This window comes from Micromonospora sp. WMMD1274 (assembly GCF_049179035.1).
GTDB lineage: Bacteria > Actinomycetota > Actinomycetes > Mycobacteriales > Micromonosporaceae > Micromonospora > Micromonospora tulbaghiae.
Map to the genome: position 1 here is coordinate 862,546 of NZ_JBMHMG010000001.1, position 57,671 is coordinate 920,216.

47 protein-coding genes, 1 tRNA gene and 1 pseudogene (2 of these 49 only partly in view) are annotated in these 57,671 nt (G+C 73.0%); 17 read left to right on the forward strand and 32 right to left on the reverse strand.

The window, feature by feature from the left end; genetic code table 11:
- Window positions 1-1,464, reverse strand: partial view of an excinuclease ABC subunit UvrB gene (gene uvrB, locus ACN27D_RS03490; protein WP_120568893.1) — the 5' portion only. It extends 642 nt beyond the left edge of the window; the window shows 1,464 of its 2,106 coding nt (coding positions 1-1,464); the start codon lies at window positions 1,462-1,464; its stop codon lies off the left edge, out of view.
- A gap of 296 nt (window positions 1,465-1,760) precedes the next feature.
- Between uvrB and ACN27D_RS03495 the strand changes: the two genes are divergently transcribed.
- Entirely contained in the window at window positions 1,761-3,374 is a 1,614-nt protein-coding gene (locus ACN27D_RS03495; protein WP_421498523.1) for a hypothetical protein, read from the forward strand.
- A 37-nt stretch (window positions 3,375-3,411) separates the two neighbouring features.
- On the opposite strand, the gene coaE is transcribed toward ACN27D_RS03495, so the two are convergent.
- Window positions 3,412-4,590 carry a dephospho-CoA kinase gene (coaE, locus tag ACN27D_RS03500; RefSeq protein ID WP_421498524.1) on the reverse strand — a complete coding sequence of 393 codons (1,179 nt, stop codon included), beginning with the start codon at window positions 4,588-4,590 and terminating at the stop codon, window positions 3,412-3,414.
- 161 nt (window positions 4,591-4,751) lie between these two features.
- On the reverse strand, window positions 4,752-6,281 hold the full coding sequence (rpsA, locus tag ACN27D_RS03505) for a 30S ribosomal protein S1 (RefSeq protein WP_121682996.1): 1,530 nt from the start codon (window positions 6,279-6,281) through the stop codon (window positions 4,752-4,754).
- A 313-nt stretch (window positions 6,282-6,594) separates the two neighbouring features.
- Between rpsA and ACN27D_RS03510 the strand changes: the two genes are divergently transcribed.
- The 7 genes and pseudogenes from ACN27D_RS03510 to ACN27D_RS03540 all read left to right on the forward strand — a co-directional run bounded on the left by ACN27D_RS03510 (window position 6,595) and on the right by ACN27D_RS03540 (window position 10,773).
- Window positions 6,595-7,398, forward strand: coding sequence for a class I SAM-dependent methyltransferase (locus ACN27D_RS03510; RefSeq protein ID WP_421498525.1), 804 nt, complete (start codon window positions 6,595-6,597; stop codon window positions 7,396-7,398).
- 108 nt (window positions 7,399-7,506) lie between these two features.
- Window positions 7,507-8,058 carry a Uma2 family endonuclease gene (locus ACN27D_RS03515; RefSeq protein WP_421501104.1) on the forward strand — a complete coding sequence of 184 codons (552 nt, stop codon included), beginning with the start codon at window positions 7,507-7,509 and terminating at the stop codon, window positions 8,056-8,058.
- A 41-nt stretch (window positions 8,059-8,099) separates the two neighbouring features.
- Window positions 8,100-8,318, forward strand: a complete 219-nt coding sequence (locus ACN27D_RS03520) for a DUF2945 domain-containing protein (protein ID WP_043329581.1) — start codon at window positions 8,100-8,102, stop codon at window positions 8,316-8,318.
- Window positions 8,305-8,649 (forward strand): annotated as a pseudogene (locus ACN27D_RS03525) (DUF3140 domain-containing protein); the annotation flags it as partial. The gene ACN27D_RS03520 and the pseudogene ACN27D_RS03525, both read left to right, overlap by 14 nt.
- 44 nt (window positions 8,650-8,693) lie before the next feature.
- The gene (locus ACN27D_RS03530) at window positions 8,694-9,560 is read left to right on the forward strand and encodes a CPBP family intramembrane glutamic endopeptidase (protein WP_421498526.1); all 867 of its coding nucleotides are present in this window, start codon (window positions 8,694-8,696) and stop codon (window positions 9,558-9,560) included.
- A 48-nt stretch (window positions 9,561-9,608) separates the two neighbouring features.
- Complete coding sequence (locus tag ACN27D_RS03535) at window positions 9,609-10,358, forward strand: SDR family NAD(P)-dependent oxidoreductase (RefSeq protein WP_421498527.1); 750 nt, start codon at window positions 9,609-9,611, stop codon at window positions 10,356-10,358.
- 16 nt (window positions 10,359-10,374) lie between these two features.
- Complete coding sequence (locus ACN27D_RS03540; RefSeq protein ID WP_421498528.1) at window positions 10,375-10,773, forward strand: MerR family transcriptional regulator; 399 nt, start codon at window positions 10,375-10,377, stop codon at window positions 10,771-10,773.
- Between the two features lie 107 nt (window positions 10,774-10,880).
- Here ACN27D_RS03540 and polA read toward each other — a convergent pair whose 3' ends face one another.
- From polA to ACN27D_RS03595, 11 genes are all read right to left on the reverse strand, one after another.
- Window positions 10,881-13,580 carry a DNA polymerase I gene (gene polA, locus ACN27D_RS03545; RefSeq protein ID WP_393157763.1) on the reverse strand — a complete coding sequence of 900 codons (2,700 nt, stop codon included), beginning with the start codon at window positions 13,578-13,580 and terminating at the stop codon, window positions 10,881-10,883.
- 72 nt (window positions 13,581-13,652) lie between these two features.
- Window positions 13,653-14,405 carry an amino acid ABC transporter ATP-binding protein gene (locus tag ACN27D_RS03550; RefSeq protein WP_174535931.1) on the reverse strand — a complete coding sequence of 251 codons (753 nt, stop codon included), beginning with the start codon at window positions 14,403-14,405 and terminating at the stop codon, window positions 13,653-13,655.
- 53 nt (window positions 14,406-14,458) lie between these two features.
- On the reverse strand, window positions 14,459-15,436 hold the full coding sequence (locus tag ACN27D_RS03555; RefSeq protein ID WP_013287514.1) for an amino acid ABC transporter permease: 978 nt from the start codon (window positions 15,434-15,436) through the stop codon (window positions 14,459-14,461).
- 4 nt (window positions 15,437-15,440) lie between these two features.
- A complete protein-coding gene (locus ACN27D_RS03560) occupies window positions 15,441-16,346 on the reverse strand; it encodes an ABC transporter substrate-binding protein (RefSeq protein ID WP_356956800.1) in 906 nt (301 codons plus the stop codon).
- A 32-nt stretch (window positions 16,347-16,378) separates the two neighbouring features.
- Window positions 16,379-17,089 (reverse strand): ABC transporter ATP-binding protein, encoded by a 711-nt coding sequence (locus ACN27D_RS03565; protein ID WP_356956798.1) that lies wholly within the window; start codon window positions 17,087-17,089, stop codon window positions 16,379-16,381.
- Window positions 17,079-17,924 carry an ABC transporter ATP-binding protein gene (locus tag ACN27D_RS03570; RefSeq protein ID WP_091420549.1) on the reverse strand — a complete coding sequence of 282 codons (846 nt, stop codon included), beginning with the start codon at window positions 17,922-17,924 and terminating at the stop codon, window positions 17,079-17,081. The genes ACN27D_RS03565 and ACN27D_RS03570 overlap by 11 nt, the downstream gene beginning before the upstream one ends.
- Window positions 17,917-19,056, reverse strand: a complete 1,140-nt coding sequence (locus ACN27D_RS03575) for a branched-chain amino acid ABC transporter permease (protein ID WP_013475843.1) — start codon at window positions 19,054-19,056, stop codon at window positions 17,917-17,919. Before ACN27D_RS03575 ends, ACN27D_RS03570 begins: the two co-directional genes overlap by 8 nt.
- On the reverse strand, window positions 19,053-20,003 hold the full coding sequence (locus ACN27D_RS03580) for a branched-chain amino acid ABC transporter permease (RefSeq protein ID WP_091420555.1): 951 nt from the start codon (window positions 20,001-20,003) through the stop codon (window positions 19,053-19,055). The genes ACN27D_RS03575 and ACN27D_RS03580 overlap by 4 nt, the downstream gene beginning before the upstream one ends.
- A 105-nt stretch (window positions 20,004-20,108) precedes the next feature.
- On the reverse strand, window positions 20,109-21,269 hold the full coding sequence (locus ACN27D_RS03585; protein WP_356956796.1) for a branched-chain amino acid ABC transporter substrate-binding protein: 1,161 nt from the start codon (window positions 21,267-21,269) through the stop codon (window positions 20,109-20,111).
- A 257-nt stretch (window positions 21,270-21,526) separates the two neighbouring features.
- Window positions 21,527-22,738 (reverse strand): hypothetical protein, encoded by a 1,212-nt coding sequence (locus tag ACN27D_RS03590; RefSeq protein ID WP_421498529.1) that lies wholly within the window; start codon window positions 22,736-22,738, stop codon window positions 21,527-21,529.
- A gap of 37 nt (window positions 22,739-22,775) precedes the next feature.
- The gene (locus ACN27D_RS03595) at window positions 22,776-23,396 is read right to left on the reverse strand and encodes an ANTAR domain-containing response regulator (RefSeq protein ID WP_013287522.1); all 621 of its coding nucleotides are present in this window, start codon (window positions 23,394-23,396) and stop codon (window positions 22,776-22,778) included.
- Between the two features lie 93 nt (window positions 23,397-23,489).
- Here ACN27D_RS03595 and ACN27D_RS03600 point away from each other — a divergent pair.
- Window positions 23,490-23,563: transfer RNA gene (locus ACN27D_RS03600), tRNA-Leu, on the forward strand.
- A gap of 33 nt (window positions 23,564-23,596) precedes the next feature.
- Window positions 23,597-24,343 (forward strand): LAGLIDADG family homing endonuclease, encoded by a 747-nt coding sequence (locus ACN27D_RS03605; RefSeq protein WP_421498530.1) that lies wholly within the window; start codon window positions 23,597-23,599, stop codon window positions 24,341-24,343.
- 36 nt (window positions 24,344-24,379) lie between these two features.
- On the opposite strand, the gene ACN27D_RS03610 is transcribed toward ACN27D_RS03605, so the two are convergent.
- Window positions 24,380-25,555, reverse strand: coding sequence for a trans-sulfuration enzyme family protein (locus tag ACN27D_RS03610; protein ID WP_252449303.1), 1,176 nt, complete (start codon window positions 25,553-25,555; stop codon window positions 24,380-24,382).
- An 83-nt stretch (window positions 25,556-25,638) separates the two neighbouring features.
- On the opposite strand from ACN27D_RS03610, the gene ACN27D_RS03615 reads away from it, so the two are divergent.
- Window positions 25,639-26,118 carry an Lrp/AsnC family transcriptional regulator gene (locus ACN27D_RS03615; RefSeq protein WP_047894721.1) on the forward strand — a complete coding sequence of 160 codons (480 nt, stop codon included), beginning with the start codon at window positions 25,639-25,641 and terminating at the stop codon, window positions 26,116-26,118.
- A 61-nt stretch (window positions 26,119-26,179) separates the two neighbouring features.
- On the forward strand, window positions 26,180-27,175 hold the full coding sequence (locus ACN27D_RS03620) for an LLM class flavin-dependent oxidoreductase (RefSeq protein ID WP_421498531.1): 996 nt from the start codon (window positions 26,180-26,182) through the stop codon (window positions 27,173-27,175).
- Window positions 27,176-27,342: 167 nt separating this feature from the next.
- On the opposite strand, the gene ACN27D_RS03625 is transcribed toward ACN27D_RS03620, so the two are convergent.
- The 6 genes from ACN27D_RS03625 to ACN27D_RS03650 all read right to left on the reverse strand — a co-directional run bounded on the left by ACN27D_RS03625 (window position 27,343) and on the right by ACN27D_RS03650 (window position 34,656).
- The gene (locus ACN27D_RS03625; RefSeq protein WP_421498532.1) at window positions 27,343-29,625 is read right to left on the reverse strand and encodes a cellulose binding domain-containing protein; all 2,283 of its coding nucleotides are present in this window, start codon (window positions 29,623-29,625) and stop codon (window positions 27,343-27,345) included.
- Between the two features lie 272 nt (window positions 29,626-29,897).
- On the reverse strand, window positions 29,898-31,013 hold the full coding sequence (locus ACN27D_RS03630) for a sulfite exporter TauE/SafE family protein (RefSeq protein WP_421498533.1): 1,116 nt from the start codon (window positions 31,011-31,013) through the stop codon (window positions 29,898-29,900).
- 132 nt (window positions 31,014-31,145) lie between these two features.
- Window positions 31,146-31,616: an RrF2 family transcriptional regulator gene (locus ACN27D_RS03635; RefSeq protein ID WP_128137741.1), complete on the reverse strand. Its 471-nt coding sequence runs from the start codon at window positions 31,614-31,616 to the stop codon at window positions 31,146-31,148.
- 71 nt (window positions 31,617-31,687) lie between these two features.
- Window positions 31,688-32,566 carry an acyl-CoA thioesterase gene (locus ACN27D_RS03640; protein WP_151501499.1) on the reverse strand — a complete coding sequence of 293 codons (879 nt, stop codon included), beginning with the start codon at window positions 32,564-32,566 and terminating at the stop codon, window positions 31,688-31,690.
- Window positions 32,563-34,011 carry a pyruvate kinase gene (pyk, locus tag ACN27D_RS03645; protein WP_120568873.1) on the reverse strand — a complete coding sequence of 483 codons (1,449 nt, stop codon included), beginning with the start codon at window positions 34,009-34,011 and terminating at the stop codon, window positions 32,563-32,565. The genes ACN27D_RS03640 and pyk overlap by 4 nt, the downstream gene beginning before the upstream one ends.
- Window positions 34,012-34,290: 279 nt before the next feature.
- A complete protein-coding gene (locus ACN27D_RS03650) occupies window positions 34,291-34,656 on the reverse strand; it encodes a YciI family protein (protein ID WP_013287532.1) in 366 nt (121 codons plus the stop codon).
- 163 nt (window positions 34,657-34,819) lie between these two features.
- Between ACN27D_RS03650 and ACN27D_RS03655 the strand changes: the two genes are divergently transcribed.
- Together ACN27D_RS03655 and ACN27D_RS03660 are read left to right on the forward strand one after the other, a co-directional pair.
- Window positions 34,820-35,686, forward strand: a complete 867-nt coding sequence (locus ACN27D_RS03655) for an aldo/keto reductase (protein WP_120568872.1) — start codon at window positions 34,820-34,822, stop codon at window positions 35,684-35,686.
- 79 nt (window positions 35,687-35,765) lie between these two features.
- The gene (locus ACN27D_RS03660; protein ID WP_421498534.1) at window positions 35,766-37,358 is read left to right on the forward strand and encodes a GMC family oxidoreductase; all 1,593 of its coding nucleotides are present in this window, start codon (window positions 35,766-35,768) and stop codon (window positions 37,356-37,358) included.
- Window positions 37,359-37,415: 57 nt separating this feature from the next.
- Here ACN27D_RS03660 and ACN27D_RS03665 read toward each other — a convergent pair whose 3' ends face one another.
- From ACN27D_RS03665 to ACN27D_RS03680, 4 genes are all read right to left on the reverse strand, one after another.
- The gene (locus ACN27D_RS03665) at window positions 37,416-38,219 is read right to left on the reverse strand and encodes a lipase family alpha/beta hydrolase (RefSeq protein WP_421498535.1); all 804 of its coding nucleotides are present in this window, start codon (window positions 38,217-38,219) and stop codon (window positions 37,416-37,418) included.
- A 167-nt stretch (window positions 38,220-38,386) separates the two neighbouring features.
- Window positions 38,387-38,650, reverse strand: a complete 264-nt coding sequence (locus tag ACN27D_RS03670; protein WP_013287536.1) for a DUF6244 family protein — start codon at window positions 38,648-38,650, stop codon at window positions 38,387-38,389.
- Between the two features lie 160 nt (window positions 38,651-38,810).
- Window positions 38,811-39,590 (reverse strand): hypothetical protein, encoded by a 780-nt coding sequence (locus ACN27D_RS03675; RefSeq protein WP_421498536.1) that lies wholly within the window; start codon window positions 39,588-39,590, stop codon window positions 38,811-38,813.
- Window positions 39,587-42,103 carry an FtsK/SpoIIIE domain-containing protein gene (locus ACN27D_RS03680; RefSeq protein WP_421498537.1) on the reverse strand — a complete coding sequence of 839 codons (2,517 nt, stop codon included), beginning with the start codon at window positions 42,101-42,103 and terminating at the stop codon, window positions 39,587-39,589. The genes ACN27D_RS03675 and ACN27D_RS03680 overlap by 4 nt, the downstream gene beginning before the upstream one ends.
- Window positions 42,104-42,286: 183 nt before the next feature.
- On the opposite strand from ACN27D_RS03680, the gene ACN27D_RS03685 reads away from it, so the two are divergent.
- The gene (locus ACN27D_RS03685; protein ID WP_421498538.1) at window positions 42,287-43,696 is read left to right on the forward strand and encodes an alkaline phosphatase PhoX; all 1,410 of its coding nucleotides are present in this window, start codon (window positions 42,287-42,289) and stop codon (window positions 43,694-43,696) included.
- Between the two features lie 56 nt (window positions 43,697-43,752).
- Here ACN27D_RS03685 and ACN27D_RS03690 read toward each other — a convergent pair whose 3' ends face one another.
- The 3 genes from ACN27D_RS03690 to ACN27D_RS03700 form a co-directional block, all read right to left on the reverse strand.
- The gene (locus ACN27D_RS03690; protein WP_121686179.1) at window positions 43,753-44,154 is read right to left on the reverse strand and encodes a hypothetical protein; all 402 of its coding nucleotides are present in this window, start codon (window positions 44,152-44,154) and stop codon (window positions 43,753-43,755) included.
- Complete coding sequence (locus ACN27D_RS03695) at window positions 44,151-44,462, reverse strand: hypothetical protein (protein WP_121686184.1); 312 nt, start codon at window positions 44,460-44,462, stop codon at window positions 44,151-44,153. The genes ACN27D_RS03690 and ACN27D_RS03695 overlap by 4 nt, the downstream gene beginning before the upstream one ends.
- Window positions 44,463-44,545: 83 nt before the next feature.
- Window positions 44,546-45,151, reverse strand: coding sequence for a TetR/AcrR family transcriptional regulator (locus ACN27D_RS03700; protein ID WP_421498539.1), 606 nt, complete (start codon window positions 45,149-45,151; stop codon window positions 44,546-44,548).
- A 172-nt stretch (window positions 45,152-45,323) separates the two neighbouring features.
- Here ACN27D_RS03700 and ACN27D_RS03705 point away from each other — a divergent pair, with 172 nt between their 5' ends.
- A complete protein-coding gene (locus ACN27D_RS03705) occupies window positions 45,324-46,784 on the forward strand; it encodes an MFS transporter (protein WP_421498540.1) in 1,461 nt (486 codons plus the stop codon).
- A 174-nt stretch (window positions 46,785-46,958) separates the two neighbouring features.
- Here ACN27D_RS03705 and ACN27D_RS03710 read toward each other — a convergent pair whose 3' ends face one another.
- Window positions 46,959-49,637 (reverse strand): hypothetical protein, encoded by a 2,679-nt coding sequence (locus ACN27D_RS03710; protein ID WP_421498541.1) that lies wholly within the window; start codon window positions 49,635-49,637, stop codon window positions 46,959-46,961.
- A 115-nt stretch (window positions 49,638-49,752) separates the two neighbouring features.
- Window positions 49,753-50,538, reverse strand: coding sequence for an SGNH/GDSL hydrolase family protein (locus ACN27D_RS03715; protein ID WP_121686176.1), 786 nt, complete (start codon window positions 50,536-50,538; stop codon window positions 49,753-49,755).
- A 194-nt stretch (window positions 50,539-50,732) separates the two neighbouring features.
- On the opposite strand from ACN27D_RS03715, the gene ACN27D_RS03720 reads away from it, so the two are divergent.
- Entirely contained in the window at window positions 50,733-52,268 is a 1,536-nt protein-coding gene (locus ACN27D_RS03720; protein WP_421498542.1) for a M1 family metallopeptidase, read from the forward strand.
- Window positions 52,269-52,321: 53 nt separating this feature from the next.
- Here the strand turns inward: ACN27D_RS03720 and ACN27D_RS03725 are convergent, their stop codons facing one another.
- Complete coding sequence (locus tag ACN27D_RS03725; RefSeq protein WP_421498543.1) at window positions 52,322-53,827, reverse strand: glutamate synthase subunit beta; 1,506 nt, start codon at window positions 53,825-53,827, stop codon at window positions 52,322-52,324.
- Window positions 53,820-57,671: the 3' portion of a glutamate synthase large subunit gene (gltB, locus tag ACN27D_RS03730; RefSeq protein ID WP_421498544.1), read on the reverse strand. The gene runs 816 nt beyond the window's last position; only the last 3,852 of its 4,668 coding nucleotides appear in the window; its start codon lies beyond the right edge, outside the window; it ends in the stop codon at window positions 53,820-53,822. The genes ACN27D_RS03725 and gltB overlap by 8 nt, the downstream gene beginning before the upstream one ends.

Sequence of the window (57,671 nt, forward strand, 5' to 3'; positions counted from 1 at the left end):
CGTGTCGACCTCGGAGTGCAGGTAGCGCACCCGGATGCCGTTCTCCAGCAGGTAGTCGGAGAGATCCTCGGCCATCTTCTTGGTGAGCGTGGTGACGAGCACCCGCTCGTCGCGCTCGGTACGCAGCTTGATCTCGTGCATGAGGTCGTCGATCTGCCCCTTGGTCGGCTTGACAACCACCTCGGGGTCGATCAGGCCGGTGGGCCGGATCACCTGCTCGACGAACTCGCCCTGTGCCTGCTCCAGCTCCCACGGGCCGGGGGTCGCGGAGAGGAAGACCATCTGGCCCACCCGCTCCAGGAACTCGTCGAAGCGCAGCGGCCGGTTGTCAGCCGCGCTGGGGAGCCGGAAACCGTGGTCGATGAGCATCCGCTTACGGGAGGCGTCGCCCTCGTACATGCCGCCGATCTGCGGGATCGTCACGTGCGACTCGTCGACCACGGTGAGGAAGTCGTCGGGGAAGTAGTCGAGCAGACAGTGCGGCGGGCTGCCCGGCAGCCGGCCGTCGATGTGCATGGAGTAGTTCTCGATGCCGGAGCAGAAGCCCACCTGGCGCATCATCTCGATGTCGTAGGTGGTGCGCATGCGCAGCCGCTGGGCCTCCAGCAGCTTGCCCTGCCGTTCCAGCTCGGCCAGCCGCTCACCCAGCTCGGCCTCGATGTCGCGGATCGCCCGCTCCATCCGCTCCGGACCGGCGGCGTAGTGCGTGGCCGGGAAGATCATCAGACTGTCGACCTCGCGGACCACGTCACCGGTCAGCGGGTTGAGGTAGTAGAGCTTCTCGATCTCGTCACCGAACAGCTCGATCCGGACCGCCAGCTCCTCGTACGCCGGGATGATCTCCAGCGTGTCGCCGCGGACCCGGAACGTGCCGCGCTGGAAGGCCATGTCGTTGCGCGTGTACTGGATGTCGACCAGCCGGCGCAGCAACTGGTCGCGGTCCAGCTCCTGCCCGACCTTGACCCGCACGGCCCGGTCGAGGTATTCCTCCGGCGTGCCCAGGCCGTAGATCGCCGACACGGTGGCGACCACGATGACGTCCCGCCGGGTGAGCAGCGACATCGTGGCCGAGTGCCGCAGCCGCTCGACCTCCTCGTTGATCGAGGAGTCCTTCTCGATGTAGGTGTCGGTCTGCGGGATGTATGCCTCGGGCTGGTAGTAGTCGTAGTAGGAGACGAAGTATTCGACCGCGTTCTGCGGCAGCAGCTCGCCGAACTCCTTCGCGAGCTGGGCGGCGAGGGTCTTGTTGGGGGCGAGCACCAGGGTCGGCCGCTGGAGCCGCTCGACCAGCCACGCCGTGGTGGCGCTCTTGCCCGTGCCGGTCGCGCCGAGCAGCACCGTGTTGCGGTCGCCGCGCCGCACGCGACGCTCAAGCTCGTCGATGGCAGCCGGCTGGTCACCGGCCGGCTGGAACTCACTGACGACCTGGAAGCGGCCGTCGAGCCGGGGAATGTCGAGCGCCATGACACCAACGGTACGCCCGCGGTCCGACACTTCCGCCCACGACCACGGACCGTCCCTGATCGGCTTCGATATTCCCATTGTGTGGCTCATCTCACCGGTCTACCCTCGTACCGTAGGCCGCTCGCGGCGGCCGACCGGGCAGGTGATCGCCCCTCGCGGGCCGGTCGCCCCCGGCGCCAGGGCCGCAGCACCCGGGACGACCGGCGTGCGCGCCGACGGTGGTCGCGCGCAGCGCTGACCGGCCGCCGCGAGCGCCCCTGCTCGTCACCGAAACCCCGCTCTCGCGTTCTCCACTCGTGGGGACCTCTCCCGAGCGCCGGCCGCGACGCGAGCCCGACACCGGCACGCCCCCGCCCGCCGACGAGCCGGGCCGCCAGCGCGGCGCGAGCCGCCCGCACCGGCTCTCCGCCCGTGGCGACGGCGACCAGGCCGTCCCCCGGGAACCGGGCCGGGGTCACCGTCGCGGCCGCACCAGCACACCGACCCGGCCCGCCACGGTGGCCGGCCGGCGCCGCCGCGCCGACCCGCTCGCCGGCCGTCGTCCCACGCTCACCACCCGGCCGGGCGGCGACCCGGAACTGGACGGCGCCGACGACCCGCCGGACGGGCCGGACCGGCGCCGGATCGCGCTCGCCGCGCTCGTGGCAGCCGCCGCGATCTCCGCCGCGACGCTCGTCGCCGGCCTGCTGACCTGGGCACCCCACCGGGCCGACGAGACCGGGACGGCGCGCCCGCTCACCGCCGCCGAAGCCGACCGGGTGGCCGCGCTGCGGGTCACCAACCTGCGCGACGTACGCGCCGGCGTCCGGGTCACAGTCGGGGCCGACGCCGCCCGTACCGAACTGGTCGGCTGGGTCGACTGGGCCCGCCCCCTGGTCTACCTGGACGTCGGCGGCCCGGGCGCGGGCGCCGACCGGGGCCTGGTCCAGGCCACCGCGTCCGCGCTGCTGGTGCGGCCCGACCCCGGCGCGCTCCCCACCCCGGCCCGGCCCCCGCTGGTGCCGCCGGCGGACCGGTGGCGGATGCGGGAGGCGGCCGGCGGGCACGGCCTGGGCGCGGTACGCGACCTGCTGATCGGGCTCGGCGCCGACCGGGTCGACCGGCCCGCCACCGACGGCCGGTGGCTGCGCGACGACCGGGTCGGCGGCGTCCCGGTGGACGTGCTCCAGGCGCCCCTCGCACCGGCTGGTGACCCGCCGCCGACGCTGTGGGTGGACGCGGACGCCCGCCTGCACCGGCTCACCGGCCGGCTGGCCGACGGCACACCCGTCACCGTCGACCTGACCCGCGCCGACCGGCCCACCCTGCATCCGGTGGACGCCCTCGGCGGCCGGCCCGGGCAGCCCCGGGCGCTCACCGACGACGAGGCCGCCCGGCTGGCCGCGCTGCCCGCCCGGCTACGGGCACTGGGCGGCGCGGCGGTGACGGTGGCCGCTCCGCTCGCCCCGTCGGCCGACCTGCTGGCCGCCGGCACGGTGGACTGGACGAGCCCGTCGGCGTACCTCGCGGTGATCGAGGAGGGCAGCGGCCGGCGTACCCTCCGCTGGGCCCGGCCGGGACGGGTGGCGCAGGTGCAGCGGTCCCCGGACGGTCCCGCCACACCCCCGACGCCGGTGCCGCCCGCGCTGCTCGCGGCCCCCGCGCGCCCGCCCGGCGACGACCTGGACCGGCTGCTCGACGCGGCGCTGCGGGCGGCCCGGCGCCCGCCGGCCGGCGACATCGTCCGGGTCCGGGAGGACCGCTTGGGCGACCGGACGGTCGACGTGTTCGAGCTGCCGGGCGGCCGCCGCCTGTGGCTGGACCGCGGTGGTCTGCCGCGCCGGATGGAACTACGGACCGGGCCGGGCGTGTGGATCCGGCTCGACCTCACGCCGGGGCGCGCGGCGGGCAGCGGCGGGTCGTCGGCCTAGCGTCGCGCTGAACGGCCCGCGTTCGCGGGACGGCCCGTCAGGGCCGCCAGCCGGTCTGCGCGGCCCACTCCTCGGCGCGCAGGTGCTCCTCGTCGAACCAGGGATCGGTCACAGTGCCCCACGCGGCATGCTCCGGCGCGGCCGCCGCCAGATCCCGCTTCACCTGCAGGTAGTCGGCCCGCCGCGCCGGGTCGGCGCGCAGGTGGTCGCGCACCAGCAGCGCGTGGCGCCAGCCGGGCGAGCCGGCCTCCCGCAGGTGCAGGCGCACCGGGCGTCCCGGGTCCGCGCCGCCGTGCAGCCGCTTGGGCCAGCGCACCGGCTCCGGCTGCCGCGGGGCGTCCCACCAGTCGCCCGGCAGGCGCGGGAAACCCGCCTCGGCCAGCCGCTGCGCGAGCGGCCCGTCCGCCTCGTCGAGCGAGGACACCGTCACCTGGATGTCGATCACGTCCGGGGCGGCCAGCCCCGGCACCGCCGTGGAGCCGACGTGGTCGACCCGGATGTCACCGCCGGCCGCGTGGCGGATCCGGGCGGCCAGCCGGGCGTACTGCTCGGGCCAGGTCGGATCCGGTCCGGCGAGCGCCGCCGGGTCCGGTGGGACGGCGCGGCGCTCGCGGACGTTGCGCTCGTAGGGCAGCAGGCGGTCGCGCCAGAGGGCGTCCACCGCGGCGTGCAGCTGGGTGAGCGTGCCGTCGTTCGGGAGCAGCACGTCCGCGACCGCGCGGCGGGTCTCGTCGTCGGCCTGCGCGGCGATGCGCCGCTGCGCCTCCGCCGGGGCCATGCCCCGGTCGCGGGTCAGCCGGGCCATCCGGGTCGGCACGGCCGTCTGCACCACGACCACCAGGTGGTACGTCGGCGCGAGTCCCACCTCGACCAGCAGCGGTACGTCGTTCACCACGATCGCGTCGGCGGGAGCGGCGGCGACCAGTTCGGCGCTGCGTGCGCGTACCCGCGGATGGGTGATCCCTTCGAGCGTGCGGCGGGCGGCCTCGTCGCCGAAGACCAGCGCGCCGAGGGCGGCCCGATCCAGCGCCCCGTCGGCGTCCAGGACCTTGTCGGAGAAGGCGGCGACCACCTCGGCCAGCCCGTCGGTGCCGGGCGCGACGATCTCCCGGGCGATGCGGTCCGAGTCGACGATCACCGCGCCCAGCGCGGCGAGGCGGCTCGCCACCGCGCTCTTGCCCGATCCGATTCCGCCGGTCAGCCCCACCTTCAGCACCCGGACAGTCAACCGGATCGCTCGTCGGCATGCCAAACCGCCCCGGCGTACGACGCGGGCCCCGCCCCCGGCGCTCCGCTGGTGCGGAACGCGGGGACGGGGCCCGTCGTCAGAGGCAGTCGCCGATTCGTCCGGTGGGACGAACCCGCGTCAGCATCCGGTCACTTGCCGCCGGCGAGCTTCTCCCGCAGCGCGGCGAGCGCCTCGTCGGTCGCGAGCGTGCCGGCCGGCTCCTCGGCCTGACGGCTCGGGGCCGAGGTCGAGGTGGTGGTGCCGCTGGTGACGGGCGGAGCCGGGTTGGCAGCGGCCTCGGCGTCGGCGGCACGGGAGGTCTGCACCTGCTTGGTGTGGGCCTCCCAGCGCTGACGCGCCTCGGCGTACTGCTGCTCCCAGGTCTCGCGCTGCTTGTCGTAGCCCTCGAGCCACTCGCCCGTCTCCGGGTCGAAGCCCTCCGGGTAGATGTAGTTGCCCTGCTCGTCGTACGTCGCGGCCATGCCGTAGAGGGTCGGGTCGAAGTGCTCCTCGCCCTCGACGAAGCCCTCGTTGGCCTGCTTGAGCGACAGCGAGATCCGGCGGCGCTCCAGGTCGATGTCGATGACCTTGACCATGACCTCGGAGCCGACCTGCACGACCTGCTCCGGGATCTCCACGTGGCGCTCGGCCAGCTCGGAGATGTGGACCAGGCCCTCGATGCCGTCGTCCACCCGGACGAACGCGCCGAACGGCACCAGCTTGGTGACCTTACCCGGCACGATCTGCTGGATCGCGTGGGTGCGGGCGAACTGACGCCACGGGTCCTCCTGCGTCGCCTTCAGCGACAGCGAGACCCGCTCGCGGTCCAGGTCGACGTCCAGGACCTCGACCTCGACCTCCTGGCCCACCTCGACGACCTCGGACGGGTGGTCGATGTGCTTCCAGGACAGCTCGGAGACGTGCACGAGGCCGTCCACGCCGCCCAGGTCGACGAACGCGCCGAAGTTGACGATCGAGGAGACGACGCCCTTGCGGACCTGCCCCTTCTGGAGCTTGTTGAGGAACTCGGTGCGCACCTCGGACTGCGTCTGCTCCAGCCAGGCACGGCGGGACAGGACCACGTTGTTGCGGTTCTTGTCCAGCTCGATGATCTTGGCTTCGAGCTCGCGGCCGACGTACGGCTGCAGGTCACGCACACGCCGCATCTCGACGAGCGACGCGGGCAGGAAGCCACGCAGGCCGATGTCGAGGATGAGACCACCCTTGACGACCTCGATGACCGAGCCGCGGACGACGCCGTCCTCGTCCTTGATCTTCTCGATCGTGCCCCAGGCCCGCTCGTACTGCGCCCGCTTCTTGGAGAGGATCAGCCGACCCTCCTTGTCCTCCTTCTGGAGGACGAGGGCCTCGATGTGGTCGCCCACCGAAACGACCTCGGCCGGGTCCACGTCGTGCTTGATCGACAGCTCCCGAGAGGGGATGACACCCTCGGTCTTGTAGCCGATGTCGAGCAGGACCTCGTCCCGATCGACCTTGACGACGGTGCCTTCGACAATGTCGCCGTCGTTGAAGTACTTGATGGTCTCGTCGATCGCGGCGAGGAAAGCTTCCTCAGAGCCGAGGTCGTCGTGGGTGACCTTGTTGGCGCTCGAGGTGGCCTCGATGCTGCTCGTCATGTGGGCGGTTGCTCCGGTCGGATGGGTTGTCACAGCGGGCATGGGTGTCGCAGTGACTCTTCCGCGCCAGCGGATCCGTCGCCGGGCACACCGAACGATCGACGCGAGAAGATCATTAGTGGCTCCGGTGACCGCGCACCTGCTCCCTGCCGAGGCACACGATCCGCGAGCGCATCGTCTAGCCTACCCGCTGCATTACCACAGCGTGCAAGCCCTCCCGGGTCCGTGCGAACTCATCCGCTGCGAAAGCGGAGATTTTGCTCGGTAAGGTGCCACAGCTGTCTCGTCCGTCACACCCGCCCCAGCCGCCACCCCCACCGCACCGGGTCCGGGCCGCCGGACCTAGCGTGAACCCGTGGACGACGACAGGGTGACCCGCCGACGGGTCGACGCCGGCGAGATCCGCCGCGCCAACCGCGGATGGTGGGACACCGACGCCGACGCGTACCAGGCCGAGCACGGCGCGTTCCTCGGCGACGCCGACTTCGTCTGGTGCCCGGAAGGGCTGCGCGAGGCCGACGCCCGGCTGCTCGGCGACGTGACCGGCCGGCGCATCCTCGAACTCGGCGCCGGAGCGGCCGCCGCCGCCCGCTGGCTCGCCACCCAGGGCGCCCGGCCGGTCGCGCTGGACCTGTCCGCCGGCATGCTGCGGCACGCCGCCGAGGCCGCCGACCGCACCGGGGTACGCGTGCCGCTGGTGCAGGCCGACGCGCTCGCCCTGCCGTTCGCCGACGCCGCGTTCGACGCCGTCTGCACCGCGTTCGGCGCGATCCCGTTCGTGGACGACTCGGCGGCGTCGATGCGCGAGGTGGCGAGGGTGCTGCGCCCCGGCGGCCGGTGGGTCTTCTCGGTCACCCACCCGATGCGCTGGATCTTCCTGGACGACCCGGGCGAGGGCGGGCTGACCGCCGTGCACTCGTACTTCGACCGCTCCCCCTACGTCGAGCAGGACGAGCACGGCGTGGCCACGTACGTCGAGCAGCACCGCACCCTGGGCGACCGGATCCGGGAGCTGGTCGGCGCCGGTTTCCGCCTGCTGGACCTGGTGGAACCGGAGTGGCCGGCCGGGCACGAGGGGATCTGGGGCCAGTGGAGCCCGCTGCGCGGCCGGCTGTTCCCCGGCACCGCCATCTTCGTCGCCGAGAAGCCGGCACGCTGAGCGCCGTCGCACCTCAGGTGCGACACGGGCTCCGGCACCCGGCGGTACGCTCGCCGCATGAGCGCCGAGCCCGTCCCGACATCACCTGGCCCCTGGTGTCCGGACCCGATGCGGCAGCAGCGTGCGGACTACACGCTGGAGGATCTGCTCACCCTGCCGGACGACGCCCCCCGCGTCGAACTCGTCGACGGAGTCTTCCAGGTGACGCCCTCCCCCACCCTGAGCCACCAGACAATCTCCAGCCTGCTGTGGCTCTGGCTTCGATCGCACGCACCGGCTCACCTACGGGCGTCCCAAGCCATCGGGGTCGGACTCAGCCCGAACACCAGCCGGCAACCGGACGTCCTGCTCCACCACGCCGGGCTGCCGAGCGACCGGTCCCTCCTGCGACCGGCGGACGTCGTCCTGGCCGTCGAGATCGTCTCCCCCGGCACCCGGCGGGTCGACCGGTTCGCCAAGCCGGGCGAGTACGCCGCCGCAGGGATTCCCTTCTACTGGCGGATCGAGCAGGATCCGGTGCACCTCTACGCGTACCGCCTCGGTGACCGGATCGGCCCGGGCGGCGAGCGGCAGTACGAACTGGTGGACGACGGCAGCGAGGTGATCGAGCTGCCCGAGCCCTTCGCGATCAAGCTGCCGATCGCGGAGATCCGGCCCTGACGACGCCGTTACTCGGTATCCACTCGGGGTAACCGGGCGGCATGGCCGAGAAGGAGTTCCACGCCGGGGACCACGTCTCCTGGGCCAGCCACAGCGGCCGGGCGTACGGCGTCGTCAAGGAGAAGCTGACCGAGCGCACCCACGTCCGCGGGCACACCGTGAACGCCTCGCCGGAGCAGCCGCAGTACCGGATCACCAACGACGACTCGGGCCGCGACGTCGCCCACCGTCCGGAGGTGCTTCGCCATGAGTCGCGCTGAGGACCCGCAGCAGACGTACCGGGAGTTCACCGACGCGGTGAACATGAAGCCGGGCGAGCTGTCCCGCTGGCTGGAGAGCGAGGAGTCCAAACACGTCGGCTGGCACAAGAAGGGCACCCAGGGCGGCGAGTCGGTCGGCCACGACTCCGGCCGGCGCATCGTCGACCTGCTGCGCCGCAAGCGCGCCGACCTCACCGCCGCCGACTACAAGCACATGCGCAAGGTGATCGGATACGTGCACCGGCACCTGGCGCAACGTCCCGCGGGTGACGTCCGGGACACCAGGTGGCGCTGGTCGCTGATGAACTGGGGCCACGACCCGCTCAAGGGCTGAGCCGGCCGGTCCGTTCGCCGGGCGTTGGTACCGTGCCGGCGATGACGACAGACGTCTCGATCGCCGGCCGTCATCCCCGCGCCGGGCGGGTGGTCCTCGTGGCCGGCCTCGGCCTGATCGCCGTCGCGGCAGTCTTCCTGGTGGCGACCGGCAACACCGGCGTCAGGTACAGCGCCGACCACGACGGCACCGTGCCGATGTGGAGCCGCTGGATACCGGCGCTGGCCGCGATCGCGCTGATCCGCCTGATCCCGCCCGCGCCCGACCCGAGGTGGCCGGAGCCGGTAGCGCCGTACCGTGAGGCGGTGCCGCTGCTGCTGGCCGGGATCGCGTTCGCCGCCGTCATGCCGCTGCTGGGCGGCGAACCCGCGTACACCGTGTGGAAGCTCGCGCTGCTGCTCGGCGTACCCCTTGTGGTGTTCCTGGCCGCGCGCCGCCGGCCGCCACGGTGGCGGGCGGGGCCGGCCCTGGCGGACGCCGCCCACCGGTGGGGTCCGGCGCTGCCGGTGGCGGTGTGGCTGGTGCTCAGCTACGCGACGCCGCTGTCCGTGCCGGCGAGCGACTGGGGGCGGACCGTCACGCCGGTCGAGCTGGTCGTCACGCTGCTTGTGGCCTTCGCGGTGAACGCGCTGCTGGAGGAGGCCTTCTACCGGCGGTGGCTGCAGACCCGGTGGGAGTCGCTGCTGGGCCGCTGGCCGGCGATCGTGCTCGCGTCGCTGGTGTGGGCGGCCTGGCACGTGGCCATCCAGGGCAGCGGCCGGCCCGCCGTCGACCTGGCGTCGGTGCTAGTCAACCACGGCGCGCTCGGGCTGTTCCTCGGCTACCTGTGGTCGCGGTACCGCCGGATGTGGCCGCTGCTCGTGGTGCACGGCGCGGTCAACGCGATGCCGGTCCTGCTCGGTCTCTGACCGGCCCGCTTGACCCTGCCGCAGGCGGCAGGGTCGGACGATGCCGGCATGGAACGCCGCACGCCACGCGTCGCCGTGGTCACCGGTGCGGGGACCGGCATCGGCCGGGCCACCGCACGCTCCCTCGCCACCTCCGGGTACGCAGTGGTCGCAGTCGGCCGGCGCGCCGCGCCGCTGGCGGAGACCGCCGCCGGCCGGCCGGGTATCGCCCCGCTGACGGCCGACGTCACCGCTCCCGACGGGCCGGACCGGGTCGTCCGCGCCGCGCTCGACCGGTACGGCCGCCTCGACGTCCTGGTCAACAACGCGGGCGTGGCCGGCGGCGGGCCGCTGGCGGAGCTGGACGAGGACGCCGCCCGGCGGCAACTGGAGACGAACCTCCTCGCGCCGATCCGGCTGGCGCACGCCGCCGTCGAGGCGCTCGCCGCGACCCGTGGCGTGATCGTCAACGTCACCACGTCGGTCGGCCTGCGCGCCTGGCCGGGCAGTTCGGTGTACGCGGCGGGCAAGGCCGCGCTGGACTCGCTGACCCGCAGCTGGGCGGTGGAACTCGCGCCGCGCGGCGTCCGGGTGGTGGCGGTGGCGCCCGGCGCGGTCGACACTCCCATCGGCGAGCACAGTGGCCTCTCCCCCGAGCGGCGCGCGGCGGTACGGGACTGGCAGCTCGCACACACCCCGGCGGGCCGGATCGGCCGCCCGGAGGACGTAGCCTGGGCGATCCGGCGGCTGTGCGAGCCGGAGGCGGACTTCGTCACCGGTGTGGTGCTGCCGGTGGACGGGGGCGCGGTGGTCGCGTGAGAGGACGGTGGCGGCGGTGCGGATCGGCGCGGTGGCGAAGGCGACGGGCTGCACGCCGCGTGCCCTGCGGCACTACGAGGAACACGGGCTCATCGCCTCGGCCCGGGCCGCGAACGGTTATCGCGAGTACGACGCCGCGGTCGTCACCCGGGTCCGCAACATCCGTCACCTGCTCGACGCCGGGCTGACGCTGGACGACGTGCGGGTCTTCCTGCCCTGCCTGGACGGGGACGTGGCGTCGGCGCCGCCGTCCCCGACCGGGCTGCGGGTCGGCCGGGAGCGGCTGGCCGTGCTGGACGCCCGGATCGCGGCCCAGGTGGCCGTCCGGGACCGCCTGGCCGCCGCCCTCCAGGCCGCCGCCCCTGCGCCCTCGCCCCTGCTCCCGCCTCCTCCGCCGCCTCCTCTTGTGCGGTGATCAAGGAGTTTGTGTCCCCGAACGGGCTCGGGCGTGACACAAACTCCTTGATCACCGCCGGGGCGGGTGGGTGGGCGGTGGCCGACGCGGGTGGGGCGGCGGTGGGGTCAGTGGTCGGCGCTGTTCCAGTCGCGGCCCTCGCCCACCGACACCTCCAGCGGCACCGACAGCGGGTACGCCTCGCCCATCTGCTTGCGCACCAACGCCTCCAGCGCCTCCCGCTCGCCCGGCGCGACCTCGAAGACCAGCTCGTCGTGCACCTGCAACAGCATCCGGGAGCGCAGCCCGGCGTCGCGCAGCGCGTTGTCGACGTGCAGCATGGCGACCTTGATGATGTCGGCCGCCGAACCCTGGATCGGGGCGTTGAGCGCCATCCGCTCGGCCATCTCGCGGCGCTGCCGGTTGTCGCTGACCAGGTCGGGCAGGTAGCGGCGGCGACCCAGGATGGTGGAGGTGTAGCCGTCCTGGCGAGCCCGGGCCACCACCTCCTGGAGGTAGTCGCGGACCCCGCCGAACCCGGCGAAGTAGTTCTCCATCAGCCCGCGCGCCTCCTCGGCGCTGATGCCGAGCTGCTGGGACAGGCCGAACGCGCTGAGCCCGTACGCCAGGCCGTAGTTCATCGCCTTGATCTTGCGGCGCTGGTCGGCGGTCACGTCGCCGACCTCGACCGTGAAGACCGAGGACGCGGTGGCGGCGTGGAAGTCGTGCCCGGAGTTGAACGCCTCGATCAGCGCGTCGTCCGAGGACAGGTGCGCCATGATCCGCATCTCGATCTGGCTGTAGTCGGCGGTGAGCAGGCACTCGTAGCCCTCGCCGACGACGAACGCGCGCCGGATCCGCCGCCCCTCCTCGGTGCGGATCGGGATGTTCTGCAGGTTCGGCTCGGTGGAGGACAGCCGCCCGGTCGCCGCCACCGTCTGGTTGAACGTGGTGTGGATCCGGCCGTCGTCGGAGACCGACTTGAGCAGACCGTCGACAGTCGACTTGAGCTTCGCCACGTCGCGGTGGCGCAGCAGGTGGTGCAGCAGCGGGTGCTCGGTCTGCGCGTAGAGCCACTGGAGCGCGTCGGCGTCGGTGGTGTAACCGGTCTTGATCCGCTTGGTCTTGGGCAGGCCCAGCTCGGTGAAGAGGATCTCCTGGAGCTGCTTCGGCGAACCGAGGTTGAACTCGCGGCCGACCACCTCGTACGCGCCCTGGGCGGCGGCCTTCACCTCGGCGGCGAAGTGCGCCTCCAGCTCCGAGAGGTAGTCGGTGTCGGCGGCGATGCCGGTGCGCTCCATGGTCGCGAGCACCCGCATCAGCGGCAGCTCCACGCCGGCCATCAGCCGGGCCGACTGCTCGCCGTCGCGGGACAGCTCGGCGTCGATCGCGTCGGCCAGGTCGAGCGTGGCGCGGGCCTGGAGCATGAGGTTCTGCTCGGCCACGCCCTCGTCGCCGAGCCCGTCGAGGGTGAGCTGACCGGTCTCCGGCGCGTCGACGCGCAGCTCCCGGTGCAGGTAGCGCAGCGCCAGGTCGGTCAGGTCGTACGAGCGCTGGTCGGGGCGGGCCAGGTAGGCGGCGATCTGCGTGTCGCGGGCGATGCCCTGAAGCTCCCAGCCGTGCGCGGCGAACGCCAGCACCGCCGGCTTGCTGTCGTGCAGCACCTTCGGGCGCTCCGCGTCGGCGAGCCACCCGGCCAGCGCGGTCTCGTCGTCGGCGCCCAGGGCGCTCGGGTCGAACCAGGCGCCCGCGCCGGCGGCGGTGGCCAGCGCCATCGCGGTCACGGTGGCGGTGTGCCGGCGGTTGGGGCCGGTGTCGAGCGTGACCGCCAGGCCCACCGGGGCACCCGCCGGGGCGTGCGTGTCGAGCCAGCCCGCCAGCGCGCCCGGCTCGGTGAGCACCTCGCCGGCCAGGTCGAAGCCCGCCTCGGCCTCCGGCTCGACGGCTTCCAGGTATTGGTAGAGCCGGTCGCGCAGGATGCGGAACTGGAGCGTGTCGAAGACCTGGTGCACGGCTTCGCGGTCCCAGCCCTGCCAGCGGGCGTCCTCGGGGCGGACCGGCAGTTCCAGGTCGGAGACCAGGCAGTTGATCTCGTAGTTGCGGATCACGTCGGCCAGCCGCTCGCGCAGGCTGTCGCCGGCCTTGCCCTTGATCTCGTCGGCGCGGGCCACCACGCCCTCGACGCCGCCGTACAGGTTGATCCACTTGGCCGCGGTCTTCGGGCCGACACCCGGTACGCCCGGCAGGTTGTCGCTGGTCTCGCCGACCAGCGCGGCCAGGTCGCGGTAGCGGTCCGGGGTGACGCCGTACTTCGCCTCGACCGCGGCCGGGTCCATCCGGGCCAGGTCGGAGACGCCCTTGCGCGGGTAGAGCACTGTCACCTGCTCGCCGACGAGCTGGAACGCGTCCCGGTCGCCGGTGGTGATCAGCACGTCCATGCCCTGATCGCGGGCCTGGCAGGCGAGCGTGGCGATGACGTCGTCGGCCTCGTAGCCCTCCTTCTCGACCACCGGCACGCGCAGCGCGGCGAGGACCTCCTTGACCAGGCTGACCTGGCCCTTGAAGTCGGTGGGGGTCTCGCTGCGGCCGGCCTTGTACTCGGAGTACTTCTCCGTGCGGAAGGAGCGGCGGGAGACGTCGAACGCCACGACGATGTGCGTCGGCTGCTCGTCGCGCAGCACGTTGATCAGCATCGAGGTGAAGCCGTAGACGGCGTTGGTCGGCTGCCCCGTGGTGGTGGAGAAGTTCTCCACAGGCAGGGCGAAGAAAGCCCGGTATGCCAGGGAATGTCCGTCGACGAGGAGCAGGCGCGGCGTCGTAGCTGTCACGGCTGCGACTCTAGTCCGTATGCCCGACAACTCCGGCCTCCGGTGCGGCGCGCGCCGCACCGGAGGCCGAGGTCAGAGAACCTTGGCCAGGAACGCCTTGGTCCGCTCGTGCTTCGGCGCCGAGATCACCTCGCGCGGGTCACCCTGCTCGACCACCACGCCGCCGTCCATGAACACGAGGTGGTCGCCCACCTCGCGGGCGAAGCCGATCTCGTGGGTCACCACGATCATCGTCATGCCGTCGCGGGCCAGGTCCTTCATCGTGTCCAGCACCTCGCCCACCAGTTCCGGGTCGAGCGCGCTGGTCGGCTCGTCGAACAGCATCAGCTTCGGCCGCATGGCCAGCGCCCGGGCGATCGCCACCCGCTGCTGCTGGCCGCCGGAGAGCTGACCGGGGTACGCGCCGAGCTTGTCGCCCAGCCCCACCCGGTCCAGCAGCTGCGCGGCGTGCTCCCGGGCCTGCGCCTTCTTCGCCTGGCGCAGCAGCACCGGCGCCTCCATGACGTTCTGCAGCACCGTCATGTGCGGGAACAGGTTGAACCGCTGGAACACCATGCCGATGGCACGGCGCTGGGCGGCCACGTCCCTGTCCCGCATCTCGTACAGCTTGCCGCCGCGCTCCCGGTAGCCGATCAGGTCGCCGTCCACCCAGATCCGGCCGGCGTCGATCTTCTCCAGGTGGTTGATGCAGCGCAGGAACGTCGACTTGCCGGAGCCGGAGGGCCCGAGCAGGCAGCACACCTCGCCGGAGCGGACCTCCAGGTCGATGCCCTTGAGCACCTCCAGCGGCCCGAACGACTTGTGCACCTGCTCGGCCCGCACCATCAGGCCGGACCCGGCCGTGGGCGCGGTGGCCTGCGCGGGCACGATCAGCTCGGTCACTTCACCACCCCCGCGCCGCCACCGGCCTCGGCCGTCATCCCTCGCAGCTTCAGCCGGGCCCGCCCGGTGACGCCGTATCCCTTGCCGAAGTGGCGCTCCAGGTAGTACTGGCCGACGAGCAGGATGCTGGTCAGGAACAGGTACCACAGGCACGCCGCGACGTACATCGGGAAGATCTGGAACGTCCGTTTGCCGACGGCGTCGAGCTGGAAGAACAGCTCCACGCTCACCGGCACGTAGAGCAACAGGGACGTGTCCTTGAGCATGGCGATGGTCTCGTTGCCGGTCGGCGGGATGATCACCCGCATCGCCTGCGGCAGCACCACCCGGCGCAGTAGCTGGGCACGGCTCAGGCCGAGTGCCTGAGCGGCCTCGGTCTGGCCGGGATCGACCGACTGGATGCCGGCGCGGACGATCTCTGCCATGTACGCGGCCTCGGATAGCGCGAGGCCGAGCAGACCGGCCATGAAGCCGGTGAGGATGTCACGGGAGGAGAACCCGAACAGCCGCAGTTGCAGGTTGTCGATGCCGAACAGCTGGCCGATCTGGGTGTCGAACGGCACCCCGAACTCGACCCGGCTCCACAGGATGCCGATGTTGCCGAAGACGGCCAGCAGGACCAGCCGGGGCACGGCCCGGAAGAACCAGGTGTAGAGCCAGGCCACGCCGCGCAGGATCGGGTTGTCCGACAGCCGCATCACCGCGATCACCACGCCGAGCGTGACGCCGATCAGCATCGCGCTGACAGTCATCAGCACGGTGCCGCGCAGCAGGCCCTCGATGATCGGCGGCCGGAACATCTTGTCGACCATGAAGGACCAGTTGAAGGCCTCGTTGGTCACCAGCAGGTGGACGAACATCGCGGCCAGGACGGAGAGCACCGCCACGGCGACCCATCGTCCGGGGTGCCGCACGGGCACGGCCTTGATCGGTTCCGGCCGTGCCCGCGCGGTTGTCGCTTCCTCGGTGGTCATGTCGTCACGGGTTGATCGCGGGGTCCGTGATCGCGCCGTCTCCCACCTTCCACTTGTCGAGCACCTGCTTGTACGAGCCGTCGGCGATCACGGCCTTGGTGGCGTCCCGCACCGCCTCGGCCAGCTGCGTCTGCTCCTTGGCCAGCACGTAGCCGTACGGCGCCGCCTCGTACTGCTTGTCCAGCAGCTCCAGGGCGTCGTTGGACTGCGTCACCGCGTATACGCCGACCGGGTAGTCGGCCAGCATCGCGTCGTCCTTGCCGGAGACGACGGCGGCGGTGGCGGCGTCCTGGCCCGGGAACTGGTCGACGGTGATGGCCGGCTTGCCGGCGTCGGTGCACGCCTTGGAGCGCTTCTGGATGTCCTCGACCTGGACCGTGTCCTTCTGCACCGCGATCTTCTTGCCGCAGGCGTTGTCCAGCGCGACCCCGGCCGGGTTGCCCTTCTTGGTCACCCACTGCGTGCCGACCTGGAAGTAGCTGACCATGTTGGCCTGGCCCTTGCGCTCGTCGTTGATGGTGAACGACGAGACGCCCGCCTCGTACTTGCCCGAGTTGACGCCGTTGATGATGTCGCCGAACGGCGCCGAGACGAACTCCGCCTTGAGGCCCAGCTTGGCCGCCACCGCGGTGAACAGCTCGACGTCGAAGCCGACCACGGTCTTGCCGTCGGTGTCCAGGAACTCCGCCGGGGCGTAGGTGGAGTCGGTGCCCACCACGATCTTGCCATCCGACTTGATCGCGTCCGGGACCTTCGCGGCCAGCGCGGCGTCGACCGACGACGCGACGCTGGGACCGCCGCCGGGCTGGTCGGTGCTCTCCTCCTCGCCGCACGCGGCGAGGGAGAGCAGCAGGACGGCCGCACCGGCGACGCCGAGCGCCGCCCGCCGTCCGGGGTTGGGGTGGAACATGGCTGTACTCCTTATTGCGAGGGGTCGGCCGGTCAGGCCACGCCGAGGTAGGCCTCTTTGACCGAGGGGTCGTGCAGCAGGTCCGCGCCGGTGCCGCTCTTGACGATCCGGCCGGTCTCCAGCACGTACGCCCGGTGGGCGCGCGCCAGCGCCTGCTGGGCGTTCTGCTCCACCAGCAGGATGGTGGTGCCCTGCTGGTTGATCTCCGTGATGATCGTGAAGATCTGCTGGATCAGCATCGGCGCGAGGCCCATCGACGGCTCGTCGAGCAGCAGCAGCTTCGGCCGGCTCATCAGCGCCCGGCCGACCGCGAGCATCTGCTGCTCGCCACCGGAGAGCGTGCCGCCGGCCTGCTTACGCCGCTCGGCCAGCCGCGGGAACAGCTCCAGCACCCGGGCCAGGTCCTGCGCGATGCCGGCCTTGTCGCGCCGGGTGTACGCGCCCATGTCGAGGTTCTCCAGCACCGACATGCCGGGGAAGATGCCCCGGCCCTCGGGCGCCTGGCACAGCCCGCGCCGGACCCGCAGGTCGGCGCGGAGCTTGGTGATGTCCTCGCCGGCGAACTTGATCCGGCCGGAGGCGACCGGCCGGATGCCGGAGATCGCCCGCATGGTGGTGGACTTGCCGGCGCCGTTCGCGCCGATCAGCGCGACGATCTCCCCCTCGTCCACGGTCAGGCTGATGCCGTGCAGCGCCTGGATCCGCCCGTAGAGCAGGCTCACGTCCTCGATCTCAAGCAGCATCGTCCGGCACCCCCAGGTACGCCGCGACCACCTTCGGGTTGTCCCGCACCTCGGCGGGCAGCCCTTCGGCGATCTTCTTTCCGAACTCCAGGACCACGATCCGGTCGGTCACGCCCATCACCAGGCGCATGTCGTGCTCGATCAGCAGCACCGTCACGCCCTGGTCCCGGATCTGCCGGATGAGCTGGAGCAGCTCCTCCTTCTCCGCCGGGTTGAAGCCGGCGGCCGGCTCGTCCAGGCAGAGCAGTTTCGGATCGGTGGCCAGCGCGCGGGCGATCTCCAACCGCCGCTGCTCGCCGTAGGACAGGTTGCGGGCGAACTCGTGCATCCGGTTGCGGATGCCGACGAACTCCAGCAGGCGCTCGGCCTTCTCCCGGCCCTCGCGCTCCTCCTTCCAGTGCCGCGGCAGGCGCAGCAGGGCGGAGATCACGCTGGTCTTGTGGTGCGCGTCCGCGCCGACCTGGACGTTCTCCAGCGCGGTCATCTCCGGGAAGAGACGGATGTTCTGGAACGTACGGGCCATGCCCATCCGGGTGATCTGGTGGCGCTTCTTGCCACTGATCTTCTGGCCCAGGAACCGGATCTGCCCCTCGGTGGGCTGGTAGATGCCGGTCATCGCGTTGAAGCAGGTGGTCTTGCCGGCGCCGTTCGGGCCGATCAGACCGAGGATCTCACCCTTGTAGAGGGTGAAGTCCACGTCGTTGAGGGCCACCACGCCGCCGAAGCGCAGCGTGACGTGGTCGACCTCCAGCAACGGCTCCCGCTTGCCGACCGCCTCGACGGCGGGGGCCGCCGCCTGGACCGGAACCTTCGGGTTCTGCTCGGTGTCACTCACCGACGATCACCTCCTTGCGGCGGTCCTTGAACTCCGCCGCTCGTCGCCGGTTCGGGATCAGGCCCTGCGGCCGGAAGATCATCATCACCACGAGCACCAGACCGAAGAAGAGGAACCGGTACTCGTACAGCTCCACGCCGAACAGCTCGATGCCACGGAACCGCTCGATCATGTACGCCACCAGGCCGCCGCCGACGATCGCGCCGACGATGTTGCCCGAGCCGCCGAAGATGACAGCGGCCAGGATGATGATCGAGTTGAGCAGCTCGAAGTTCTGCGAGTTGACGAAGTTCTGCTTACCGGCGAACAGTGCGCCGGCCAGGCCGGCGATGGCCGCGCCGGAGGCGAACGCCCACAGCTTGAACTTGAACGTCGGCACGCCCATGAGCTGGGCGGCGTCCTCGTCCTCGCGGATCGAGATCCAGGCCCGGCCGACCCGGCTGTGGGTCAGGTTCCGCACCCCGATCACCACCAGGATGATCAGCGTGAGCACCAGCCAGTAGTACGGGCGGGCGTCGAGCACGCCGAACCACGGCCGGCCGTCGGCGTACTGGCCGGGCGGGTGCGGGATCTGGTTGAAGCCGCGCTGTCCCTTGAGGAACTCGGAGCTGACCGCCGCGATCCGGATCATCTCGGCGAAGCCGAGCGTCACCAGCGCCAGGTAGTCGCCGCGCAGACGCAGCGTCGGCGTACCGAGCATGACGCCGGAGACCATGGTCAGGGCGATCGCGATCGGCACCACCAGCAGCCACGGCCACAGCGTCTTGATGTCGCTGCTCGGCGAGGTCAGCACCGCGACCGTGTACGCGCCGACGGCGAAGAAGCCGAAGTAGCCGAGGTCGAGCAGACCGGCGAAGCCCACCACGATGTTGAGCCCGACCGCCAGCAGCACGTAGATCGAGACCGTGAACATCACCTGGGTGAAGTTCGCCCCGGGCGTCGGGATCGGCCCGAGGTACTGGTAGAACTCCTTGTTCGGCAGCGCGTAGAAGAACGCGATGACCGCGACCAGCAGCACCCAGCGCACCCAGCGCGGCGCGTGGTGCCAGCGCTCCGAGATCGCGTGCCGGCCCTGCCGCAGCTTGTCCGCCGCCGTCTCCCGCCGCTCCGGCGGGTCGATGGTGGTCGTCATGCGCGTGCCCTCCCCAGTGATTCGCCGAGCAGACCGGTCGGCCGGAACATCAGCAGCACGACCAGCACCGCGAACGCGGCGAAGTCCTTCCACTGACTGCCGAACAGGCCCGCGGCGTAGTTCTCCACGACGCCGAGCAGCAACCCGCCGACGAGCGCGCCGCGCAGGTTGCCGATACCGCCGAGCACCGCCGCGGTGAACGCCTTGAGGCCCAGCAGGAAGCCGACGCTGTAGGTGAGCGTCTGGATCCGCACGTCGTACAGCAGGCCCGCGACGCCGGCCATGGTGCCACCGGCGATGAAGACCATCAGGATGATGCGGTCCTTGTTGACGCCCATCAGGGCCGCCGTGTTGGCGTCCTGGGCCACCGCCCGGATGCCGCGGCCGGTACGGCTGCGGTTGATGAACTGGTCCAGCGCGAACATCATCACCAGCGCGGAACCGATCGTGAGCAGCTGCACCGCGTCGATCGGCACCCCGGCGATGTGGAACAGCGGCTCCGAGCTGACCAGAATCGGCGCACCCTCCGGCCGGCGCCGGGTGTAGACGCCGAACGCCTCCGAGATGGCGATCGAGGCACCGATGGCGGTGATGAGGAACGCCAGCGGCGGCGCGTTGCGCTTGCGCAGCGGCCGGTACGCGACCCGTTCGATCACCGTGGCGGTGCCCGCCGAGGCGATGGCCGCCACGATCATCGCCACCAGCAGGTAGAACAGGATCGAGCCGATGCCGCTGACCTGCGAGTTCTGGTCGAGTCCGAAGCCGTTCCAGGTCCAGATCGCGGCGAACGCGCCGGCGATGAAGACCTCGGAGTGGGCGAAGTTGATGAGCCTTAGCACGCCGTACACGAGCGTGTAGCCGAGCGCGACCAGGGCGTAGATGGCGCCCTGCGTCAAGCCGGTCGTGGTGAGTTCCCCGAAGTTGGAGAACAATCCGTCGAAGTCCAAGGGAGGGACGCTCCGTCGCTCAAGAGAAAAAGAGGGTGCGGCCGGGAGCCAGCTCCCGGCCGCACCCGCGATCACTACTCAATCGCCAGTCCAGCGATCGAACGATCAGGACTTGGGGATCTCCTGGTCCGGGACGACCTTGCCGCCCTGCACCTTGAACGCCCAGACCTTGACCTGCGCCGGGTCGAGCTCGCCGCCCTCGACGAACTTGTAGCTGGCGGCAACGCCCTCGCCGCTGTAGCCCTTCACGAACTCCAGCAGGTCGGCACGGGTGCTCTTGCCGGCCTTGATGCCCGCCAGCAGGATGTTCGCCGCGTCGTAGGCGGTGTCGCTGTAGGTGCCCGGCTCGGTGCCGTTGAGCGCCTTGAAGTCGGCGGCGAAGGTGCCGCGGGCCTCGGTGGACGGAGCGCAGGGGCAGGTGAGGATGGTGCCCTCGGCAGCGGCGGCACCGGCGGAGGTGATGTAGGCGCCGTCGTTCACGCCGTCACCGGCGACCAGCGGGGCGGTGACGCCGGCAGCGGTGAGCTGCTTACGGATCAGGCCGGCCTCCTGGTAGTAGCCGCCGTAGAAGACCGCCTTGACGTTGGCGGCCTTGACCTTGGTGACCACACCGGAGAACTCGACCTGCTTGCCCTCGCCCTGGACCTTGTCGCTGCCCACGACCGAGGCGCCGAGGACCTTCTTGACCTCGTCGGCCAGGCCGGCGCCGTACGCGGACTGGTCGTCGATGACGTAGACCCGGTCGGCCTTCATCACGTTCTTGATGTAGTTACCGGCGGCGGGGCCCTGGCTCAGGTCGTTGCCGACCGCGCGGAAGAAGGTCTTCCAGCCCTGCTCGGCGAGGCTGGGACGGGTCGCGGAGGGGGTGATGGTGACCAGACCGGCCTCGTTGAACAGCGGGCCGGCGGCCTCGGACTCGCCCGAGTAGGCCGGACCCACGACACCCAGGATCTTGGTGTCGTCGATCGCCTTCTGGGCCAGACCCGGCGCCTGGTCCGGGCTGCCCTGCGAGTCGAGCTCGGCGAGCTCGACCTTGCAGTCCGCGTTCTCCTTGTTGTACTTGTCGACGGCCAGCTTGACGCCGTTCTTCTCGTTGATGCCCAGCGCGGCCGAGCTTCCGGTCAGCGCGCCGAAGAAAGCGATCTTGCTCCCGCAGGCGCTGCCCCCGGAACCCTCATCGTCGCTGCCGCTGGAACAAGCGGTGCCACCGGCGACGAGCGCCAGCATGGCGACCCCGCCGATCACGCGTGCGAGCTTCTGCCTCAAGGCCCGAACCCTCCTCCGTCCATGATCCGAACCACCCGCCGCTGATTGGCCCTTGCGGGGTGGACGAACCAAGACCGTCGTCGCCGGTCTGGGGCGGGACGTTATCCCACCGCGAGCGGTGGCGTAAGACCTGGAAAGCGGGGTTGACCGAACCGTTACACGCCGTGGCGGATTCAAGCCCATCGGCGTAAGAACCGAAGGCGCGCAAAGGCTTTCGCCGACTATTCCTCGGTAACGGCCCAGGCCCTCCCCACCCCCTACCGATCGACGGTCGGCAACGCCCCCCACCAGGCACGGGATACCTTTCCGTCATCGGCGACCACGAGCAGCCGGTCGTCGCGGACGGCCACCGCCAGCGCCGCGTCGCCCCCGTCCGGCACCGGCACCGGCGTGATCACCGGAAGCCACGACGCACCACCGTCACGCGACATCCAGAGCCGTCGCTGAGCCCCGTCCCCGGTCACCGCGACCAGCCGCCCACCGGACGCCGCGAGCGCGTCCACCGACGACACCCCGGGGCCCGCCGAGCCGAACCCGCCGACCCGCCGCCACCCCTGCGCCGCACCCGCCGAACCGGCGGACGGCGAGCCACACTCGCCGCACCCGCGCCACACCCCGAAGCGGTCACCCAGCGGGCCGACCGCCACCGGACCGCCGTCGGCCGGCACCACCCGCTCCGCCGCCCCGGCCGTCCCCGACGGCACCGGCAGGGCCAGCCGCCGCCACACCCGGCCATCCGCCGAGAACCACGACAGCGGCGTCCGAGCCGTACCGCCGGGCGGCAGCAACGACCCCACCACCAGCCAGCCCGACCCCACCGCCGCCACGTCGTACGCCGCCGTCCGGCCCCGGCCGTCGCCGGCCAGCTCCGCGACGCCCTCGCGCAGCACGAACCCCTCGGCATCCGGCGACGTCCACACCGCCGCACCGTCCGCGCGGGACCCGGCGACCAGCCAACCACCCGGACCCGCGGCCAGCCGCGACGCGCTCACCGCGCGCGGACCGCCGAACAACTCGAACGCCGCCGGCACCTCCCGCAACGGCCCGCCCGGACGCCACACCCACGTCCCGGTACGCGGATTGCCGTGCACGCCACCCGTCTTCGCACCCAGCGCCGCCATCCCGTCGGCGCGGCACGCCACCGCGTAGAGCACGTGCTGACGGCCGTAGAACGTCTGACCGCGCACCGCAATCGGTGACCACGTCACGCCGTCCGATGAGGACCACGCCGCCGGCCGGGTCTCCCCCGCCGGATCGACCAGCCCGCCCACCGCGTACCACCGGCCGGCGCACCGCGCGGTGTCGCGCAGGACCGGACGCCCGGTGGCGCCGGCGGGAAGGGCCAGCTCGACGGGCTGCCACTGCGGGCGGACCGGCGCGGGCTCGGGCAGCGGTCGCGGAGTGGCGTGGCAGGCCGACAGGAGCAGCACGGCGGCGACGAGGATCGGCCGGACGCGCGCGGGAGACATGGATCCGATCCTATCGATCGGATGCCTCCCCGGGAGGTCAGGACGCGGGCTGCTCCACCTCGCCGCCGGCGGTCTCGGCGAGGATCCGCTCGGCGACCTCCTTCATGGTCATCCGGTGGTCCATCGCGGTGCGCTGGATCCACTTGAACGCCTGCGGCTCGGTCATGCCGTACGTGGTCATCAACGCGCCCTTGGCGCGCTCGACGGTCTTGCGGATCTCCAGCCGGTCGGTGAGGCCGGCGACCTCCGACTCCAGCGCGGCGATCTCGGAGTAGCGGGACAGCGCGATCTCCACCGCCGGCACCAGGTCGCTCTTCTGGAACGGCTTGACCAGGTACGCCATCGCGCCCGCCGCCCGCGCCCGCTCCACCAGGTCACGCTGGCTGAACGCGGTCAGGATGATCACCGGGGCGATGCGCGCGCCGGCGATCCGCTCGGCGGCGGCCAGCCCGTCCATGATCGGCATCTTGATGTCGAGGATGACCAGATCCGGCTTGAGTTCCTCGGCGAGCTTGACGGCGGTCTCGCCGTCACCGGCCTCGCCGACCACCTCGTAGCCCTCTTCGACGAGCATCTCGGCCAGGTCCAGCCGGATGAGCGCCTCGTCCTCGGCGATCAGAACGCGCTTGCGCTCGGCGTCCGCCTGCATCTCGCCCACGAGCCACTCCCACCGGTTCGAGCCCGACACCCGCCCTGCCGGGTGTCGCCGCCCCTAGCCTAGTAGGTAACCTGTTGGAGCCGAACTACAGAAGCCCCTGTAGCCCAACCGGCAGAGGCGCGATTCTCAAAAGATCGACAGTGTGGGTTCGAATCCCACCGGGGGCACAAAGTGTCATACAGGCGTTCGAAAATGGCCTGGTGCATCCACCCGAGATACGCGCCCGCGCACGAAGCCTGTACCTCGCCGGAGCGACGGTCGCCGAGGCTGCCCGCGCCGTCGGGTTGTCCTATCCGACCGTCCGGCACTGGTGCAAGGAACGCCCCGAGCCGAGGCAGCGGAGCACGGCGGAGCGGTGTTTCCGCTGCCGGGCAGGTGTCGGCAATCCGCCAGATCCGGCGCAGTACGCCTACCTTCTCGGCCTCTATCTCGGCGACGGTCACCTGGTCGTCGGCCGGGTGCCGGTGCTGCGCGTCTTCTGCGCCGACGCCTGGCCGAACCTGATCGCCGCCTGCGAGGACGCGATGCGGGCGGTCCTGGCCACGTCGGTGCAGCGGGTGCAGAAGCGCGGGTGCGTCGCCGTGCAGAGTTACGGGATGCACTGGCCGTGCCTGCTCCCCCAGCACGGGCCGGGCAAGAAGCACGAGCGCCCGATCGTCCTGGCCGACTGGCAGCGGCCCATCGTCGAGGCACACCCCGGCGACTTCCTGCGCGGCCTGTTCCATTCCGACGGCTGCCGGGTCAGCAACCGGGTGACCGTGCGCGGCAAGAAGTACGTCTATCCGCGCTACATGTTCGTCAACGAGTCGGCCGACATCATCGGCCTCTGCCAGCAGGCCCTCGACCGGCTCGGCATCGCCTGGCGGATGAACCGCCGCAACTCCCTGTCGGTGGCCCGCCGGGAGGCGGTAGCCGCCCTCGATCGGCACGTCGGCCCGAAGTCGTGACCGGCCGACGCCGCGGACGCGGGCGACCGGCCGCCGTCAGATCCGCGCCAGCGCCCGCGCGAGATCCGCCCGCAGGTCCTCCGGGTCCTCCAGGCCGACCGAGACGCGCAGCAGCCCGCCGCAGGGCTTGGCGTCGCCCTCGACCGGCCGGTGGGTGAGCGACGCCGGGTGCTGGATCAGCGTGTCGACGCCGCCGAGCGACACCGCGTGGGTGATCAGCTCGCAGGCGCCGGCGACCTCGGCCGCGGCGGGCGCGCCGCCGCGCACCTCGAAGGCGAGCAGGCTGCCGGTGCCGGACATCTGGCGGCCGACCAGCCCGGCCGGGTCGTGCAGCGACGGGTGGTGGACGCGCTCGACGGCGGGGTGCCCGGCGAGCCAGGCGGCGAGCTTCTCCGCGCCGGCCTGCTGGGCGCGGACGCGCAGCGGGAGGGTCTGGATGCCGCGGTGCAGCAGGTACGCGCCGAGCGGGTGCAGGACGGCGCCGGTGACGGCGCGGACCTGGCGCAGCCGGGCGGCCCACTCGGGTCCACAGGCGACGACGCCGGCGAGGACGTCGCCGTGGCCGCCGATGCTCTTGGTGGCGCTGTGCAGCACGAGCGCGGCGCCGTGGCGGGCGGGCTGCTGGAGCACCGGGGTGGCGACTGTGTTGTCGACGAGCAGCGGGACGTCACCGGCGGCGTCGGCGAGCGCGGCGATGTCGACCAGGTCGAGGCTGGGGTTGGCCGGCGTCTCGACCACGACGACGGCGGTGTCGGGGCGGATCGCGGCGGCCACGTCGGCGGGGGTGGCCCAGGTGACCTCGGTGCCGAGCAGGCCGGTGGCGAGGACGTGGTCGGTGCCGCCGTAGAGGGGGCGGACGGCGACGACGTGGCGCTTGCCGTCGCGGGTGGCGGCGAGCAGGGTGGCGGTGAGCGCGGCCATGCCGCTGGCGAACGCGACGGCCTCGGCGGTGCCTTCGAGCTGGGCGAGCGCGGTCTCGAACCGGGCCACTGTGGGGTTCCAGAGGCGCTGGTAGACGGCGCTGCCGCCGGCCGGGAGGGTGCCGCCGGTGGCCAGCGTCTCGTAGTCGTCACCGCCGCCGGCGACCGAGGGCAGCGGGTTGGTGGTGGACAGGTCGATGGGCGGGACGTGGACGCCGAGCCCGGCGAGGTCGGCGCGCCCGGCGTGTACGGCTGCGGTGTCCACGGAAGTCATGCCGGAAGCGTCGAACATGACGACGGCGGGAGGCAATAGCGACGAACAAGATTCTGAGTATCGCGCTTTCGCCCGGCGGTGATTCGGTGAAGGATGGTCACATGCCTGCCGCACCGAATGATGTACGGCCGTTCGCCGGCCTGGACGACACCGATCGCGCGATCCTCACCGAGCTGGCGGCCGACGGCCGGCTGCCGAACAACGCGCTGGCCGAGCGGGTCGGGGTGGCGCCGTCGACGTGCCTGACGCGTACGCGGGCGCTGCGCGAGTGCGGGGCGATCCGCGGGTTCCACGCCGAGGTGGACCCGGCGGCGGTGGGTCTGCCGTTGCAGGCGCTGGTCTCGGTGCGGCTGACCGCGCACGAGCGCGCCGCTGTGGACGCGTTCCGGGCCCGGTCGGTGCGGCTGCCGGGGGTGGTGTCGGTGTTCCACGTGGCGGGCGCGGAGGACTACGTGCTGCACGTGCGGGCCGCGTCGGGCGACGCGCTGCGGGACTTCGTACTCGATCATCTGGCTGTCGATCCGGCGGTGCAGCACACGCAGACCAGCCTGATCTTCGAGCAGGCCCGGGGTATGGGGTAGCGCACCCGGCGGAACAATTCCGGCACGTCGCGGGTTGCAGTTCTCTGTGATCGACGTACCCATGTCTGTTCTTGATCTTGCCCCGGTGGCGGCGACCGGCAGTGCCGGTGAGGCGCTGCGGTACACCACGGAGCTGGCCCGCCGCACCGAGGAGCTGGGCTACCGCCGGTTCTGGGTGGCCGAGCACCACAACATGCCCGCCATCGCGAGTTCCGCTCCGGCGGTGCTGCTCGCGCACCTGGCGGCGAACACCAGCACGATCCGGCTCGGCTCGGGCGGCGTGATGCTGCCCAACCACGCGCCGTTGGTGGTGGCCGAGCAGTTCGGCACGCTGGAGGCGCTGCACCCGGGCCGGATCGACCTGGGCATCGGCCGGGCGCCGGGCACCGACCAGGTGACCGCGCTGGCGCTGCGCCGCACCATGGAGGGCCTGTCGGCCGAGCACTTCCCGCGTGAGCTGGCCGACCTGATGAACTACTTCTCCGGCGCCGAGCCGGGTCCGATCACCGCGACGCCGGGCCGCGGCCAGTCGCCGCAGGTGTGGCTGCTCGGGTCCAGCGGGTTCAGCGCGCAGCTGGCGGGCCTGCTCGGGCTGCCGTTCTCGTTCGCGCACCACTTCAGTTCGCAGAACACGGTCCCGGCGTTGCAGCTCTACCGGCAGAACTTCCGGCCGTCGCAGTGGCTGGACCGGCCGTACGCGATGGTGGCGGTGAACGCGGTCTGCGCGGAGACCGACGAGCGGGCCGAGTGGCTGGCCGGGCCGGCCGGGCTGTCGTTCCTGAAGCTGCGGTCGGGGCGGCCGGAGCCGCTGGTCACGCCGGAGGAGGCGGCGGCGTACCCGTACTCGGAGTTCGAGCGGGAGTTCGTCGCCCAGCGCCGCGAGGGCCAGGCGACCGGCTCGCCGGAGACGGTGGCCCGGCAGCTCGGGGAACTGCTGGAGCGCACCGGCGCGGACGAGCTGATGCTCACCACGATGGTCTACGACGTGGCGGACCGGGTCCGCTCGTTCGAGCTGATCGCCAAGAAGGTGGCGGGCGGGCTGCGCCGGGAGGCCTGAAACACGCTCTTCATAGCCACGTCACCGCACCGTCGCGTGGGACGCATAACTTTGTCCCCGGTGGTGGTACGGCATTCCCGGTCGGGACGGGTCGGGAATGCTGCGGTGTGGTGCACCGGGTCGCCGGCGGAGCGGATTCCGCGGCCGGCGACCCGGTGCCTGCCGTTTCAGCGCAGGTAGATGTTCGGCGCCGGCGGCGTGCTCATGCCGTCGCCCAGATGGAAGCCCGGGTGCGGCGGCTGGTTGTAGGCGGTGTTCTGCCAGGCCACTGCCACCCGGTACTGCGGGTCGTGCATCAGGGTCGGCAGGCGCAGGCCGGTGGTGACCGGCGTGCTGTAGATGCGGAGCGCGGTGCTGTCGGAGGTGCGCCAGACCACCTCCTCGCGCCAGTCGCCGAGCAGGTCGGCCGAGAGCGCCGGCGTGGACTTGGTGCCGTTGTTCGAGGCGACGCCGCTGCCGGTGAGCAGCCGGGTCTCGCCGCCGGTGCCGTACTTGTCGATCTTCGTGGCGTCGAGCAGTTCCCGGACCGGGTCGCCGTCCCACCAGATCAGGAAGTTCGCCGACGACGGCTTGCGCCCGACGTTCTGCCCCCGGGTGTTGAGCAGCCCGTCGACAGCCGACGACCAGGACTCCGCGCCCGGGCTGCCGGCCCAGACGTCGCCAGAGACGCCACGGCCGTTGTCGCCGCTGGGCGCGGTCTGCCAGATGATCTGCCCGGTACGCGCGTCGGCCATCCAGGAGCTGGGCTTGCTGCCGTCCTCGTCGACCTTGAACACCTCCAGGCCGGAGCGGGACGGGTCGAGGTCGCCGACGTGCAGCGCGTCGCCGTGGCCGTTGCCGGTGGAGTACAGCAGCCGGCCGTTGTCGTCGATGGTGGCGGCCCCGTACACGATCTCCTGGCGGCCGTCGTTGTCCACGTCCGCCACGGAGAGCTGGTGGTTGCCCTGGCCGGCGGCGGCGCCGTTGCCGGAGGCGTTCGAGTCGAACGTCCAGCGCTTGCGCAGCGTGCCGTCGCGGAAGTCCCAGGCCGCGACGACGGCGCGGGTGTAGTAGCCGCGCGCCATGATCAGTGAGGGGCGCTGCCCGTCCAGGTACGCGGTGCCGGCGAGGAACCGGTCGACCCGGTTGCCGTACGAGTCGCCCCAGGACGAGACGGTGCCGCGCGGCGGGTCGTAGTCGACTGTGGACACGGCTGCGCCGGTGCGGCCGTCGAACATGGTCAGGTACTCCGGGCCGGCGAGCACGTAGCCGCTGGAGTTGCGGTGGTCGGCCGAGCCGTTGCCGATCACCTGGCCGGTGCCGGAGCGGGTGCCGTCGGCGGTCTTCACGGCCACCTCGGCGTCCCCGTCGCCGTCGTAGTCGTACACCTGGAACTGGGTGTAGTGGGCGCCGGCGCGGATGTTGCGGCCGAGGTCGATGCGCCACAGCCGGGTGCCGGTGAGCGTGTACGCGTCGACGTAGACGTTGCCGGTGTAGCCGGACTGCGAGTTGTCCTTGGCGTTCGACGGGTCCCACTTGAGCACGAACTCGTAGCGGCCGTCGCCGTCCAGGTCACCGACGCTCGCGTCGCTCGCCGAGTAGCTGTACCCCTCCCCAGACGGGGTGGTGCCGCCGGGCGGCGGCTGGATCGGCACGTCCAGGTAACCGTTGGCGAACTGGAGCGCCGGGGCGGACGCCGCCTGCTCGGCGCCGTTCACCACGGCCCGCACGGTGTACGCCGAGCCGGCCGCCGCACCGCTGTCCAGGTACGTGGTGGCGCCGGTGATGGGACTGCCGTTGACCTTGGTGCCGCCCCGGTAGAGGTTGAACGAAACCCCCGTGGTCTCGGTGCCGAGCAGCCGCCAGGAGACCAGGTTCCCGCTGCCGGAGCGGACGCTGACCAGGCCCCGGTCGAGGTCCTCCATCTGCTTCGCGCCGGCCGGTGGGGTGGTCGGCGGGGGTGTGGTCGGTGGCGGGGTGGTGGGCGGAGGCGTGGTGGGCGGCGGCGTGCTCGGTGGTGGCGTCGACGGTGGGGCGCTTGTGGACGGCGCGCCGGTGCAGGCGGTGCCGTTGAGCGTGAACGCGGCCGGGACCGGGTTCGACGCGTTGTTCCACGAGCCGTTGAAGCCGAAGTTCGCGGTGCCGCCGGTGCCGATGGCCGCGTTGTAGCCGGCGTCGCGGGCGCTGACCTGCGCGCCGGACTGGCTGACCGTCGCGTTCCACGCCTGGACGACCTGCTGGCCGGCGGCGAAGCTCCAGCCGAGGGTCCAGCCGTTGACCGGGTCGCCGAGGTTGGTCACTGTCACGTCGGCGCCGAAGCCGCCGCTCCACTGGTTGGTGATCCGGTAGTCGACCCGGCAGGCGACGGCCGCCGCGGCGGCCGTCATCGTGGTGAGCGCGCCGGCCGACAGCGTGACCGCCGAGGCCGCGGCGAGCAGCGCGATCCGGCGGCGTGGGGTGGTGGGGTGCACGGGGAATGCCTTTCGCGGAGGTCAGGCACGCGACGGGGCCGGTCTGCCCGGACCGGCGATTACGTGCCCTGACGCGACGGGCGACGTCAACACATCGACGTCGGTGATTCGGCTCCGCGCTCCGTCAGCCTAGGTCACCGCCGGACACCCCCACAAGCGCGGCACAACGGTGGAGCGGCGGCCGGCGAGAAGGAATGGCCGAAACGCCGAGACAGAGCCCTCCCGGGCGACGGCGCGGCCGGGCGACGGCGCGGTCCAGGGCCGCGAGCGGCTCAGCCCTCGACGGCGGCGGCGAGCTTCCGCGACTCCGCGTTCTCGGTGGTCTCGGTGGTCTCGGCGGTAGCCACCGGCTCCCGGACCTGCCCCGACTTCGCGGCCTTCGCCGGCTCGACGGACTCCCCCGCCGCGGCGGGCTCCACCGCTTCGGCGGGCGACGCGGAGGCGATCGCGGCCCCCGTCGCCGCCGCGGAGGCGATCGCGGCCTCGGCCGGCGCCGCGGAGGTCAGCGCCGCGTCGACGGTGGCGCGGGCCCGGCGGGCCCGGCGCAGCGCCCGCACCGCCAGCCCGACGGCGACCAGCCAGGCGGCGCCGAGCAGCGCGTACACCACCACCGGCACCGAGCCGCCCACGCCGCCGGCGCTCAGCAGCGTGCGGGCGTTGGTCAGCACGATCACGCCGCCGATCACGGCACCGAGCAGCTGGGCGGGGACGATGCGGACCAGCCAGGCCGCGATGGGCGCGGCGATCAGGCCGCCGACCAGGAGCGCGGCCACAGTGGGCAGCAGGAAGCCCTCGGAGCCGAGGCCGATCAGGAAGCCGATGCTGGCCGCGCCGGCCACCACGAACTCGGAGGTGTCCACCGAGCCGATGACCTTGCGGGGTTCCATCCGGCCGGAGACCAGCAGCGCCGGGGTGGCGACCGGTCCCCAGCCACCGCCGCCGGTGGCGTCGACGAAGCCGGCGACCAGGCCGAGCGGGGCGAGGAAGCGGCTGCGCAGCCGGCCGGCGGCGCGGTTGGCGCGCAGCGGCCGGGAGAACCGCACCAGCAGGTACGCGCCGAGCGTGAACAGGATGGCGGCCATCCACGGCGCCGCCGCCTCGGTGGAGATGGAGCTGAGGAACGTCGCCCCGGCGAACGCGCCGATCGCGCCGGGCAGCGCGATCCGGCCGACCACCTTCCAGTCGACGTTGCCGAAACGCCAGTGCGAGACGCCCGCGGCGAGCGTGGTGCCGATCTCGGCCAGGTGCACCGAGGCGGACGCGGCGGCCGGCGCCACGCCGGCGAACAGGAGAAGCGTCGAGGAGGTCAGTCCGTACGCCATGCCGAGCGCGCCGTCGACGAGTTGCGCGGCGAGCCCGACGAGGGCGAGGACCAGCAGCTTGCGCACGAGCGCCCCCTGACTTTTCGGTATCTCCTATCAACTTGGTCGACAATGCGGCACGGAGGCGCCCCGGGTCAAGTCCCCCATCCGGTTGGTAGGAGACGCCGGACGGTGTGCCGGGGTGTGCGGAAGCTGGCGTCAGCTCCAGGCGCGCGGGTCGGCGGCCAGCTCGTTGACCCGGCCGGGCAGCGCGCCGGCGGCCACGTCGGCGATGGTGACCAGCTCGAGGATCTCCCGCTCGCTGGCCCGCAGCGCGATCCAGACGTCCTGCAACGCGCGGGCCGCACCCTGGTAGCCGAGCTGTTCCGGCCGCTGCCCGCGTACGTGCGCGAGCGGACCGTCGATGACGCGGATCACCTCGGCCAGGGAGATCTCCCCGGCGGGCCGGGCCAGCCAGTAGCCGCCCTCGGGGCCACGCTGGGCGTGCACGATGCCGCCCCGGCGCAGTTGCAGCAGGATGCTCTCCAGGAACTTCGGCGGGATGTCCTGTGCGCGGGCGATCTGCTCGGCGGTCACCGGCCGGCTCCGCCCGGTGGTCCCCCCGTCCGCGACAGAGGCCAGCTCGGCGGCCGCGCGGAGGGCATAGTCGACCCGGGCGGAGAGACGCATACGGCCAGGTTAGTCCGCTGCCGTGCGGACCGGCCCTCCGACCCGCGCCCGGACGATCACCGGCCGGGCGTTCAGCCGCCGACGCGCCGCAGCAGCCCCTCCTGCACGGCGCTGGCGATGTGCCGGCCGTCGGTGGTGAACATCCGGCCCGTGGCCAGGCCGCGGGCACCGGACGCGGACGGGCTCCAGCAGTCGTACAGGAACCACTCGTCGGCGCGGAACGACCTGTGGAACCACAGCGCGTGGTCGAGGCTCGCGCCGACCACACCGCCCGGCCCCCACACCTCGCCGTGCACCGACAGCACCGAGTCCAGCAGCGTCAGGTCGGAGGCGTACGTGAGGGCGCACGCGTGCAGCAGCGGATCGTCCGGCAGCTTGCCGTCCAGGCGCATCCACACCCGCTGGTGCGGTTCGGCCGGGCGGTCACCGGGTCGGACCCAGCCCGGCTCGCCGACGTAGCGCACGTCGATGGGGCGCGGGATCATCCCCCAGATGCCGAGCCGCTCCGGGTAGCGGGAGAGCCGGTCGGTCATGGTCGGCACGTCGTCCGGGCCGGGTACGTCCGGCGGGAGCGGGGCGTGGTGGTCCAGCCCCTCCTCCTGGCGCTGGAACGACGCCGACATGAAGAAGATCGGCTTGTCGTGCTGCAACGCGACCGAGCGGCGCACCGAGAAGGACCGGCCGTCGCGGACGTTCTCCACCTGGTACTCGATCGGCTCGGCCGGATCTCCGGGGCGCACGAAGTAGCCGTGCAGGGAGTGCACGGCCCGCTCCGCGTCGACGGTGCGGCCGGCCGCGACCAGGGCCTGGCCGGCGACCTGCCCGCCGTAGACCCGCTGCGGGCCCACCTGCGGGCTCATCCCCCGGAAGGTCATCTCCCCGGTACGGGCGAGGTCGAGCACCTCCAGCAGCTGGTCGACCGCCGCCTGCCCGGTGGCCACACCACTCACTGGAGGGCTCGCGCCGAGGCGGCGTCAACCAGCGAACCGAGCTGGTGCACGCGCAGCGTGTTCGTGGAGCCCGGGGTGCCGGGCGGGCTGCCCGCCACGATCACCACGTAGTCGCCCGGGTTGGCCCGGTTGAGGCCGAGCAGCGCCTGGTCGACCTGGCGGAACATGTCGTCGGTGTGCTGGACGAACGGCATCAGGAACGTCTCCACGCCCCAGGAGAGCGCGAGCTGGTTGCGCACCTCCGGCACCGGCGTGAACGCCAGCAGCGGCAGGTCGCAGTGCAGCCGGGCCAGCCGCTTGACGGTGTCACCGGTCTGCGAGAACGCGACCATGGCCTTGGCGCCGATGGCGCGGGCGATCGACGAGGCGGCGACGGTGAGCGCGCCGCCGTGCGTACGCGGGTCGTGCTGCAGCCGGGGGACGGCGATCGAGCCGGCCTCGGTGGTGGTGACGATCTTCGCCATGGTGCTGACGGTGAGCACCGGGTACTTGCCGACGCTGGTCTCGCCGGAGAGCATCACCGCGTCCGCGCCGTCGAGCACCGCGTTCGCCACGTCGGAGGCCTCGGCACGGGTCGGGCGCGAGTTCTCGATCATCGAGTCGAGCATCTGGGTGGCCACGATGACCGGCTTGGCGTTCTCCCGGCACAGCTGCACGGCACGCTTCTGCACCAGCGGCACCTGGTCCAGCGGCAGCTCGACGCCGAGGTCGCCGCGGGCGACCATGACGCCGTCGAAGGAGAGCACGATCGCCTCCAGGTGGTCGACCGCCTCCGGCTTCTCGACCTTGGCCAGGACGGGGCGGCGCACACCCTCCTCGTCCATGATCGAGTGGACGAGCTTGATGTCCTCCGGCGAGCGGACGAAGGAGAGCGCGACCAGGTCGACGCCGAGGCCGAGGGCGAAGCGCAGGTCCTCGGCGTCCTTGTCGGACAGGGCCGGGACGCTCACCGCGACGTTCGGCAGCGAGACGCCCTTGTTGTTGGAGACCGGGCCGCCCTCGGTGACCAGGCACCGGATGTCGTTGCCGGTGACGTCGCTGACCTCGACGGCGACCCGGCCGTCGTCGATCAGCAGCCGGTCGCCCGGCTTCACCTCCTGCGGCAGCTTGCGGTAGGTGCAGGAGACCCGCTCCTTGGTGCCCACCACCTCGTCGCCGGTGATCACGACGGAGTCGCCGGTGCGCCACTCGTGCGGGCCGTCGGCGAACCTGCCCAGTCGGATCTTGGGGCCCTGGAGGTCGGCCAGCACCGCGACCGGCTTGCCGGACGCCTCGGCCGCCTCGCGGACCAGCCGGTAGACCGACTCGTGATCCTCGTGACTGCCGTGGCTGAAGTTGAGCCTCGCCACGTTCATGCCTGCCTCGACGAGTCCCCGGATACGCTCCGGGGACGAGGTGGCGGGGCCGAGAGTGCAGACGATCTTCGCGCGGCGTGTCACGCCCATCAGGCTAGTCTCTCCTCCGGATCGGCCTCCCGGCCGACCCCTTGCGGACTGCGGAACATTTGTCCAACGACGCGCGTCAACCGCGTGGGCGGGCGGTAGGCGTACCGCACCGGGACGTCGTGTGGCGGGCATCGGCGACCGCGCGGTGAGAAATCGTACCGCTCCCCGTCACGGGTCGGCCCGGGGCACTGTGGGACCGTCGCGCCCGGCCGTCCGGCCGTCGGCGAGCACTGGGTACGCGGCAGCGAGAGGTGTCGTCGCAGGGGCGCGCGAGGAGCCTCAGCTCTCCGTCTTGACCAGCGGGAACTCCAGCGAGCCGGCCGGGCAGAGGAAGGTGAGCACCTCGACCCGGTAGAGCCCGGCCTGCACCGCCGGGTCGGCCTCCATGACGCTGCGGACGTCGTCCACCGAGCCGGTGCGGGCCAGGCCGAAACCGATCGGCGGGTCGGGTTCCCGGGCCGGGCCGTCCACGGACCCGTCCACGAGCACGATGCCGCGCCGTTGCAGCGCCCGCATGTGCTGGAGGTGCTCGGCCTGCAGCCGCTGCACGGTCTCGTCCGGCAGGGCCCGCCCGGAGGGCCCCGGGTAGAGCACGATGCACTCGTACGTGTCCAGCGCGAAGTCGAGCCGTGGCGTCGCGGCCATGCGCACCTCCTGACCACCGTCCCGCCCAGCCTGCCACGGCGGCCCGGTGCGCCGGGGCCGCTCGCCGCAACTGCCAGTGCTTCGCCGCCGCGATCCGGGGAATGTCCAGGGCCGGGGCGCAGTACCGCCCCGCGAGGCACGAACGAGCACAGGAGGACCGCGAATGGCCACCAGCACCCAGCCCGCCAAGGCGTCGGGCAGCTACCGGATCGGTGGCGACCTGCCGGTCGACCGCCTCGGCTACGGGGCGATGCAGCTCACCGGCCCCGGCGTGTGGGGTGACCCGAAGGATCCGGCCGAGGCGGTGCGGGTGCTGCGCCGCGCGTACGAGCTGGGCGTCACGTTCATCGACACCGCCGACTCGTACGGGCCGTTCGTCAGTGAGCTGCTGATCCGTGAGGCGCTGCACCCGTACGCCGACGACCTGGTCATCGCGACGAAGGCCGGGCTGACCCGCTCCGGTCCGGACGACTGGCGGCCGGTGGGCCGCCCGGAGTACCTGCGCCAGCAGTGCGAGCTGAGCCTGCGCCACCTGGGCCTGGACTGCATCCCGCTCTACCAGCTGCACCGGATCGACGCGAAGGTGCCGCTGGCCGACCAGCTCGGCGAGCTGGCGCTGCTGCGGCAGGAGGGAAAGATCCGGCACATCGGGCTGTCCCAGGTCAGCGTCGAGCAGATCGAGGCGGCCCGGGCGATCACGCCGATCGTGTCCGTGCAGAACCTCTACAACCTGGCCGACCGCAGCGCGGAGGACGTGCTGGCGCACTGCGAGCGCCACGACCTGGCGTTCATCCCGTGGTTCCCGATCGCCACCGGCAACCTGGCCCGGGCCGGCGGCCCGCTCGACGCGATCTCGACCGCGCACGGCGCCAGCCCCGCGCAGCTCGCGCTGGCCTGGCTGCTGCGCCGGTCGCCGGTGATGCTGCCGATCCCGGGTACGTCGTCGGTGGCGCACCTGGAGGAGAACGTGGCGGCGGCCGAGGTGGAGCTGACCGACGACGAGTTCGAGGCGCTGGCCAAGGCCGCCTGACCCGGACGCCGCCCGGCCCTTTCGCGGAATGTGATCGAGCAACTACTGTCAGAGGGATTCTCGCGAGTGGGGGTCCGCTGTGGAGGAGTTCGACTACGTCATCGTGGGGGCCGGCGCGGCGGGGTGCGTGCTGGCGAACCGCCTCACCGAGGATCCGGGGACACGGGTGCTGCTGCTGGAGGCGGGCGGCTGGGACCGCAGCCCGTACGTGCGGGTGCCGAAGGCGTTCTCCCGGCTGATGGACGACCGGCGCACCGCCTGGCACTACCCGGCCACCACCGGGCCGGGCCGCCAGGAGATCTGGCAGCGCGGGCGGATGATCGGCGGCTCGACGTCGGTCAACGGCATGATCTGGAGCCGCGGCGCGGCCCGGGACTGGGACGCCCTCGCACCGCTGGGCTGGGGCTGGTCCGCCATGTCGCAGGTGTTCCCGCGGCTGGAGGACCACCCGCTCGGGCCCGCGCCGCACCGGGGCACGGGCGGTCCGGTGCGGCTGTCCATCGCCACCGGCACCGACCCGCTCGCCGAGGAGATGGTGGCCACCGGCGCCGAGCTGGGCTGGCGCCGCGCCGACGACCTGGACGCCCACGACGACGAGCGGATCGGCTACCCCACCGCCACCATCCACGCCGGACGCCGGGTCAGCGCCGCCGACGCGTTCCTGCACCCGGTGCGGCGCCGGCCCAACCTGACAGTCGAGGTCGGCGCCGTCGTCCTGCGGGTGCTCGTCGAGGGCGGCCGCGCCGTCGGCGTACGGGCGGCGCACGACGGCCGGGACATCGAGTACCGGGCGGCGGGCGAGGTGATCCTCGCCGCGGGCGCGCTCGCCACACCGCATCTGTTGCAGGTCTCCGGCATCGGGCCGGCGGACACGCTGCGCGCCGCCGGGGTGCCGGTGCTGCTGGACCGGCCCCGGGTCGGCGCCGGGCTGCGCGAGCACCGCTCGATCGTGCTCCAGTACCGCCTCGCCGAACCCGGCGGCCACAACATGACCATCGGCAGCCCGCTCGGGCAGGCCCGGGCGACGCTGCGCTGGCTGCTCACCCGGGGCGGCCCGCTCGCCCTGCCGGTGCTGGACGTGGCCGCGCACGTCAAGTCCCGCCCGGAGCTGGAACGTCCGGACGCGCACCTGCTGATGGCGCCGTTCTCGGCCGCCCCGCCCCGGCCCGGCAAGGCGCTGGAACTGGAACGGGAGCCGGGCGTGATGTGCCTGGGCACCGTCACGCGGCCGGACAGCGAGGGCAGCCTGACGATCACCGACGCGGACCCGCGTACGCCGCCGGCCATCGTGGCGAACTACCTCACCACCGGGCACGACCGGCGGGTGGCGGTGGACCTGTTCCGCCAGATGCGGGAGTTCTTCGGCACCGGCCCGATCGCGAAGCGCATCCGCTCCGAGACGGTGCCCGGGACGGCGACCACTACCGACGCGGAGATCGTCGAGGCGGCCGTGGCGCGCGGCTACTGCGGCTACCACGCGATCGGCACCTGCGCGATGGGCGCCGGCGACGAGCACGTGGTCGACCCCGAACTGCGGGTACGCGGCGTGGACGGCCTGCGGGTGGTCGACGCGTCGGTGCTGCCGGTGATGGTGGCGGGCTGGACCAGCGCCCCGGTGACCGCGCTGGCCTGGCGGGCCGCCGACGTGATCACGGGACGGGACGCGGGCTGAGCGACGGCGCGGCCGGACGTGCCCGGGCCTGCGCGACGGCGGGCCCGGGCACGTGTGTCAGACCGCGAAGCAGTTCGGCTGGACCGGGGCACCGGCGAGCACCTGGCGCACCGCCGTGTACGTGGTGCCGTCCAGCACCAGCCCCAGGTGGCCGACGACCCGCAACGGGCACCACGCCTGCACCAGGATGTTGGTCGCGCCGTCGGCGAGCACGGCGTTGTCGACCGGCCGGACCAGCTCGTCCTGCCAGGTGCGCACGGTGGCCCAGCGCACCGGGCCGGGCGTGTCGTCCCCGGCGTTGAGGTCGGCCAGGAAGCTCGACCCGATGGTCATCTGCTGGCAGGCGATCACACCGGCGCAGCTGCCCAGCCCGAGGACGGCGACCAGATTCGCGACGTAGGTGCCGTACTGCGGGCTGCCCAGGCTAACGTACTGGTCGACGGTGGCCGCGCCGCCGAGGTACTTGACGTACCAGCGGCTGACCAGGCCGCCCTCGGAGTGGCCGACCAGGTCGACGCGGGCCGCGCCGGTGGTGGCGCGCACCCGGTCCACGTAGGACGACAACGCCCGGGCGGACTCGCGGATGTCGCCGAGGCCGAGGTTCGGCAACTGGAAGATCGAGACCCGGTAGCCGTCGGCGCGCAGCCGGGCGGCGATCGGCTCGTACGCGATGGAGATTCCACTCAGGCCGCCGACCACGATCACCGGGTCGGCGGCCGCGGCGGCGGCCCGTTCCGCGGCGGTGGCGACGGTGGCCGTGGTCGGCGGGGCCGCGGGTTCCGCGGCGGCGGCCTGGGCGGCGGCCGGGACGAGCAGGACGGTGGCGGCGGTGGTGGCGGCCAGGATCGTTCGGAGCAGCATGGGCTGCACCTCCGGGGGGAGGTACCCGGGCGGAGCCGGGGGGACGGGTGGGATCCGATCGATCGTGGACACGATGATGCGTGTCCGATTTCACACACGTCAATGAAAAGTTACGCCCCGGTAACCCTTGTCGCGCCCTCAGCGCAAACCGGCATGCCGGACCGGGCTCAGTTGCCCAGCGCCTGCACCTTCGCGATGGTCTCCTGCACGTGCTGCCGGGCCGGTTCCCCGCCCTGCGCGGCCTGCGCCAGCGCCTGCCGGTAGGAGTCGATGACCCCGATCAGCGGGCCCGCCGTGGCCCCCTCCAGCGCGCCCGCCACCAGCGCCCGCGCCTCGGCCGCGTCCTGCGCCGCAGCGGCGGTGCGCGCCTTGGCCTCGTCCAGCTTCTGTGCCGCCGCCGCCAGCCTGGCGATGATCTCCGCCGCGCTCACACGCCCTCCCCCAGCTCACCGACCCCGCGAGCCTACCGCCCCGTCCCGCCCCACCGCCTTCGCGATCTTGCACTTTCCGCCCGCCCACAAGCCACATATGCCGCACCCTCGGGGCCGTGACTCCATGATCGACGGAGCGGGGTGGGGGTGAGGGCGCGGGTCAGCGGAGGAGGCGGAACAGGAGGAGGTATAGGCAGAAGAAGGACGGGGAGAGCAGCGCGCAGATCACGAAGCCGAGCGGCACGTACCGCCCGGCCGGCGGCGCCTCGCCCTCCACCACCGGGCGGCCCCAGCGGGCGAGCACGACCTGACCGGCCACGAAGGACATCAACGGCACGCCCGCGCAGGACAGCGCCGCCACCAGGTCCAGCCCGGTCACCGGCAGCGACGAACCCACTATCGCGATCAGCATCAGCAGCGAACCGGCCAGCGCGCAGCCCGCGTACACCGCCACCGCCCGCGCCGGCGCGGACCAGGTGGGCAGCAACACCGGCGTGCGGGCCAGCGCGTCGGCCTGCTGCCCGTACCCGTCGGCCTCCTCGGCCAGCCGGCCCGCCGCCGCCAGCTCCGCCGCCGGGTCGCCGGCCCGCGGCGCCGGAACACCCCCCGAGGGGTACGCCCCGACGTCCGGCCGCCCCGGCGCGTCGGCTGCGCCGCCGGGCACCCCGTCCCCCGGTCCGGGCGCGGAACCGGGCGCTCCCCCACCGGCCACCATCGCCGGTGCCGGCGCCTCCGCCGGGACCGACGTCATCGGCACGCCGATCGCCTGCCCGAGCCGGTCGAGGTGCTGGCCCTGGGCGGTGAGCCGCTGCCCGAGCGTGTCGACGGCGGACTGGAGGCCGCGGCGGCGCTCCGCCTCGGCGGCGATCTCCCGCTCCCCACCCCGCTGCCGGGTGGACAGCTCCCGCAGCAGCGCCGCGTACTCGTCGAACCCACTCATGTGCTGTCCCCCCCGGCCGCGAACGGCACGATCAGCGCGGTGCGGTGCTCGTGCCGGTCGACGAGCAGGGCACGGCCCTCACGCGGGACGTACGCGAGGTCGTGCACGCCGAGGTGCAGGCCCAGGTCGGCGGCGGGCACGTTGAGCGCGACCAGGCCCGTCACGTCGTCGCGGTGCCCGCTGCCGCCGAGGTCGTCGGCGAGCCGGCGCAGCCCGCGCCACCAGCCGAGCACGTGCACCCCGCGCGCGGGGCCCTGGCGCAGCACGGCGCGCAGGTCGTCGTACCCGGAGCGGAACGTCGCCGGGTCGGAGGCGGCCAGCGTCGTGGCGGCGGCGTCCATCCCGAACACCACCAGGTAGGTGCGCCCGGATTCCGGGGCGTCGCCGGTCGCGGCCTCGGCGAGCTGGGCGCGCAGCGCGGCGGCGTCCAGGCGCCGGACCTGGTGCCCGGCGGCGGCGAGCGTCATGGCCAGGTCGTCGGCGGCGTCGGTGGTGCCGGGCGCCAGCGGCGCGAACAGGAACCGGGCGGCGCCGGGTGCGTGCTGGCGGGCGAGGGACAGGGTGGCCGACCGGAGCACGTCCGCGCCGGCCGCCGAGGTGCCGACCACTGCCAGGTGCCGGCCGGGGCTGGCGTCGAGCGCGAAGCCGGCCGGGCTGCCGGGGACGTCGACCACGCGGCCGACGAGCGCGTACGGCGGGCCGGCGCCCGGCGTCAGCGCCGTCCAGGCGGGGTCGTCGGTGAGCCGGGGCGTCTCGTGTCCCCGGAAGACGGCCGGCGGGCGCGCGCCGGCCGGGCGGGCCGCGTGCAGCTCGTGGCGCAGCGCGGCGAGGTCGGCCGAGGCGGCGTGCGCGTCGGGGAACCGCACCTCCGCGTCCGCGCCGGGCGCGCCCGCGCCGGTGTTCACCACTGCCGTGCCGACTGTAAGCCCGCGCGCGGCGTCGTTGCGCGGGTCCAGCACGGCGTCGCCGCCGGGTAGCGCGATCCGCAGCGGGAACTGCCCGAAAATGGCCTCGGCCCGGCCGTAGAGCGCCTCGATCCCGGTGGTGCTCTGACTCGCCAGCACCAGGTGCAGGCCGTACGAGCGGCCCTTGCGGGCCAGTTCCTCGATCAGGTCGACGGCCTGCCGGGCCAGCGCGTCGTTGCCGGCGAACAGCACGTGGAACTCGTCGACGACCGTGACGATCCGGGGTGGCCGGGCGTTCGGCGGCAGATCCGCGAGGCGGCTGACCCCGTGCCGCTTGAGCAGGTCGGCGCGGCGGCCCAGTTCGGCGCGCAGCTCGCGCAGCACCGCCACGCCGTACTCGCGGTCGGACTCGATGCCCACCGCGTCGGCGTGCGGCAGCCAGGACGGGTCACGGTCGGTGGGCACGAACTCGGTGAAGCTGACGCCCTCCTTGAAGTCGAGCAGCATCAGCCGCAGCTCGGCCGGGGAGTAGCGGGCGGCCAGCCCGTAGAGCACGTCGAGCAGCAGGACGGTCTTGCCGGCGCCGGTCCGCCCGCCGACCAGCCAGTGCGGGGTGGCGTCGTCGAACGCGACGCTCAGCGGCCGGCGGCCGGCCCGGCCGAGCACGGTACGCAGCCCGGAGGCGGCGGACCCGGCCCAGCGCTGCGCGGGCAGCAGGTCGGCGAACGTGACGCCGTCCTGGCCGGCGGCCTCGGCGTACCGGCGGGCCAGCGCGGTCACAGTGGCGTGCGACGGGTCGCCGTCGAGCACCACGGGCGCGGCCAGCCCGCTGCCGTCGGTGCTGAACGGGCGCCCGGGCGGGTCGCCGACGAGCGTGTACCGCTCGGTGACGCGCAGCTGGGTGGTGGCGCCCAGCGGCGGCGCGGCGGTCGGCCCGGCCGGTGGGTGGCCGGCCAGCAGCACGCAGACCGCAGCGGCCGGGCCGGCGTGGGTGAGCGCGGCCAGGCGGGCCAGCTCCCGGGGCGGCGGCGCGGACGCGGCGACCACCACCAGCAGCTCGCGGTCCTCCGGCGCGGACCGCTGGGCGGTACGGGCGTGCCGCTCGGCCAGGTCGAGCAGGGCCGTCGTCTCCGCCTCGGTGGTCGCCGTCGCGGCGAGCACCCCGGCGTCGTGCAGCGGACGCAGCGGCAGGAACGCCGCGCCGAAGGCGGCCTGGTCGATGCCCGCCACCCGGATCGCGCCGGCCGGTGCGGCGGTCAGCAGCCGCACCACCACCGCCCGCAGCAGCTCGCCGACGCGCGGGTCGCGGGCGTCCGCGTCGACCGCCAGGTGCGCGCCCGCGCCCACCGGCACGAGCACCGGGAACGCGCCGTCGACTGTGGTCGCGGCGCCGAGGCGTACCGGAACGGGGTGGGTCGCGACGCGGGCCGTGCCGGGCACCGCGGCGGCCAGCTCACCGCCGAGGCGGGCCAGCCGCGCGACCAGCTCGGGGCTGCCCACCGGCGCCGGGCCGGCGGCGCCCAGCAGCCGCCGGGCCGTCTCCCAGTGCCGCACCGCCCGTCGATGCCGATCGACCGCCTGCCGGTACGCCGCCGCGAGTCTGCCCACCGTCCGCCCTCCGACGTTTGCGATCGAGGGGAACCCTAACGGACGCGCGCCGCACCGGCACGGGGCGCTCCGCACCGGGGATTCGTCCACTGTTCACCCGGCGTCGGACGGGCGCGCCGCCCGCCGTTCCCCCGGCCCGGCTTGCCTTCGGTCAGCAAATCGTGCGCACAGGAAGGCGACGATGTGACCTCACCTCTTTCCCGGCGGTCCCTGCTGCGCGGCGGCGCGGCCGGCGGACTCGGCATCGTGGTGGCCGGCAGCCTGGAGGCCATCGCCGGACCGGCCACGGCCCGGCCCGCGTGCCGCCCGGCAGCCGGCTACGGCGACCTGGTGCCGGACCCGGCGGGCCTGCTGGCGCTGCCGCCCGGCTTCTCGTACACAGTCGTCGCGCAGGCCGGTGCGACGCTGCTGGAGTCCGGGCAGCCCACCCCGAGCGACGCGGACGGCACCGGCTGCTTCCGCGGCCCGCACGGCTCCGTGCTGGTGAACAACCACGAGATCGGCGGCGACGAGCCGTACCCGGTGCCGGCGCTGCCCGGCCTGACCTACGACCCGGGCGCCCGCGGCGGCACCACCACCATCGAGGTGGACCGGCACGGGCGGCGGCTGCGCGAGTACGTCAGCGTGGCCGGCACGCACAACAACTGCGCCGGCGGCATCACCCCGTGGGGCACGTGGCTGACCTGCGAGGAGACCGAGCAGCGGGCCGGTGGGCGGTATCTGAAGGACCACGGGTACGTCTTCGAGGTCGACCCGCACGACCGGTCCGCCAACACCGACCCGGTGCCGCTGGCGTTCCTCGGGAGGTACTCCCACGAGGCGGTGGCGGTCGACCCGTACACCCACTCGATCTACCTGACCGAGGACGCGAGCGGGCCCAACGGCCTGTACTTCCGGTGGACGCCGCCGCCCGGCTTCCGGGGCGGCAAGGGCGCGCTGCGGGCGCTCGCCCAGCGCCCCGACGGCGGGACCGCCGGCAGCCTCGCCGCGATGCGCTGCCTGCACGGTGACGGCCACGTGGCCGACCTGTCCGAGGCCACCACCCCGGGCACCCGCTACCGGGTCCAGTGGGTCGAGGTACCCGACCGCGACGCCCGCACCGTGTCGGTACGCAAGCAGTTCACCGACGCCGAGGTGACCCGCAGCCGCAAGCTGGAGGGCGCCTGGTGGGGTGACGGGGGCGCGTACTTCGTGGCCAGCTACGCCCGCCACGACGACGGCAGCGCCAACGAGCACGACGGCCAGGTGTGGTTCTACGACCCGCGCCGGCAGACCGTCACGCTGAAGACCATCTTCGGGGTGAACACCGACCCGGACGCCGACCACGGCAACTACGACGGGCCGGACAACATCACCGTCTCGCCGTACGGCGGGGTGATCCTGGCCGAGGACGGCGAGGGCGTGTCGCACCTGGTCGGCGTCACCGAGCAGGGCAAGGCGTACCCGCTGGCCCGCAACGAACTCAACGACAGCGAGTTCACCGGGCCGACGTTCAGCGCGGACGGGAGGACGCTGTTCGCCAACATCCAGTCGCCGGGGTACGTGTTCGCGATCACCGGTCCGTGGGGGCGGCCGAGTAACGCGCATCGCTGACGGGACAGCGAGCGGCCGGCGGTTCTCGCGTGGGAGCCGCCGGCCGGCACATCCGGTCAGCCGGGAAAGGCGATGACGGGAAGGTCTCCCCCGTCGCCGTAGGCCTTGCCCTCGCTGGTCAGCACACTTGCGTCGTGGTCGAGAACGGCCATCACCGCTGCCGCGAGGTCGACCCGGCCGGTGATCCTGCGCCAGTAGGCCAATTCCTGCCAGTCCTCGCCCCAGGTCGGCAGGACCGCGCAGGCGGGACGCTCCAACAGCCGGTGCAGCACCGCGCGGTCACCCGGTTCGTCGATCACTGCCAAGGCCTCGGCCACGACGACCGCCGGCACGCCGAAGCGCACCCCGTCGTGCGCGACCTCGTGCAGCGGCTCGGCCACGTGCATCGAACCGGCCACGTAGCCGACCAACGCCGACCGGTCCAGCACCAGGCGAACCGGCGGCTCCTCAGTGGTCATGCCGCCGGCGCCTGGGGGTCGGTCTCGCCGGCCATCTCCCGTGCCGCCCGGCGCGAACGCTCTCGCAGAGCCTGGCGGCGACCGGGCGACCACTCCTGCTCCACCTGCGCGCGCTGCACCCGGGCTCGTGCACGACCCTGGGCGGAAACGGTCATCCCGCGTCGGGCGAACTCGGCATCGAGGTCCTCGGCGCGCATCCGTGCCCGCACGGCGTCGACGACGTAGGCGCTGGCGTTCGGCTCGCGCTCCAAACGCTCCGCGACATCCGCAGGCAGCGAGAACGACTTCTTGCTCACCGGTCCGGTCACACTCAGGATGCTATCGGATCGCACCGGCCGAGGGCTGCGCCACGCGGGATCGTCTCGACGGAAGCCGGTATCCTCCGCCTCGGCTAGGCCCGCGTCGATTCCGCTCCGGCACTCGCACGCAGGCCGTCCAGCGCGATGGCCAGGACACGGTCGCGCTGGGCCGGGTCCGGGAACTGGTACGCGGCGAGGCCGCTGATCAGCCGGATCACGTCGTCGAAGCCGGCGTCCGGCCGGGCTTCCCCGGCGGCCTGGGCGCGGCGCAGCAGCGGCTCGCCGGTCGCGTAGATCTCGGTGCGGCAGCTGCGGAACACCTCGGAGTCGTGCACCAGCTCCTCGGCCAGCGCCCGTTTGGTGGCCACGTACGCGACGAACCGGTGCAGCCAGCCGACCAGGGCGTCCCAGGGCGGCTCGTCGGCCAGGTCGTCGGCGGAGGCGCTGAGCGCCCGCACCTCCTCGACGTAGACCGCCTCGAACAGGTCCCGCCGCTGGGGGAAGTTGCGGTAGAGCGTGCCGATGCCCACGCCCGCCCGGCGGGCGATCTCCTCCAGCGACGCGCCCGCGCCGTGCTCGCCGAAGACCTCGCGGGCGGCGGCGATCAGCGCGTCGTAGTTGCGGCGGGCGTCGGCCCGTTTCGGGCGGCGCGCGAAGACCTCACCGGACACGTCGGCGTCGGCCATGACGCGGGTCACCCCTTCCGCCTTGCAACCGGAGGCACCCCTCCGCTAGGTTAATGGAGGCAAGCCTCCGGTTACTGACCGGAGCCACCCCTCCGGATAGCGTACTCCGGACGTCCGGCCGCCACCGCCGCAGGACCGCGCGAGCGGCCACCACTCTCGTACCGAGAACGGGGAGTCGTCCCACATGATCCACTCATCCCGGCGCGGCTCGCGCCGGATCACCTTCCTCGTGCTGGCCGCCGGCACCGGATTCTTCGCGATGCTCCAGTCGCTGATCACGCCGGTGCTGCCCACCATCCAGCACGACCTGCACACCTCGCCCAACACGGTGACCTGGGTGCTCACCGCGTACCTGCTCTCCGCGTCCGTCTTCACGCCGATCGTCGGCCGCATCGGCGACATGGTCGGCAAGGAGAAGACACTCGTCTTCTCGCTCGCCGCGCTGGCGCTGGGCTGCCTGCTGGCGGCCGTGGCACCCAGCATCGGCGTGCTGATCGCCGCCCGTGTGGTGCAGGGCATCGGCGGCGCCGTCTTCCCGCTGTCGTTCGGCATCATCCGCGACGAGTTCCCGGCCGCCCGGGTCAGCTCGGCGGTGGCCTCGATCTCCGCGGTCGTGGCCGTCGGCGGCGGGCTGGGTGTGGTGCTGGCCGGGCCGATCGTGGCCACCCTGGGCTACCGGTGGCTGTTCTGGATCCCGCTGGTGGTGGTCGGGCTGACCGCGCTCGCCGCACACCGGTTCGTGCCGCGCTCACCGGTACGCACCCCGGGCCGGATCAACTGGCTCAGCGCCGTACTCCTGTCCGGCTGGCTGGTGGCGCTGCTGCTGCCGGTCAGCAAGGGCGCCGCGTGGGGCTGGGGCTCCGGCCGCGTGGTCGGGCTGCTGGCGCTGGCAGCGGTGCTCGCGGTCGCCTGGCTGGCGACCGAGGCCCGCGCCGCCAACCCGCTGATCGACCTGCGGATGATGCGCCTGCCGGCGGTCTGGACCACGAACCTCGTCGGGTTGCTCTACGGCGCCTCGATGTTCGCCGTCTACGCGTTCCTGCCGCAGTTCGCGCAGATCCCGACCAGCGCCGGCTACGGCTTCGGCGCCAGCGTCACCCAGGCCGGACTGCTGATGCTGCCGATGCTCGTCGGCATGTTCGTGGCCGGTCTGCTGGCCGGGCGGCTGGAGTCCCGGTTCAGCGCCAAGGCGCAGCTGAGCACCGGCGCGGTGTTCAACGTGGCGGCCGCCGCCATGCTGACCGTCGCGCACGACACCCGCTGGCAGGTCGGAGTCGCCGGCGGCCTGGTGGGCCTCGGCATCGGGCTGGCGTTCGCCTCGATGGCCAACCTGATCGTGGCGAACGTGCCGGCCGGGCAGACCGGCGCGGCGACCGGCATGAACGCCAACATCCGTACCATCGGCGGCGCGATCGGCGCGGCGCTCGCCAGTGCCGTGATCACCGCGAACCCGCAGCCGAGCGGGCTGCCCCGGGAGGCCGGCTTCACGGCGGGATTCCTGCTGCTCACCGGCATCTCGGTGGCCGCGGCGCTGGCCGCGCTCGCCGTACCCTCCGGCCGCCGCCGGTGGCCCCGGCGGCGCATCGGCCCGGCGGTGCCGGACCTGACGCCGGCGCCGGCCGCGGAGCTGGCCCCGGCCCGCTGACCCCGGGGGTACGAGTAGACGAGAGCCCCGCCCGGCGCGTGCCGGGCGGGGCTCCACGGTGCCGGCCGCCTTCGCGGCTACGGTCCGAGCGGCGCGAGAAATGATCCTTGCCTGCCAGGCTGCCTGGCACGGCGACCTCGAACTCCAACCATGATCACGAATGGCGGCTGCGCACTAGCGTGGGGCGACGCGGCAGCCGGGGTCGGGGCCGGTGTCGGCCACGCCGCAGTGGAACACCTCGACCGGGGCGGCGTCCACGTCGGGCACCTTCGCCACGGTGAGCAGCGCCAACCGCTTCGCCACCGGCTCGCCGGAGTCCGGGGCGTACCGGATGAGGCCGCTGACCCCCGGGTAGCCGCCGGCGGCGTTCTGCCGCAGCACCTCGGCGTGCACCCCGACCGGATTGACCGAGCGGGGCTCCCAGCGACGGCCGGTCTCGGCGTGGCGCAGCCGGGCGGCGAGGCTCTCCAGCGCGCGTACCGTCATCATGGTGGCGTCGTATGCCAGGCTGACCCGCTCGCCGACCGGTGGGCCGGTCCCGGCGCGGCATCGGGGCGGGTCGAGCAGGCCGTCCGCGCCGATCCAGGTGAGGAAGCTGCCCCGGGCGTCGTCGCGCCCGGCCTGCGCGGCCCGCAGCGACGCACAGGTGGCCAGGGCGGCCTTGGACACGTACGTGACCGGCAGGTTGCCCGGCGCGCTGGCGCGCAGCCCCGGGTTGGCCATGTAGCGGTTCACCGAGTCGTCGGCGACCAGGTGCCGGGGCGGGTTCGCGCCGCACTCCTTGAGCGCGCGCATGAACCCGTCGAACTCCGACCAGCGGCCGGCGAAGAAGAGCATCCCCGGGTAGCCGCACTCCTGGGTGAGCCGCCGCCCGCTGCGCCACTCGTCGAGCCGGGTGAGCCGGTCGCCGAAGCGTTCCCGCAGGCCGTCGACGAGGGTGGCGACGTACAGGTCGTCGGCGAGCGAGCTGCCCTCGCCGGTGGTCCAGTAGACGTGCGCCTCCCCCACCCGCAGCACCTGCCGGGCGTACGCCTCGACCATCCGGGCCTGGTCCCGGTTCGGCGCGGACATGGCCAGGTAGAGGCTGGAGTTGGCGTCCATCCGGTCGGCCGACAGCGTCGGGGCGAGCACCGGCAGGCCGACCCGGTTGAGTTCGCGCAGCGCCGCCGCTGTGCTGGTGCGGCTGTCCACCAGCCCGACCACGCCGAGCACTGTGGGGTCGTCGCGGGCCAGCCCCTCCAGCATCCGTACCGCGTCGTCGGCGTGCCGCATCTGCCGCCCGGCGTTCGCCACCACGATGTGCAGCAGCGCCGCGTCGTCCGCCGCCGCCGACTCCTGGAGCAGGGCGTACTGGGCGGTGGCCATGCCCTCCAACTCCTCCCGCTCGGAAACGTAGGACTCCTCGTCCGCGCGGGTCCGGTTGCCGGTGAGGCTGCCCAGGTAGACCAGCGTCAGGTAGGGACGGCGGTGCTCGCTGCGCCGCCACACCTCCTCGGCGGCCCGGTTCTGGGCGAAGATGCGCCGCTGCACGGCGCGCAGCCGGTCCTGCCCGGGTTCGCTGTTGAAGACCTGCCCGGCGGTGTCGCTGTAGCCGACGCACTCCCCGCCGACGAGCCGGACAGTGACCCGGTCGGTGGGCCAGGGGCGGCAGTCCGGCGCCCACCGCCCGTGCGCCCACACACCCAGCCCGGCGACGAGCGCCAGGGCCACCGCTGCGGGCAGGAACCGCCGTGCCCACCAGGGCGGGTCGGGCGCGACCAGGGCGGGCGGGACGCCTCCCACCGGGGCGTCGGCGTCCCGATCGTCCGCCTCCAGCAGCATCAGCCAGGCGCCGGGGCGGCGCAGCCGGCGGTTCTCCGGCAGCGCCTCGGCCCACTCCTCGTACGCCTCCTCGGCCTGGTCCAGCGGCCGGGCCGCGGCCGGTTCCGGCGGCGGGTCGGCGGCGACCGCGACGACGAGCAGCGGGTCGTTGCGGCCGGTCTCGTTGCGCACCTCGTCGACGAGCCGGACCAGCGTGTGCCCGACGTTGTCCGGCCGCGCGCCGTCGAGCACCAGCACCGGATAGGCGGTGCGGCGCCAGTCCCCGGGCCGCCAGAACCGCCGCCGGTACGCCAGGCGCAGGTCCTCCAGGAACGCGTGCAGCAGCAGCTTCTCCACCTGGGCCGGGTGTTCGCCGTCGCGCCAGCCGGCGGTGAGCCGCTCGGCGAAGCCGAGGAACGTCACCGACTGCCGGGGCGCCAGGTACTGCTGGCGCATGAACCAGCGGTACTGCCGTCCGACGAGCGGCACCCGGCCGGAGACGGCGATCCGGAACACGACGCCGGGCACGGCCCGCCACAGCAGCCAGAGCAGCAGGTGCAGCGCGGCGCCGAGGCCGGAGTCGCCGCCGACCTGAGGATCGTCACCGGTCCGCCGTCCCCGCCAGTCCCGCAGCCGGCGGACCAGCGCGGCCCGGCCGCCGTCGGCGGCGTCCAGGTCCACGGCGAGCGTCTGGTGCATCAGCCAGTCGGCCAGCGGGTAGTGCCGGAACCGCAGCCGGGGCGCGCCGAACGCCTCCACGGAGAGTTGCCGGTGCAGTTCGCGCAGCACGGCCGCGACGTCGTCGCCGGTCGGCCGGCCGGTCAGGTCCAGCACGACGTGCGGTACCCGCCGCCCGGCCCGGCGCGCCGCGAAACGCCGTAGCAGGGCCGCGATCGCGCCGTCCCCGGTGGGCCGGACCAGCCAGAGCAGCGGGAGCCGGCGGTCACCGCGGCGTGGACGCCGCAGCAGCCGGGCCAGCAGGGTGAGCAGTTCCGGGCCACCCGCCGGGAGTTGCTCGCGGACCGGCCGCGGCCGGGTCGCCGGTTCACGCATGGTCACCTCCGGGCCACATGCGGTGTCGCACCATTGTCGACGTTCGATGCAACCCGGCGCGGCGGGGCCCCGCTCGACGGACGGGTGTCGAGCGGGGCCCCTCCTCGCGTACGGATCAGCCGATCGCGGCGGTCAGCGCGGCCAGGTAGCCGTAGCGGTAGCCGCTGGCGTTCGGGTGGTACGCCTCGATGACGCCGCTGACGTCGCGGATCCACGGGTCGGCGGCGCACACGCCGTGCCCGGCGAAGAACGGCCGCGCGTCGACGAAGGTGCCCCCGGCGGCGGTGGCCCGGCCGGCGATGACGCCGTTGAGCGTGTCGGCGGCCTGGTTGAGGATGGTGCGCTTGTAGCTGCTCATGGCGAGCAGTCCGCAGGAGCCTGTCTCGAACAGCCGCGGGTAGCCGAGCACCACCAGCCGGGCGTTCGGGGCCCGGTTGCGGATCGCGGTGTACGTGGCGTCGAGCCGGCCCGGCAGCGTCGCGGTGGCGAACGCCTTGGACTCGTTGACCGCGCTCTCGCAGCTCGACGTGCTGCCAAAGCGGCAACTGGTCATCACGTCGGCGAAACCGGCGTCGTTGCCGCCGATGGTGATGGTGACCAGCGTGGTGCTGCTGCTGAGCTGGCCGACCTGGTTGTTCAGCACGTCGGCGGTGACCGCGCCGCCGCAGGCCGGGAACTTGAAGCTGGTGACCGAATGGGCCGCGGCCCAGAGCGGGGCGTACGACTTCTGGCTGCGCAGGCAGGTGGACAGGTCGTACGGCGCGGCGCCGACCCCGGAGGAGTAGGAGTCGCCGAGGGCGACGTAGTTGACTGTGGCGGCCCGGGCGGCGCCGGGCAGGAGCACGGCGCCGAGGACGGCCGCCAGGACGGCGGCGAACGCGGTACGGACGCGACGGGACATGACAGAGCCTCCACGGGGCAGGGGTGGTGGAGCCCGTTGACCGCGCGCGTGGCCGAGGGATCGGTGCTGTTACTGGTCGGTAATGCTATCGAAACATTCGCAAGAATTGAATAGCCGAGATCGGCCGGGGACAGATATGTTCACATGTGTCGATTAGCTTGACGGTGACGACACCCGACGGAGGGAGTCCCACCGTGCGACGCGCACTCACGGCGGCCATCGCCGCCCTGACCCTCACCGCGGCCGGCACCACAGTGACCGGCGCGCCCGCCCAGGCCGTCCCCGGCGGATGGGGCCGGCCGCAACCCGCCGCGGCCACCCCGACGCCGGGCAGCCCAGGGCTGGGCGACAGCTACTTCCCCGACTACGGCAACGGCGGCTACGACGTCGGCCACTACGACATCCGGCTGCGCTACGAGCCGGCCACGGACCGGCTCAGCGGCACCACCACGATCCTCGCCACCGCCACCAAGGACCTGTCCCGGTTCAACCTGGACTTTGCACTCGACGTCGAGTCGGTGCGGGTCAACGGGTGGGTCGCCGGCTTCACCCGGGCCGGCGACCACGAGCTGGTGATCACCCCGGCCCGGCCGCCGACCACGGGGCAGCAGCTCACCGTCGTGGTGAAGTACGCCGGCGTGCCGTCCCAGACCACCGTCTACGGCTACACCGCGTGGACGCGTACCGCAGACGGGGCGCTCGCCGTCAACGAGCCCGAGTCGGCCTGGTGGTGGTACCCGAGCAACGACCACCCGAAGGACAAGGCCACCTGGGACGTCTCGGTGTCCGTGCCCACCGGTGTCGAGGTGATCAGCAACGGCGTGCAGCCGCGCGACCCGCTGCCCGAGGCCGGCAACCGCACCCGATGGAGCTGGCGCAGCGTCAAGCCCGGCGCCACCTACCAGGCGTTCCTGGCCATCGGTCAGTACGACATCGTCACCGACACCGCGCCGAACGGGCAGCCGGTGGTGAACGCGTACAGCACCACGCTGGGCGAGCGCCTGCCGGCCGCGCGGGCCAGCATCGAACGCACCGCCGAGATCGTCGACTGGGAGAGCGGGCTGTTCGGCCCGTACCCGTTCGAGGCGCAGGGCGGCGTGGCCGGGCCGGTCGACGGCATCGGCTTCGCACTGGAGACGCAGACCCGCCCGGTGTACGGCCCCGGCTTCTGGCGGCGCGGCGCCAACACGTACGTGGTGGTGCACGAGAACGCCCACCAGTGGTTCGGCGACTCGGTGTCGGTGGCCGACTGGCGGCACATCTGGCTCAACGAGGGCTTCGCCTCGTACGCCGAGTGGCTCTGGTCGGAGGAGCAGGGCGAGGGCACCGCGCAGGAGCTGTTCGACTTCACCTACGACAGCTATCCGGCCGACTCCGAGTTCTGGCAGGTGCGCCCCGGCGATCCGGGCCCGAGCGGGATCTTCGACGACGCCGTCTACGACCGGGGCGCGATGGCGCTGCACCAGATCCGGCTCGCCGTCGGCGACGCGGCGTTCTTCCGCATCCTGCGCACCTGGACGGCCAAGCGGCAGTACGGCACCGGCACCGTCGGGCAGTTCCAGGCGCTCGCCGAGCGGATCTCCGGGCGGGATCTCGACGCGGTGTTCACCACCTGGCTGTTCACGCCCGGCCGGCCCGACGTGGCCACCGCCGCGCGGACGACCGCCGCACCGGCGCAGCCCGCCTCGTGGGCGAAGATCCGGGCAGCGCACGACCTGCTCGGCCGCTGAACGGCGCCGGCCGGGCCACTCCCTACGACGGGGGCGGCCCGGCCGGTGCGGGATCAGCGCGCGGCGAGCGGCTGGCGGGCCGGGTCGACCGGGGCGGGCAGCTCGCCCACCCCGCCCAGGTACGCGTGGATCGCCGCCGCGGCGGCGCGTCCCTCGGCGATCGCCCAGACGATCAGCGAGGCGCCCCGGTGCATGTCGCCGGCGACGAAGACGCCGTCGGCGGCCTGCCAGTCCGGGGCTGAGTCGACAGCGCCGCGGGCGTTGCGGGTCACCCCGAACTGGGCCAGCAGCGGCTGTTCCTCGGTGCCCTCGAAGCCGATGGCGAGCAGCACCAGGTCGGCCGGGATCTCCCGCTCGGAGCCGGGCAGCGGGGTGACGATGCGGCGGCCGTCCACCTTCTCCACAGTCACCTCGGCGATCCGGACCGCGCGTACCTGGCCGGTGCCGTCGTCCACGAACTCCTGCACGGCGACGGCGAACACGCGCTCGCCGCCCTCCTCGTGCGCCGGGTAGCTGCGCAGCAGCCACGGCCAGGTCGGCCACGGGTCGCGGGTCGCGTCGCGCTCCGTGGGCGGCTGCGGGTAGAGGTCGAGCTGGTGTACGCCGGCCGCGCCCTGCCGGTGCGCCACACCGAGGCAGTCCGCCGCGGTGTCGCCACCACCGATGATCACCACGTGCTTGCCGGCGGCGTCGATCGGCGTACCGTCGGGCAGCGTCGCGAGCGCGGGCCGCCCGTTCCCGGCGGCGGCCACGACCCGGTTCGCGGCCACCAGGTGCGCCATCGCCTGGTGCACGCCGCGCAGCGCCCGGCCGGGCGTCTCCGGGGTGTCCCGGCCCTGCAACGCGCCGCAGGCCAGCAGCACCGCGTCGTGCTCGGCGCGCAGCCGCTCGGCGGTCACGTCGACGCCGACCTCGACGCCGGTCCGGAAGCGCACGCCCTCGGCGGTGAGCTGGGCCAGCCGCTTGTCGATGTGCTGCTTCTCCAGCTTGAAGTCGGGGATGCCGTAGCGGAGCAGGCCGCCGATCGCGTCGTCGCGCTCGTACACGGTGACCGTGTGACCGGCGCGCGCGAGCTGCTGCGCGGCGGCCAGCCCGGCCGGGCCGGAGCCGACCACCGCGACCGACCGGCCGGTCGGGGCGGAGGCGGGCCGGGGCCGCAGGCCGTCGCGGGCCACCGCCGCGTCGGCGATCTCCACCTCGACCTGCTTGATGGTGACCGGCTGCTGGCCGCCGAGGCCGAGCACGCAGGCCGCCTCGCACGGCGCCGGACAGAGCCGCCCGGTGAACTCGGGGAAGTTGTTCGTGGCGTGCAGCGACTCCACAGCGGCGTCCCAGTTGCCGGTGCGGACCAGGTCGTTCCAGTCCGGGATGCGGTTGCCCAGCGGGCAGCCGTCGTGGCAGAACGGGATGCCGCAGTCCATGCACCGGGTGGCCTGCTCGCGGATCAGCTCCTCGCCGGCCGGCGGGTACACCTCGCGCCAGTCGGAGATGCGCACCGGCACCGGACGGCGGGCCGGCAGCCGCCGGTCGTAGCGCAGGAAACCGTTCGGGTCAGGCACGAGCCACCTCCTGGGCGACCGCCCGGGGCGCGGGCGGTACCGGCGCGGCCGACGGCACGCTGAGCGCGCTCATCACCGCGTCGTCGACGTCTCGGCCGGCGGCTTCGGCGGCCCGCATGATCTCCATGACCCGGCGGTAGTCCCGGGGCACCACCGCGGTGAACTCCTCCACCGCCTGCGGCCAGCGCTTGAGCAGATCCTCGGCGACCGCCGAGTCCGTCTCGGCGAAGTGCCGCTGGACCAGCTCGTGCAGCCGGTCGCGCTCCTCGTCGCGCAGCGGCGACAGGTCGACCAGCTCGGCGTTGACCAGCCGCCGGTCGAGCCGGTGCACGAACGCGGTGCCACCGGACATGCCGGCGGCGAAGTTGCGCCCGGTCGGCCCGAGCACCACGACGGTGCCGCCGGTCATGTACTCGCAACCGTGGTCGCCGAGGCCCTCGACCACCGCCACCGCGCCGGAGTTGCGGACCGCGAACCGCTCCCCCACCCGGCCGCGCAGGAACACCTCGCCGCCGGTGGCGCCGTACAGGATGGTGTTGCCGGCGATGATCTGGTCCTCGGCGCGACCGCCCGGCGCGGCGTCCACGCCGACGAACGGCGCGTCGGCGTCCGGCCGGACCACGATCCGGCCGCCGGACAGTCCCTTGCCGACGTAGTCGTTGGCGTCGCCGTACAGGCGCAGCGTGACCCCGCGCGGCAGGAACGCGCCGAACGACTGACCGGCGGTGCCGCGCAGCCGGAACTCGATCGTGTCGTCGGGCAGGCCGGCGCCGCCGAAGCGGCGGGTCACCTCGCCGCCGAGCATCGCGCCGACGCTGCGGTGCTCGTTGCGGACCTCGACCTCTACCCGGACCGGGGTACGGTCGCGCAACGCCGGCCCGGCCAGCTCGATGAGCCGGTTGTCCAGCGCCGCGTCGAGGCCGTGGTCCTGGGCGCGTACGCCCCGGCGGGCCGCGCCCGCGGGCAGCTCGGGCAGGTGCAGCACGCGGCTCAGGTCGAGCCCGTGGCCCTTCCAGTGGTCGATCGCGCCGGCCACGTCGAGCAGCTCGGTGTGGCCGATCGCCTCGTCGATGCTGCGGAAGCCCAGCTCGGCCAGGTAGCCGCGGACCTCCTCGGCGAGGAAGAGGAAGAAGTTCTCCACGAACTCCGGCTTGCCGGTGAAGCGCTCGCGCAGCACCGGGTTCTGGGTGGCGATGCCGACCGGACAGGTGTCCAGGTGGCACACCCGCATCATCACGCAGCCCTCGACGATCAGCGGCGCGGTGGCGAAGCCGAACTCCTCGGCGCCGAGCAGCGCCGCGATCAGCACGTCCCGGCCGGTCTTGAGCTGGCCGTCGACCTGCACGGTGACCCGGTCGCGCAGCTTGTTGAGCAGCAGCGTCTGCTGCGCCTCGGCCAGGCCCAGCTCCCACGGGGTGCCGGCGTGCTTGAGCGAGTTGAGCGGGGACGCGCCGGTGCCGCCGTCGTGCCCGGAGATCAGGATGACGTCGGCCTTGAGCTTGGCCACGCCCGCCGCGACGGTGCCCACGCCCACCTCGCTGACCAGCTTGACGTGCACCCGGGCGGCCGGGTTGACGCACTTGAGGTCGTGGACGAGCTGGGCCAGGTCCTCGATGGAGTAGATGTCGTGGTGCGGTGGCGGGGAGATCAGGCCGACGCCGGGGGTGGCGTGCCGGGTCCGGGCGATCCACGGCCAGACCTTGTTGCCTGGTAGCTGCCCGCCCTCGCCGGGCTTCGCGCCCTGCGCCATCTTGATCTGGAGGTCGTCGGCGTTGACGAGATATTCGCTGGTCACACCGAACCGGCCGCTGGCGATCTGCTTGACCGCGGAGCGCCGGGCCGGGTCGTGCAGCCGCTCGACGTCCTCGCCGCCCTCGCCGGTGTTGGACTTGCCGCCGAGCCGGTTCATCGCGATGGCCAGCGTCTCGTGCGCCTCCGCCGAGATCGACCCGTACGACATGGCGCCGGTGGCGAAGCGCTTGACGATCTCACCGGCCGGCTCGACCTCGTCCAGCGGCACCGCCGGGCGTACGCCGGTGCGCAGCGTGAACAGCCCGCGCAGCGAGCCCGCCTGTGCGGCCAGCTCGTCGACCTTGGCGGTGTACTGCCGGAACACGTCGTACTGGCGGCTGCGGGTGGCGTGCTGGAGCAGGAAGACCGTCTCCGGGTTGAACAGGTGCAGTTCGCCCTCGCGGCGCCACTGGTACTCGCCGCCGACCTCCAGCCGGTCGGTGGCCTGCGCGCCCGGTGCCGGCCAGGCCCGCGCGTGCCGGGCCGCCACCTCGGCGTGGATCTCGTTCAGGCCGATGCCGCCGATGGTGCTCGGGGTGCCCCGGAAGTACCTGTGGACCAGGCGGGTGTCCAGGCCGACCGCCTCGAAGACCTGCGCGCCGCAGTACGACGACACGGTCGAGATGCCCATCTTGGACATGATCTTCAGGACGCCCTTGCCGAGCGCCTTGACGTAGTTGCGGACGGCCTTGACCCGGTCCACGCCGGCCAGCACGCCGGTGGAGATCATGTCCTCCACCGACTCGAAGGCCAGGTACGGGTTGACCGCCGCCGCGCCGTACCCGATCAGCACCGCCGCGTGGTGCACCTCGCGGCAGTCGCCGGACTCGACGACCAGCGCCACCTGGGTACGGGTCTGCTCGCGGACCAGGTGCTGGTGCACCGCGGCGGTGAGCAGCAGCGACGGGATCGGGGCCAGGTCGGCGTTGGAGTCCCGGTCGGAGAGCACCAGGATGCGCACGCCGTCCTCGATCGCCTCGGAGACGTGCCGGCAGATCTCGGTCAGCCGGGCCTTGATGCCGGCGCCGCCGTCGCGGATCCGGTACAGGCCGGAGACCCGGACCGCCTTGAAACCGGGCAGGTCGCCGTCCTCGTCGATGGACAGGATCTTGGCCAGCTCGTCGTTGTCGATCACCGGGTACGGCAGCACGATCTGCCGGCAGCTCGCCGGGCCGGGGTCGAGCAGGTTGCCCTCCGGCCCGATCGTGGACGCCAGGCTGGTCACCAGCTCCTCCCGGATGGCGTCCAGCGGCGGGTTGGTGACCTGCGCGAAGAGCTGATGGAAGTAGTCGTAGAGCAGCCGCGGCCGGGTGGACAGCGGCGCGATCGGGGTGTCGGTGCCCATCGAGCCGATCGGCTCCGCGCCGCTGCGGGCCATCGGGCCGAGCAGGATCTTCAGCTCCTCCTCGGTGTAGCCGAACGTCTGCTGGCGGCGGCGTACCGAGTCGTGGGTGTAGACGGTGTGCTCGCGCGGCGGCAGGTCGTCCAGCTCGATCAGGCCGGCGTGCAGCCACTCCTGGTACGGCTGCTCGGCGGCCAGCTCGGTCTTGATCTCGTCGTCGGAGACGATCCGGCCGTTGACGGTGTCGACGAGGAACATCTTGCCCGGCTGGAGGCGGCCCTTGGCGACCACGGTGGCCGGGTCGAGGTCGAGCACGCCCGCCTCGCTACCGAGCACCACCAGGCCGTCGGCGGTGTGCCACCAGCGGCCCGGCCGCAGGCCGTTGCGGTCCAGCACCGCGCCGACGATCTCGCCGTCGGTGAACGCGACCGACGCCGGGCCGTCCCACGGCTCCATCAGGCTGGCGTGGAAGCGGTAGAACGCGCGCTTGTCGGCGCGCATGTCCGGGTCGTTCTCCCACGCCTCGGGGATCATCATGAGCACCGCGTGCGGCAGGCTCCGCCCGGCCAGGTGCAGCAGTTCGAGCACCTCGTCGAAGTTGGCCGAGTCGGACGCCGCGGGTGTGCACACCGGGAAGACCCGGCGGATGTTGCCCGGAATGCTCGGGCTCCGGAGCAAGGCCTCGCGGGCCTGCATCCAGTTCCGGTTGCC

Excerpts from the sequence above, each read along its gene's own strand:
- rpsA (WP_121682996.1), bottom strand. The coding sequence starts at position 6,281 with ATGCCCGCTGTGACAACCCATCCGACCGGAGCAACCGCCCACATGACG.
- ACN27D_RS03515 (WP_421501104.1), top strand. The coding sequence starts at position 7,507 with ATGCGGCAGCAGCGTGCGGACTACACGCTGGAGGATCTGCTCACCCTG.
- ACN27D_RS03520 (WP_043329581.1), top strand. The coding sequence starts at position 8,100 with ATGGCCGAGAAGGAGTTCCACGCCGGGGACCACGTCTCCTGGGCCAGC.
- ACN27D_RS03530 (WP_421498526.1), top strand. The coding sequence starts at position 8,694 with ATGACGACAGACGTCTCGATCGCCGGCCGTCATCCCCGCGCCGGGCGG.
- ACN27D_RS03535 (WP_421498527.1), top strand. The coding sequence starts at position 9,609 with ATGGAACGCCGCACGCCACGCGTCGCCGTGGTCACCGGTGCGGGGACC.
- ACN27D_RS03550 (WP_174535931.1), bottom strand. The coding sequence starts at position 14,405 with ATGGTGCGGGCCGAGCAGGTGCACAAGTCGTTCGGGCCGCTGGAGGTG.
- ACN27D_RS03555 (WP_013287514.1), bottom strand. The coding sequence starts at position 15,436 with ATGACCACCGAGGAAGCGACAACCGCGCGGGCACGGCCGGAACCGATC.
- ACN27D_RS03560 (WP_356956800.1), bottom strand. The coding sequence starts at position 16,346 with ATGTTCCACCCCAACCCCGGACGGCGGGCGGCGCTCGGCGTCGCCGGT.
- ACN27D_RS03565 (WP_356956798.1), bottom strand. The coding sequence starts at position 17,089 with ATGCTGCTTGAGATCGAGGACGTGAGCCTGCTCTACGGGCGGATCCAG.
- ACN27D_RS03575 (WP_013475843.1), bottom strand. The coding sequence starts at position 19,056 with ATGACGACCACCATCGACCCGCCGGAGCGGCGGGAGACGGCGGCGGAC.
- ACN27D_RS03590 (WP_421498529.1), bottom strand. The coding sequence starts at position 22,738 with ATGTCTCCCGCGCGCGTCCGGCCGATCCTCGTCGCCGCCGTGCTGCTC.
- ACN27D_RS03610 (WP_252449303.1), bottom strand. The coding sequence starts at position 25,555 with ATGTTCGACGCTTCCGGCATGACTTCCGTGGACACCGCAGCCGTACAC.
- ACN27D_RS03615 (WP_047894721.1), top strand. The coding sequence starts at position 25,639 with ATGCCTGCCGCACCGAATGATGTACGGCCGTTCGCCGGCCTGGACGAC.
- ACN27D_RS03620 (WP_421498531.1), top strand. The coding sequence starts at position 26,180 with ATGTCTGTTCTTGATCTTGCCCCGGTGGCGGCGACCGGCAGTGCCGGT.
- ACN27D_RS03635 (WP_128137741.1), bottom strand. The coding sequence starts at position 31,616 with ATGCGTCTCTCCGCCCGGGTCGACTATGCCCTCCGCGCGGCCGCCGAG.
- pyk (WP_120568873.1), bottom strand. The coding sequence starts at position 34,011 with ATGGGCGTGACACGCCGCGCGAAGATCGTCTGCACTCTCGGCCCCGCC.
- ACN27D_RS03650 (WP_013287532.1), bottom strand. The coding sequence starts at position 34,656 with ATGGCCGCGACGCCACGGCTCGACTTCGCGCTGGACACGTACGAGTGC.
- ACN27D_RS03655 (WP_120568872.1), top strand. The coding sequence starts at position 34,820 with ATGGCCACCAGCACCCAGCCCGCCAAGGCGTCGGGCAGCTACCGGATC.
- ACN27D_RS03665 (WP_421498535.1), bottom strand. The coding sequence starts at position 38,219 with ATGCTGCTCCGAACGATCCTGGCCGCCACCACCGCCGCCACCGTCCTG.
- ACN27D_RS03675 (WP_421498536.1), bottom strand. The coding sequence starts at position 39,590 with ATGAGTGGGTTCGACGAGTACGCGGCGCTGCTGCGGGAGCTGTCCACC.
- ACN27D_RS03690 (WP_121686179.1), bottom strand. The coding sequence starts at position 44,154 with ATGACCACTGAGGAGCCGCCGGTTCGCCTGGTGCTGGACCGGTCGGCG.
- ACN27D_RS03705 (WP_421498540.1), top strand. The coding sequence starts at position 45,324 with ATGATCCACTCATCCCGGCGCGGCTCGCGCCGGATCACCTTCCTCGTG.
- ACN27D_RS03710 (WP_421498541.1), bottom strand. The coding sequence starts at position 49,637 with ATGCGTGAACCGGCGACCCGGCCGCGGCCGGTCCGCGAGCAACTCCCG.
- ACN27D_RS03715 (WP_121686176.1), bottom strand. The coding sequence starts at position 50,538 with ATGTCCCGTCGCGTCCGTACCGCGTTCGCCGCCGTCCTGGCGGCCGTC.